This window comes from Methylobacterium sp. WL119, from assembly GCF_008039875.1.
GTDB lineage: Bacteria > Pseudomonadota > Alphaproteobacteria > Rhizobiales > Beijerinckiaceae > Methylobacterium.
The window spans coordinates 55,810-111,022 of record NZ_VRUU01000006.1 but is presented as its reverse complement, the minus strand read 5'-3'; the positions used below and the strand labels follow the sequence as shown (position 1 = coordinate 111,022).

Annotated in this window: 52 protein-coding genes and 1 pseudogene (2 of these 53 running past the window's edge); 22 read left to right on the top strand and 31 right to left on the bottom strand. The window is 72.8% G+C overall.

Translation table 11 applies throughout. The features are described from left to right. From FV227_RS05065 to croR, 9 genes are all read right to left on the bottom strand, one after another. On the bottom strand, positions 1-798 hold the 5' portion of the coding sequence (locus tag FV227_RS05065) for a glycosyltransferase family A protein (RefSeq protein WP_147726305.1). It extends 348 nt beyond the left edge of the window; only the first 798 of its 1,146 coding nucleotides appear in the window; the start codon lies at positions 796-798; the stop codon falls past the left edge of the window. Next, positions 798-1,568 carry a lysophospholipid acyltransferase family protein gene (locus tag FV227_RS05060; RefSeq protein ID WP_147858456.1) on the bottom strand — a complete coding sequence of 257 codons (771 nt, stop codon included), beginning with the start codon at positions 1,566-1,568 and terminating at the stop codon, positions 798-800. Before FV227_RS05060 ends, FV227_RS05065 begins: the two co-directional genes overlap by 1 nt. A gap of 126 nt (positions 1,569-1,694) precedes the next feature. After that, the gene (gene crtI, locus FV227_RS05055; protein ID WP_147729536.1) at positions 1,695-3,221 is read right to left on the bottom strand and encodes a phytoene desaturase family protein; all 1,527 of its coding nucleotides are present in this window, start codon (positions 3,219-3,221) and stop codon (positions 1,695-1,697) included. A 109-nt stretch (positions 3,222-3,330) separates the two neighbouring features. Next, complete coding sequence (locus FV227_RS05050) at positions 3,331-4,530, bottom strand: ABC transporter permease (protein WP_147858439.1); 1,200 nt, start codon at positions 4,528-4,530, stop codon at positions 3,331-3,333. Continuing rightward, entirely contained in the window at positions 4,527-5,492 is a 966-nt protein-coding gene (locus FV227_RS05045; protein ID WP_147858438.1) for an ABC transporter ATP-binding protein, read from the bottom strand. The genes FV227_RS05050 and FV227_RS05045 overlap by 4 nt, the downstream gene beginning before the upstream one ends. Before the next feature lie 8 nt (positions 5,493-5,500). After that, positions 5,501-5,896: a DUF2141 domain-containing protein gene (locus FV227_RS05040; protein WP_243949250.1), complete on the bottom strand. Its 396-nt coding sequence runs from the start codon at positions 5,894-5,896 to the stop codon at positions 5,501-5,503. 83 nt (positions 5,897-5,979) lie between these two features. Further along, positions 5,980-7,557 (bottom strand): phytoene desaturase family protein, encoded by a 1,578-nt coding sequence (crtI, locus tag FV227_RS05035; protein WP_147729199.1) that lies wholly within the window; start codon positions 7,555-7,557, stop codon positions 5,980-5,982. An 85-nt stretch (positions 7,558-7,642) separates the two neighbouring features. Next, entirely contained in the window at positions 7,643-8,500 is an 858-nt protein-coding gene (locus FV227_RS05030; RefSeq protein ID WP_147858437.1) for an RNA methyltransferase, read from the bottom strand. 30 nt (positions 8,501-8,530) lie between these two features. Next, on the bottom strand, positions 8,531-9,007 hold the full coding sequence (croR, locus tag FV227_RS05025; protein WP_147727936.1) for a 3-hydroxybutyryl-CoA dehydratase: 477 nt from the start codon (positions 9,005-9,007) through the stop codon (positions 8,531-8,533). A gap of 163 nt (positions 9,008-9,170) precedes the next feature. Between croR and FV227_RS05020 the strand changes: the two genes are divergently transcribed. From FV227_RS05020 to FV227_RS05010, 3 genes are all read left to right on the top strand, one after another. Continuing rightward, on the top strand, positions 9,171-9,779 hold the full coding sequence (locus tag FV227_RS05020) for a cation transporter (RefSeq protein WP_147727937.1): 609 nt from the start codon (positions 9,171-9,173) through the stop codon (positions 9,777-9,779). Then, a complete protein-coding gene (locus tag FV227_RS05015; protein ID WP_147727938.1) occupies positions 9,776-10,621 on the top strand; it encodes a metallophosphoesterase in 846 nt (281 codons plus the stop codon). Before FV227_RS05020 ends, FV227_RS05015 begins: the two co-directional genes overlap by 4 nt. Positions 10,622-10,730: 109 nt before the next feature. Beyond that, positions 10,731-10,952 carry a hypothetical protein gene (locus FV227_RS05010; protein WP_147858436.1) on the top strand — a complete coding sequence of 74 codons (222 nt, stop codon included), beginning with the start codon at positions 10,731-10,733 and terminating at the stop codon, positions 10,950-10,952. A gap of 12 nt (positions 10,953-10,964) precedes the next feature. Here FV227_RS05010 and FV227_RS05005 read toward each other — a convergent pair whose 3' ends face one another. Both FV227_RS05005 and FV227_RS05000 read right to left on the bottom strand, forming a co-directional pair. Next, positions 10,965-11,216: an RAG2 PHD domain containing protein gene (locus FV227_RS05005; protein WP_147727940.1), complete on the bottom strand. Its 252-nt coding sequence runs from the start codon at positions 11,214-11,216 to the stop codon at positions 10,965-10,967. 119 nt (positions 11,217-11,335) lie between these two features. Continuing rightward, on the bottom strand, positions 11,336-11,713 hold the full coding sequence (locus FV227_RS05000; RefSeq protein ID WP_147727941.1) for a 4a-hydroxytetrahydrobiopterin dehydratase: 378 nt from the start codon (positions 11,711-11,713) through the stop codon (positions 11,336-11,338). Positions 11,714-11,909: 196 nt separating this feature from the next. On the opposite strand from FV227_RS05000, the gene FV227_RS04995 reads away from it, so the two are divergent. From FV227_RS04995 to FV227_RS04985, 3 genes are read left to right on the top strand one after another with little or no spacing between them, the layout of a single operon-like run. Continuing rightward, positions 11,910-12,890 carry an ABC transporter substrate-binding protein gene (locus FV227_RS04995; protein WP_147727942.1) on the top strand — a complete coding sequence of 327 codons (981 nt, stop codon included), beginning with the start codon at positions 11,910-11,912 and terminating at the stop codon, positions 12,888-12,890. Between the two features lie 50 nt (positions 12,891-12,940). Beyond that, the gene (locus tag FV227_RS04990) at positions 12,941-13,651 is read left to right on the top strand and encodes an ABC transporter permease subunit (protein ID WP_147727945.1); all 711 of its coding nucleotides are present in this window, start codon (positions 12,941-12,943) and stop codon (positions 13,649-13,651) included. 1 nt (position 13,652) lies between these two features. Continuing rightward, positions 13,653-14,417 (top strand): ATP-binding cassette domain-containing protein, encoded by a 765-nt coding sequence (locus tag FV227_RS04985; protein ID WP_147727943.1) that lies wholly within the window; start codon positions 13,653-13,655, stop codon positions 14,415-14,417. A gap of 26 nt (positions 14,418-14,443) precedes the next feature. Here FV227_RS04985 and FV227_RS04980 read toward each other — a convergent pair whose 3' ends face one another. Together FV227_RS04980 and FV227_RS04975 are read right to left on the bottom strand one after the other, a co-directional pair. Beyond that, positions 14,444-16,333, bottom strand: coding sequence for a hypothetical protein (locus FV227_RS04980; RefSeq protein WP_147858435.1), 1,890 nt, complete (start codon positions 16,331-16,333; stop codon positions 14,444-14,446). 201 nt (positions 16,334-16,534) lie between these two features. Continuing rightward, entirely contained in the window at positions 16,535-16,861 is a 327-nt protein-coding gene (locus FV227_RS04975) for an iron-sulfur cluster assembly accessory protein (RefSeq protein ID WP_147728759.1), read from the bottom strand. Positions 16,862-17,024: 163 nt separating this feature from the next. On the opposite strand from FV227_RS04975, the gene FV227_RS04970 reads away from it, so the two are divergent. Further along, positions 17,025-18,272: a deoxyguanosinetriphosphate triphosphohydrolase gene (locus FV227_RS04970; protein WP_243937517.1), complete on the top strand. Its 1,248-nt coding sequence runs from the start codon at positions 17,025-17,027 to the stop codon at positions 18,270-18,272. Positions 18,273-18,348: 76 nt separating this feature from the next. On the opposite strand, the gene FV227_RS04965 is transcribed toward FV227_RS04970, so the two are convergent. Then, a complete protein-coding gene (locus FV227_RS04965; RefSeq protein WP_147728761.1) occupies positions 18,349-18,813 on the bottom strand; it encodes a hypothetical protein in 465 nt (154 codons plus the stop codon). Positions 18,814-19,106: 293 nt separating this feature from the next. Here FV227_RS04965 and FV227_RS04960 point away from each other — a divergent pair, with 293 nt between their 5' ends. Next, positions 19,107-20,282, top strand: coding sequence for an MFS transporter (locus tag FV227_RS04960; RefSeq protein ID WP_147858434.1), 1,176 nt, complete (start codon positions 19,107-19,109; stop codon positions 20,280-20,282). 388 nt (positions 20,283-20,670) lie between these two features. On the opposite strand, the gene FV227_RS04955 is transcribed toward FV227_RS04960, so the two are convergent. Beyond that, positions 20,671-25,521, bottom strand: coding sequence for an NAD-glutamate dehydrogenase (locus FV227_RS04955; RefSeq protein ID WP_147858433.1), 4,851 nt, complete (start codon positions 25,519-25,521; stop codon positions 20,671-20,673). A 338-nt stretch (positions 25,522-25,859) separates the two neighbouring features. Here FV227_RS04955 and FV227_RS04950 point away from each other — a divergent pair, with 338 nt between their 5' ends. After that, positions 25,860-26,066, top strand: a complete 207-nt coding sequence (locus FV227_RS04950; RefSeq protein WP_147729034.1) for a hypothetical protein — start codon at positions 25,860-25,862, stop codon at positions 26,064-26,066. Positions 26,067-26,154: 88 nt separating this feature from the next. Next, a complete protein-coding gene (locus FV227_RS04945; protein ID WP_147858432.1) occupies positions 26,155-26,685 on the top strand; it encodes a GNAT family N-acetyltransferase in 531 nt (176 codons plus the stop codon). Between the two features lie 25 nt (positions 26,686-26,710). Here the strand turns inward: FV227_RS04945 and FV227_RS04940 are convergent, their stop codons facing one another. Further along, positions 26,711-27,631 carry a bestrophin family protein gene (locus FV227_RS04940; RefSeq protein WP_147858431.1) on the bottom strand — a complete coding sequence of 307 codons (921 nt, stop codon included), beginning with the start codon at positions 27,629-27,631 and terminating at the stop codon, positions 26,711-26,713. Positions 27,632-27,800: 169 nt separating this feature from the next. Here FV227_RS04940 and FV227_RS04935 point away from each other — a divergent pair, with 169 nt between their 5' ends. After that, complete coding sequence (locus FV227_RS04935) at positions 27,801-28,460, top strand: DUF2147 domain-containing protein (protein ID WP_147858430.1); 660 nt, start codon at positions 27,801-27,803, stop codon at positions 28,458-28,460. 153 nt (positions 28,461-28,613) lie between these two features. Here the strand turns inward: FV227_RS04935 and FV227_RS04930 are convergent, their stop codons facing one another. Next, complete coding sequence (locus tag FV227_RS04930; protein ID WP_147728398.1) at positions 28,614-29,837, bottom strand: serine hydrolase domain-containing protein; 1,224 nt, start codon at positions 29,835-29,837, stop codon at positions 28,614-28,616. A gap of 64 nt (positions 29,838-29,901) precedes the next feature. Continuing rightward, positions 29,902-30,411: a DUF427 domain-containing protein gene (locus FV227_RS04925; RefSeq protein WP_147858429.1), complete on the bottom strand. Its 510-nt coding sequence runs from the start codon at positions 30,409-30,411 to the stop codon at positions 29,902-29,904. 107 nt (positions 30,412-30,518) lie between these two features. On the opposite strand from FV227_RS04925, the gene otsB reads away from it, so the two are divergent. Both otsB and FV227_RS04915 read left to right on the top strand, forming a co-directional pair. Continuing rightward, on the top strand, positions 30,519-31,268 hold the full coding sequence (otsB, locus tag FV227_RS04920) for a trehalose-phosphatase (protein WP_243932118.1): 750 nt from the start codon (positions 30,519-30,521) through the stop codon (positions 31,266-31,268). A gap of 77 nt (positions 31,269-31,345) precedes the next feature. After that, complete coding sequence (locus tag FV227_RS04915) at positions 31,346-32,356, top strand: glucokinase (protein WP_147858428.1); 1,011 nt, start codon at positions 31,346-31,348, stop codon at positions 32,354-32,356. 43 nt (positions 32,357-32,399) lie between these two features. Here FV227_RS04915 and FV227_RS04910 read toward each other — a convergent pair whose 3' ends face one another. Further along, the gene (locus tag FV227_RS04910) at positions 32,400-33,878 is read right to left on the bottom strand and encodes an MFS transporter (protein WP_147843944.1); all 1,479 of its coding nucleotides are present in this window, start codon (positions 33,876-33,878) and stop codon (positions 32,400-32,402) included. A gap of 115 nt (positions 33,879-33,993) precedes the next feature. Between FV227_RS04910 and FV227_RS04905 the strand changes: the two genes are divergently transcribed. Beyond that, on the top strand, positions 33,994-34,341 hold the full coding sequence (locus tag FV227_RS04905; RefSeq protein ID WP_147858427.1) for a hypothetical protein: 348 nt from the start codon (positions 33,994-33,996) through the stop codon (positions 34,339-34,341). Between the two features lie 18 nt (positions 34,342-34,359). On the opposite strand, the gene FV227_RS04900 is transcribed toward FV227_RS04905, so the two are convergent. The 5 genes from FV227_RS04900 to FV227_RS04880 all read right to left on the bottom strand — a co-directional run bounded on the left by FV227_RS04900 (position 34,360) and on the right by FV227_RS04880 (position 38,734). After that, a complete protein-coding gene (locus FV227_RS04900) occupies positions 34,360-35,463 on the bottom strand; it encodes an ABC transporter permease (RefSeq protein WP_243946867.1) in 1,104 nt (367 codons plus the stop codon). After that, positions 35,460-36,383 carry an ABC transporter permease subunit gene (locus FV227_RS04895; RefSeq protein WP_147858426.1) on the bottom strand — a complete coding sequence of 308 codons (924 nt, stop codon included), beginning with the start codon at positions 36,381-36,383 and terminating at the stop codon, positions 35,460-35,462. Before FV227_RS04895 ends, FV227_RS04900 begins: the two co-directional genes overlap by 4 nt. 43 nt (positions 36,384-36,426) lie before the next feature. Next, positions 36,427-36,621 carry a hypothetical protein gene (locus FV227_RS04890; RefSeq protein WP_147729510.1) on the bottom strand — a complete coding sequence of 65 codons (195 nt, stop codon included), beginning with the start codon at positions 36,619-36,621 and terminating at the stop codon, positions 36,427-36,429. A 75-nt stretch (positions 36,622-36,696) separates the two neighbouring features. Further along, the gene (locus FV227_RS04885; RefSeq protein WP_147858425.1) at positions 36,697-38,292 is read right to left on the bottom strand and encodes a peptide ABC transporter substrate-binding protein; all 1,596 of its coding nucleotides are present in this window, start codon (positions 38,290-38,292) and stop codon (positions 36,697-36,699) included. A gap of 4 nt (positions 38,293-38,296) precedes the next feature. Continuing rightward, positions 38,297-38,734: a heme-binding protein gene (locus FV227_RS04880; RefSeq protein ID WP_147729912.1), complete on the bottom strand. Its 438-nt coding sequence runs from the start codon at positions 38,732-38,734 to the stop codon at positions 38,297-38,299. Positions 38,735-38,847: 113 nt separating this feature from the next. On the opposite strand from FV227_RS04880, the gene FV227_RS04875 reads away from it, so the two are divergent. Together FV227_RS04875 and FV227_RS04870 are read left to right on the top strand one after the other, a co-directional pair. After that, positions 38,848-39,945, top strand: coding sequence for a hypothetical protein (locus FV227_RS04875; protein WP_147862859.1), 1,098 nt, complete (start codon positions 38,848-38,850; stop codon positions 39,943-39,945). Between the two features lie 67 nt (positions 39,946-40,012). Continuing rightward, complete coding sequence (locus FV227_RS04870; RefSeq protein ID WP_147727452.1) at positions 40,013-40,723, top strand: RibD family protein; 711 nt, start codon at positions 40,013-40,015, stop codon at positions 40,721-40,723. A gap of 4 nt (positions 40,724-40,727) precedes the next feature. Here the strand turns inward: FV227_RS04870 and FV227_RS04865 are convergent. Beyond that, positions 40,728-41,609, bottom strand: a pseudogene (locus FV227_RS04865) (alpha/beta hydrolase); the annotation flags it as partial. Between the two features lie 243 nt (positions 41,610-41,852). On the opposite strand from FV227_RS04865, the gene FV227_RS04860 reads away from it, so the two are divergent. After that, positions 41,853-43,172: an MFS transporter gene (locus FV227_RS04860; RefSeq protein ID WP_147858423.1), complete on the top strand. Its 1,320-nt coding sequence runs from the start codon at positions 41,853-41,855 to the stop codon at positions 43,170-43,172. A gap of 35 nt (positions 43,173-43,207) precedes the next feature. Here FV227_RS04860 and FV227_RS04855 read toward each other — a convergent pair whose 3' ends face one another. The 3 genes from FV227_RS04855 to FV227_RS04845 all read right to left on the bottom strand — a co-directional run bounded on the left by FV227_RS04855 (position 43,208) and on the right by FV227_RS04845 (position 47,420). Then, positions 43,208-44,395: a glycosyltransferase family 2 protein gene (locus FV227_RS04855; protein WP_147727458.1), complete on the bottom strand. Its 1,188-nt coding sequence runs from the start codon at positions 44,393-44,395 to the stop codon at positions 43,208-43,210. 103 nt (positions 44,396-44,498) lie between these two features. Continuing rightward, complete coding sequence (locus FV227_RS04850) at positions 44,499-46,367, bottom strand: ABC-F family ATP-binding cassette domain-containing protein (RefSeq protein WP_147727454.1); 1,869 nt, start codon at positions 46,365-46,367, stop codon at positions 44,499-44,501. Between the two features lie 69 nt (positions 46,368-46,436). Then, positions 46,437-47,420: a UDP-3-O-acyl-N-acetylglucosamine deacetylase gene (locus FV227_RS04845; RefSeq protein WP_147727455.1), complete on the bottom strand. Its 984-nt coding sequence runs from the start codon at positions 47,418-47,420 to the stop codon at positions 46,437-46,439. Between the two features lie 263 nt (positions 47,421-47,683). On the opposite strand from FV227_RS04845, the gene FV227_RS04840 reads away from it, so the two are divergent. From FV227_RS04840 to FV227_RS04825, 4 genes are all read left to right on the top strand, one after another. After that, on the top strand, positions 47,684-48,370 hold the full coding sequence (locus FV227_RS04840) for a Crp/Fnr family transcriptional regulator (protein ID WP_147727456.1): 687 nt from the start codon (positions 47,684-47,686) through the stop codon (positions 48,368-48,370). A gap of 4 nt (positions 48,371-48,374) precedes the next feature. Further along, positions 48,375-49,433 carry an ABC transporter ATP-binding protein gene (locus FV227_RS04835; RefSeq protein ID WP_147858422.1) on the top strand — a complete coding sequence of 353 codons (1,059 nt, stop codon included), beginning with the start codon at positions 48,375-48,377 and terminating at the stop codon, positions 49,431-49,433. A gap of 265 nt (positions 49,434-49,698) precedes the next feature. Continuing rightward, the gene (locus FV227_RS04830; protein ID WP_147729344.1) at positions 49,699-50,619 is read left to right on the top strand and encodes an ABC transporter permease subunit; all 921 of its coding nucleotides are present in this window, start codon (positions 49,699-49,701) and stop codon (positions 50,617-50,619) included. After that, positions 50,616-51,413 carry an ABC transporter permease subunit gene (locus FV227_RS04825; protein WP_147729343.1) on the top strand — a complete coding sequence of 266 codons (798 nt, stop codon included), beginning with the start codon at positions 50,616-50,618 and terminating at the stop codon, positions 51,411-51,413. Before FV227_RS04830 ends, FV227_RS04825 begins: the two co-directional genes overlap by 4 nt. A gap of 3 nt (positions 51,414-51,416) precedes the next feature. Here the strand turns inward: FV227_RS04825 and FV227_RS04820 are convergent, their stop codons facing one another. Together FV227_RS04820 and FV227_RS04815 are read right to left on the bottom strand one after the other, a co-directional pair. Next, a complete protein-coding gene (locus FV227_RS04820; protein ID WP_147729342.1) occupies positions 51,417-52,076 on the bottom strand; it encodes a 3-oxoacid CoA-transferase subunit B in 660 nt (219 codons plus the stop codon). A gap of 174 nt (positions 52,077-52,250) precedes the next feature. Then, a complete protein-coding gene (locus FV227_RS04815; protein WP_147858454.1) occupies positions 52,251-52,988 on the bottom strand; it encodes a CoA transferase subunit A in 738 nt (245 codons plus the stop codon). A 217-nt stretch (positions 52,989-53,205) separates the two neighbouring features. On the opposite strand from FV227_RS04815, the gene FV227_RS04810 reads away from it, so the two are divergent. After that, entirely contained in the window at positions 53,206-55,158 is a 1,953-nt protein-coding gene (locus FV227_RS04810; protein ID WP_246686354.1) for an AsmA family protein, read from the top strand. Positions 55,159-55,200: 42 nt separating this feature from the next. Here the strand turns inward: FV227_RS04810 and FV227_RS04805 are convergent, their stop codons facing one another. After that, on the bottom strand, positions 55,201-55,213 hold the end of the coding sequence (locus FV227_RS04805) for a MarR family transcriptional regulator (RefSeq protein ID WP_147729407.1). The gene runs 488 nt beyond the window's last position; 13 of the gene's 501 nt are visible here — the last part of the coding sequence; its start codon lies off the right edge, out of view; it ends in the stop codon at positions 55,201-55,203.

Sequence of the window (55,213 nt, the reverse complement as noted above, 5' to 3'; positions counted from 1 at the left end):
CCAGCACTGCGAGAATCCCGTATACATCCGGCAATCGGCGAGCGCGTGCCCGGCGACGAGGTCGGTGCGGTGTCCGGCCGCGCGCAGCAGCCGGGGCAGCTTCACCCCGTCGTGCAGGAAGCGGCGGATGGCGCCGTGGCCGCCGATCGCCGCGTAGGCGTCGCGCCCGATCAGGAGGAGCTGCCCGCAGGCCGTGCCCAAAGCCGGGCGCATCGAGGCGCGCATCATCGCCACCGGCAGGTAGCCGACGAGCAGGAAGTTGATCATCGGCACGGTGAGCTTCTCGCCAAGCGTACCCATCACCTGCCGCGGCACCGCGCTGACGAGGCCCGATCCGGTGCGGCGGGCATGGGCGACGAGGCCGGCCGCCGCGAACGGCTTGAGCCGCACGTCGGCGTCGACGAAGAGCAGATGCGCGCCACGTGCCTCGCCGGCGAGGTGGGCGCAGGCGTGGTTCTTGCCGGTCCAGTCCTCCGGCAGCGGCGGCACAGGCACGAGGCGCAGGCGCGGCTCGCCGGCGGCGATGCTCGCGACGATCTCGGCGGTGGCGTCGGTCGAGTGGTCGTCGCCGACCAGCACCTCGACGGCGACGCCGACGCCGGCGAGCGCCGCCCGAACGGTCGCCGCGATATGGGCGGCCTCGTTGCGCGCCGGGATGAGGATCGAGACGAGGCCCGCCTCCGGCCCGTCCGGCTCGGGCGTGCGCAGCAGCGTCAGGTTCATCGCGGCGAGGACGGCCGGCAGGAGCGCGGCCGCGAGCGCCAGGATCGCGAGGGCGGGCAGCACGAGGTCGACCATCAGCGCTGCGCTTCCTCGGCCCGGGTCTCCCGCCCGGCCGCGGCCCGGTGGCCGGCCTCGAAGCGCCGCCCGCGCAGGGCCGCCGCCATCCGCCGCCAGCCGTCGTACAGGCCGCCGACGCCCTGGCGCCCCGCGGCGAGGTCGTGGAACCGCGCCGGATCGCGGGCGATCACGTCGGCGCTCAGGCGATCGAGGACGGCGGTGAGGTCGGCCTCCAGCCGCGCGAGGCGCTCGCCGCGGGGCAAATCGCCCAGGGTCCGCCCGGACACGGGTTGGCCGAAGGCCGCGCAGGCCTCGGCGCCGCTCTCGTCCCAGAACGCGTATTCGAGCGCCAGCGGCACGAACTGCGCGTCCGGCGCGATCTCGGCGAGCCGGGCGACGCCGGCGCGCAGGGCAAGCGGCCGGCTGCGCACGTCGGCGAAGCGCCCCTGGGCGGTGATCCAGAGCACGCTCGCGGGCCGGGCCAGGATCTCGCGCGAGGCCGCCATGAACTGCGCCGCGCCGCGCGGCGTGTCGAGGTCGACGCCGAACGCGCCCATCCGGCGGAAGACACCGTAGCGTTCCAGCATCCGCGCGTCGAACGGCGCGTAGCTCGACCGCTCGGGAAACAGGCGCCCGGCGAGCAGGATGATCACCGCCGCATCCCACCAGGCCGGATGGTTGCAGTAGACCACCACCGGCCCCGGGCCGAGCTCCGGCGCCGCCCCCCAGCGCGCGAGGCGCAGGGCGTTCATCCGCCGCCGGAGGAAGCGATCGAAGTAGGCGACCATGAACCGCCACACCACCGGCGAGGCCGGCGGCGGCGCCCGGAACCGGCGGCTGCGATCGGGCGCATCGGCCATGGGTTCAATCCCGGACCGGACCGGGCGGCAGGATGCCGGGTGCCGCTTCGCCGGTCACGCGGATTCGCGCAGCTGCCCGCGGGCGTCGGCGTCGTGCGCGTCGGCGGCGATCCAGCCCGACATCATCACCATCGGCATGCCCGGCCCGGGATGGGCGGCGCCGCCGGCGAGGTAGAGGTTGCGCACCTGCCGCGAGCGGTTGCCCGGCTTGAACGCGCCCATGACCTTGCCGTGGGAGGCCAGCCCGTAGATCGCGCCGTTGAGCACGTGGTAGCGCTCGTGGATGTCCTGCGGCGTGAGGTGGCGCTCGACGACGATGCGCTCCTCGAGGTCGGGCATGCCGGCCGTGCGCTTGAGCTTGTCGAGGATCACCTGCCGGTAGGCCGGGAACATCGTCTTCCAGTCGTGGTGCGGGCGCAGGTACGGCGTGTGGACCAAGACGTAGAGCGCCTCGCCGCCCTCGGGCGCCACCGACGGATCGGTGGAGGAGGGCGCCGCGAGGTAGGCGGTCGGGTCCGGGGCCGGCTCGCCCTTGCGGTAGATCCAGTCGAACTCCTCCTCGGGGTCCTTGGAGAAGACGAAGTCGTGGTGGTTCAGGTGCTCGTAGCGCTTGTTCAGGCCGAGGTAGAGCACCACGCCGGAGCAGGCCGGCTCGGGGTTCTTCTTCGCGTAGGCCTTGCCGGCGTCGCCGCCGACCAGTTCCTTATAGGTCCGCACCGAATCCATGTTCGAGATCACCGCGTCGTAGGCGGTGGTGCCGGACTTGGTCCGCACGCCCTTCACCGCGCCGGCCGAGACGTCGAGGCCCAACACCTCCTCGCCCGGCTTCAGCGTCGCGCCGAGCTCGGTCGCGAGCTTGGCCAGCGCCTCGGCGACGGCCCGTGTGCCGCCCATCGGGTACCAGACCCCCTCCGCCGTCTGCATGTGCGCGATGGCGCAGAGCACCGCCGGCGCGCCGTAGGGCGAGGAGCCGACATACTGCACGAAGTGGTCGAGCATCTGCGCCAGGCGAGCATCCTTCACCTTGCCGCGGATCGTGCTCGCCACCGAGGCGTGCATCCGCAGCGCGAGCACGTCGCGCAGGGTCCCGGGGTTGAGGTTCGCGCGGACGTTGATCGTGTCGAACAGGTCCTCCACCGGCTTCCAGAAGAAGAATTTTTCCGAGATCTGGTGCAGGTTCTCGGAAACCTCCAAGAACTTCCTGTAGCCCTCGCCGCTCCCGGCGCCCGGCGCGAAGCGATCCATGTCGGCGGCCATGCGGGCGACGTCCTGCATCAGGTCGATGCGGGTGCCGTCGTCGAAGAAGCAGCGCCACTGCGGATCGAGCCGGCGCAGGTCGAGATAGTCGTGCAGGTTGCGGCCCGCCTCGGCGAAGATGCGCTCCAGCACGCGCGGCACGGTGAGGATCGTCGGCCCCATGTCGAACCGGAAGCCGCCCTCGTGCAGCACCGCGGCCTTTCCGCCGAGCCAGTCGTTCTTGTCGTAGACCGTGACCCGGTGTCCGCGCGCCGCGCTCACGCAGGCGGCGGCCAAGCCGCCGAGCCCGCTGCCGACGACGGCGACCGTGGAATCCTGGCTCATGGCGTTCGATACTCCCGGCACGCCCGCGACGACGGCGTCCCCTCGATTGAAGCTAGGCAGAACCGATCGGCGGTCAACGCGCCACCGGGTCGCGCCGGGTCGACCATCGTCATGCCGTCCGCCGCGAAACGAGCATCAAGGCGGCCCCGAGCCCGGCCAGCCCGATCGCCGACAGCACGCCCCAGGCAGCCAAAGCCGCGGCGGCGCCGTCGCCGAGGGCGCCCTGGTAGGCCTCGATCGCCCAGGCGTTCGGCGTGAACCAGCCCGCCTGCTGCAGCCAGGGCGGCATCAGGAAGCGCGGCACCATGCTGCCGCCGACCGCCGAGAGCAGCAGCACGCCGAAGGTCGAGGCGAGGTGCGCCTGCTGGCGGGTCGCGGCGGCGGCGCAGGCGGCGAGCGCGAGCCCGGCCGCCATCGCCGAGACCAGCGCGCAGGTGACGAGGAAGGCCGGCCAGTGCGGGCCGATCTCGACGCCGTAGAGCAGGGCCGCGGCCGCGAAGATCAGCCCGGCCTGGGCGACGCCCTGCACGGTGAGGAAGGCGAACTTGCCCAGCACGATGACGCCCAGGCCGCCGGGCCCCGCCATCAGCCGGTCGGCGAGGCCGGTGGCGCGCTCCTCGGTGAGCGACATCGCCCCCTGCATCGCGGCGAACAGCAGGAACACCGCGGTGATCGCACCGGCATAGTAGCGCACGCGCTCGTTGGCGGCGCCTTCCGCGGTGCTGCGCCGCTCGACCAGCGAGGCGAAGCTGAACGGCTCCTTCTTCGCGCGCTGCTCGGCGAAGGCCTCGTCGAGGAAGGCGCGCTCGTCGGCGCCGATCTTGCCGCTGCGCTCGACATCGGCGACGACCCGCGACAGCACCACGTCGGGCAGCGCCTCGTTCAGCACCCGCTGGAGCTGGCCGAGGGCGATCGGGGTGGCGAGCGCCTTGGCCGGGCTCTCGACCAGCACCACCGGCTGCTCGGACGCCGCACCGGCCACCGGTGCTGCGAGGTCGCTGCGGATCACCAGCGCCACGTCGACGTCGCCGCGGCGCACCGTGGCGACGATTCCGGCCAAGTCGCGCTCGGGCAGGCGGGTGACGCGGAGCGACGGGTCGGCCTCCAGGGCCTTCATCAGGCGCTCGGTGGTGGCGGTGCCGGCGAGGTCGGCGAGCCCGAGATGGATGCGGATGCGGTCGCCGATCGCGCCCGAGAAGATCGCGGCGAAGATCACGAAGATGACGGTCGGCAGCACGAAGGCCATCGTCAGGGCGGCGCGGTCGCGGATCAGGCTGATCCACATCACGCGGAAGGCGGCGCCGATCATCGCGCGGCCTCGGCCAGGCGCAGGCCCGCGGGGCCGCCGTCGAGGGCGTCGAGGTAGAGCGCCTCGAGGCCGGGCGCGCGCACGCGGACCTCGTAGGCCGGCACCGCCTGCGCCCGCAGCGCGTCGAGCAGGTCCGCGCCGTCGAGCGGGCGGGCGAGGCCGGGGGCGGCGCGCCAGACCAGGGGGGTGTGCGAGGGCGCGAACCCGGCGCGGCGCAGGGCCTCGTCGGCGGCGGGGCCGGCCGGCAGGCTGAGGGCGACCTCGCGCTCGGGAATGCCGGCACGAAGCTCGGCCAGCATGTCCGCGAGCGTACCTTCGCGGACGATGCGGCCACCGGCCATGAAGGCGGCACGGTCGGCGAGGCGCTCGGCTTCGGCGAAGTCGTGGGTGGCGATCAGGATGGCGGTGCCCTCTTCGCGCAGGCGCCCGAGCACGGCGTGGATCGCGGCGCGGGCGACGAGATCCACCCCTTGCGTCGGCTCGTCGAGCAGCACCAGGGCCGGCCGGCACATCAGGCTCGCCGCGATGTTGACCCGCCGCTGGTAGCCGCCCGAGAGCAGCCCGACCGGGCGCCCGGCCGCCTCGGCGATGTCGGTGAGCGCCATGGCCTCCGCCACGGCCATGGCGCGCTCACGCCGCCCGATGCCGGCGAGCTGCGCGAACACGCCGAGATTCTCGGCGACGGTGAGGCGCGGGTAGAGCGCGATCTCCTGCGGCACCCAGCCGATCGCCCGCCGCGCTGCGCGCACCCGGAACGGATCCTGGCCGCCGACCCGCACCGTTCCGGCCTGCGGCGCGAGGCGCCCCGCGATCAGGCGCATCAGCGAGGTCTTGCCGGCGCCGTTCGGCCCGAGCAGCGCCAGGATCTCGCCCGCGCCGAGGACGAGATCGACCGCGTCTAGCACGCGTCGATCGCGATAGGCGAGGGCGGCGCCCGCGACGCGGACGAGAGGCTCCGTCACGCGGCGCCTCAGCGTCGGGGCAGGGCGCGGGCGAGGCCGACCCGCAGCGCGGTCCCGGGTTCGCGCAGGTCGAAGGCGGCCTGCGCGAAGGTCGGGCGGGCCTTGAGACCGACGCCCCCGGAGAAGCCGTAGGGCTCGATCGGCAGGCCGAGGCCGGTCCGGTCGAGCTTGCGGTTGCCGTTGACGTCCTCGAACGCCGCGACGGCGTAGCGGCCGGCCGGAACGTCGCGGAACACGACGTTCACCGTCCCGCCGCGCGCGGTCAGCTCCTGCCCGAGGCTGCAGGCCTCCTCGGACAGGCCGCCCTGGCACAGGGCGACGGACACGGAGGTGCCGGGGTCGGCCCCATCCACCACCACCTCGACGGTGGCCGCCGCCGCCGGCAGGGCGACGACGACGGCCACCGCGGCGAGCGCGAGGCGCCTCGGGGCGCGGCCGGAATGCGGAATGGGAGTCGGCGTACGGAGCGTGCGGGGCCCAGCGACGCTCACGAGGTCTCGCCGCCGGTGGCGAGCGCCGCGGTCTCGGGCACGCCGGAGGTCTCGGCGACGCGGGCGCCGGCCAGCTCCTCGATGAGCAGGCGGGCGGAGATGCGCGCGCCCTCGTAGATCACCGGCAGGCCCGAACCCGGATGCGTGCCGCCGCCGACGAGGTAGAGCCCCGGCCCGAAGCGGTTGTGCGGGCGGAAGTACAGCATCTGCATCAGGTCGTGGGCGAGGTTGAAGGTGGCGCCCTCGTAGACCGCGAACTCGTCCCGCCACTCGACCGGGTCGACGATCCGCTCGAAGCGGATGCGGCTCTCGATGTCGTCGAGACCGAGGAGCTTCAGGCGTTCCAGCACCAGGGCCCGATAGGTCGCACGGGTGGCGGGCCAGTCGATCCCCGCCTTCAGGTTCGGCACCGGCACGAGGACGTAGAGGGCGGTATGGCCGGGGGGCGCCATGCCGCCGTCGGTGTAGCCGGCATGCTGCACGTAGACCGAGGGCTGCATCGGCAGGATGCCGTCGGTGATCTCGCGGATGTTGCGCGCGTAGTCCTCGGCCAGGAGGATGGTGTGGTGCCCAAGGGTCTCGGGCATCTTACCCTCGATGCCGAGGTACATCATGAAGGTCGAGCACGAGAGGCGCGCCTTCTCGATCTTCCGGTCGCGCCAGCGCGGGCGGTGCACTTCGGGGACGAGATCCTGGATCACCTGCGCGAAGTCGCCGTTGATCACCACCGCGTCCGCGGCGATCCGCTCTCCGTCCACGATCACGCCGTCGGCGCGCTTGCCGTCGAAGGTGACGCGCTCGACCGAGGTCCCGAGCCGGATGTCGACGCCCATGCGTCGGCAGAGGCCGGCCATCGCCTCCGAGATCGCGCCGCACCCGCCGACCGGGTGGTAGACCCCGTGCTCGTATTCGAGGAACGACAGGATCGTGAACAGGCTCGGGCAGCGGAACGGCGACATGCCGAGGTACTTGGTCTGGAACGCGAAGGCGAGGCGGACCCGCGGATCCTTGAAGTAGCGCTGCAGGTCGCGGTCGACGCTGCGGCCGGGATGCAGGTGGGGCAGCGCCCGCAGCATCCCCGGGCTCGCCATGCTGCGGAGGGTGTGGAACGCCTGCTCCAGCACCGGCTTGAAGAACTTCAGCTTGACCCGGTTGTCGGCGAAGAACTGCTTGACGTTCTTGGCGTCGTCGGGCGCGATGCGGGCGATCTCGGCTTCGAGGCGGTCCATGTCGCCGGTGGCGCGGATCTCGCCGCCGGCCTCGAACACGAGGTGGTACTGCGGATCGAGCCGCTCGAGCTTGACGTGATCCTCCAGCCGCTCGCCGCAACTGTCGAAGATGTCGGCCAGGATCTGTGGATAGAGGAAGAAGGTCGGGCCGATGTCGAACTTGTAGCCGCCGGGGGCCTCGACCGTCTTGGTGCGGCCGCCGACCTGCTGGTCCTTCTCGATCAGCGTGACCTGAAGGCCGGCGCGCGCCAGCAGCAGGGCCGTGGCGAGGCCGCCCGGCCCGGCACCGACGACGACGACCCGGCGCCCGGACAATGTCCGCAGGCCCTCCCGTGACTGAAGCAACGCGCCCGACTCCCAGACCAGAACCACCCGGCGGACGACCGGCTCCCGCCCGGTCCACCTGCTGTCAAGCTAGCTCGCCGCGGGGTCAAGGCAATGGGTGCGCATTGTCGCGCGCATCGCGCCCCCCGCCGGAGAGGCGATGCAGGGCGATCGCGCCGGCGGTGGCGACGTTGAGCGAGTCGAAGCCCGCCGCCATCGCGATGCGCAGGCCGCGCATCCGCGCCAGCACGTCGGCCGGCAACCCGGGGCCTTCCGTGCCGAGCAGCAGCAGCGTGCGGGCCGGCGCCGTCAGGTCGGCGACGTCCTCTCGCCCGGACGGGCTGAGCGCCAGCGGCTCGAGGGCGAGGGCGCGGGCGGTCGCGAGCCAGTCGGCGCCGGGATCCAAGCGCGCGAAGGGCACGGTCAGGGCGGCGCCGGCCGAGACGCGGATCGCCTTGCGGTAGAGCGGATCGCAGGTGCCGGCGTCGAGCAGCACCGCATCGGCACCGAAGGCCGCGGCGTTGCGGAACAGGCCGCCGACGTTGTCGTGGTTGGTCAAGCCGGCCAGGCCGACGACCAGCGCCGGGGCGGGCGCCGGCGGGACGACCGCGTCCGCACGCACGCCGTCGCCGCGAATGCCGACGGCGAGCACGCCGCGATGGATCGGGAACCCGGCCACCGCGCTCATCACCGCGCGGTCGGCGACGAAGACTGGCGGCGTGCCGGGGCCGGCCTCGATCGCGGCCGCGAGGCCGGCGACGCGCTCGGGCAGCAACAGGATCGATTCGGTGCGGAAGCGGGCCTGCGGCGACAGCATCAGCCGCAGCGTGACCTCGCCTTCGACGATGAAGCGACCGGCCCGCCCGACGAGGTCGCGCTCGCGCATCGCCGCATAGGGGGCGAGGCGCGGATCGGCCGGATCGGTGATCGGGATCGGCTGCACGGACCGCGCGTCGGCGGACATGCGGTCGGCGGCCCTAGGGTCCGGCTCCGCTCACGCCGGCGGACGGCCGCCCATGCGGATCGCCAGCGGGTCGGCCTCGGCCTTGGTCGGCACCTTCACCAGGGCCTCGCCGTCGAGCACGACCTCGCCGGCCACCGAGCAGGTGCACTTGAGGCGCGCGCGGCGCCGCTCGGGCACGAGCTCGGCTACCTCGACGGTCACGTCGACGGTGTCGCCGATGCGCACGGGCGCGCGGAAGTTCAGGGTCTGGCTGATGTAGACCGCGCCGGGGCCGGGGAGGCGGGTGCCGAGCACCGCTGAGATCAGCCCGGCGGTGTAGAGGCCGTGGGCGATGCGGGTGCCGAAGGGCGTGCGCGCCGCGAAGTGCTCGGACAGGTGGATCGGGTTGCGGTCGCCGGTGATCTCGGCGAAGCCGATCACGTCGGAGGAGGCGATCGTCTTCGACAGGGTCTCCGAGAGCCCGACTTCGAGGTCCTCGAAGTAGAGAACGCGCAATTCGGGCAACATCTGAGACTCCTCGTTCCGGCCGCACGGATTCGGTCCGGCCGCGGCCCCGCCTCGCACAGGTCGGGCGCCGAATCCAGCCGGGCGAAACGCCGAGGCCGGGTCGACAGCCCGCGCGCGGTGGGCGAAGAGGCGGCCCGGCCCGTCAACGGACACCGTCGCCCGCGTGGACTCCACCGCCTCCCCCCCGCTCCGCCCCGTCGTCGCGCGCGTCGCGGGGCTGAACCTCGGCTACTTCGGCATCGAGATCGCGGTCGCCCTGGCGATCGGCTCGGTGGCGTTGATCGCCGACAGCCTCGACTTCCTCGAGGACGCGGCGATCAACCTGCTGATCTTCGCCGGCCTCGGCTGGAGCGCGGTCAACCGCGCCCGCCTCGGCACGCTGATGGCCGGCATCCTGATGGTGCCGGCCCTCGCGACCGCCTACGCGGCCTACGAGAAGGTCTCGGACCTGAGCGCGCCGGCGCCGCTTCCTCTGACGCTCACCGGCCTCGGCGCGCTCGCCGTCAACCTGACCTGCGCCCTGATGCTGTCGCGCCATCGCGACGGCGCCGGCAGCCTGACGCGGGCGGCCTGGCTGTCGGCCCGCAACGACGCCTACGCCAACCTGGCGATCATCGCGGCCGGGCTCGCCACCGCGCTGCAGCCCTCGCCCTGGCCCGACCTGATCGCCGCGGCCGGGATCGCCATCCTCAACGCGGACTCGGCCAGCGACATCCTTCGCGCGGCCTCCGCCGAGCGCCGCGCCGCCCAGGAAGCAGGACCGCCCCCGTGAGGATCTTCCCGATCTCCGACCTCCATCTCGAGCGCCGCCGCCTCGATCTCATCGCCGCACCGAGCGGGGCGTTCGACGTGATGGTCTGCGCCGGCGATCTGTACGAGGGCCACCCCGAGCGCGGGCTCGCCGCCGTGCTGGCGCTGGCCGGCGGCCGACCGGTGGTGCTCGTGCCGGGCAACCACGAGCACTATGCGCCGACCGGCGACGCGCGAACCGCCCCCAAGCTCCTCGCCGCACTGACAGGGGAGGTCGAGCGCCTGAATGGCGCCGGTGCCCGGATCCACCTGCTGCAGCACGGCGCCACGTGCGTCCTCGATGGGGTCCGCTTCGTCGGCGCGACCCTGTGGAGCGACTGGTCCCTGGCCGGGCGCTGGCTCGCGGCGGACGCGCCCGACCGGCCGGCCGACCCGGTGAGCTACGCGGCCGAGCGGATGACCGACCCGATCACCGGTTCGCGAGAGTACCGCGGCTCGATCCGCAAGGCCGACGGCACCGCCTGGCTTCCCGCCGACGCGATGGCGGCCCACGCCTCCGAGCGCCGCCGGCTGCTGGCGGCCCTGGCGCAGCCGTTCGACGGGCCGACGGTGGCGGTGACGCACCATCCCCCGAGCCCGCGTGCGGCCGACGCCTTCCGCGATGCGCCGGGGGTGCCGTGGTGGGTGCCGGCCTTCTACGCGACCACGGTGCTCGACGACCTCGAAGACGCCGCGCGGCCCGTCCTGTGGGTGTCCGGCCATTTTCATGCCGGGCACGACATGGCGATCGGGCGCTGCCGATGGGTGGCGAACCCGGTCGAGGGCGCGACCTACGCGGCCGACCGCGTCGTCGCCGTGGCGTGAAGCTCGGCCCGGTCGACGCAAGGCGACGCCGCCGCGCCGCCCGGCGCGAAACCTCCTGCACGGCTCGTGCGTAGGGCTGCCACGTCCTTCCCGCGGGAGAGCCCTTGCCGTGAACACCTTCCTCGCCGTCGTCCTCGTCTGCGCCAACGCGATCGCGCAGGAAGCCTGCACCGACAACAAGGCCCTGGAGGTGCGCAAGGTCCGCGTCGCGAACGAGCTCGGCTGCACCAACGGCTGGCAGGAGATCATCGCCCGCACGGACCTGCGCGACGAGATCGGCAAGACCTCCTACCTCAAGACCGAGTGCCGCCGGGTGAAGAGCCCGCAGTGACCGCGGGGCGCCTCAGCATCCGGCCTTGAAGGCGATGGGGCCGGTGGCGAAGCGGATCTCGCCGCGCCCGTTCCGGATCTCGCCCCCGGCGTAATGGAGCGCGTCGTCGCGGTTGCGGAACAGGCCGCCGGCGATCCCGTGGCTCTCCAGCGCGACCCAGCAGCCGCCGGCATCCTGCCCGATGGTGAAGCTGAGAGCGGGCGCGTCCGGGATGGCGGGCGGGCGGCCGGCGACGGCGGCGAGGGCGGATCGAAGGTTCGGCATGGTCTCACGCGGGGCTGGCGCGGCCCCTTGCCGGAACCGCACCGCCAAGATCGAGCCGCCCACGTAAGGAATCGAGCGTCTCCGCCGCGCGATGCCATGAGCGTGTCGTGAGGATCGGCCTACTTCTCGTACTTGACGTAGGCGAAGCGTGCGTCCGTCGGCGTCCCTTCCAGGCCCTGGCCCTCGAGGCCCGGCTGCCAGGAGACGACCTCCTCGATCTTGCGCGCCAGCGCGAAGTCCTTGTCGGTGATGCCCTTGGCGGCATGGTTCATCAGCCGCACCTCGACCCAGGCGTAGGAAGCGGTCAGGTCGGGGTGGTGCCACGCGGCCTCGGCGAGGTGGCCGATGGTGTTGATCACCATCAGCGTGCTCTTCCAGCTCGCGGTCTTGTAGGTGCGGCGAATCCACCCGTCCTCGTAGCGCCAGGCCGGGATCTCGGCGGCGATCCGAGCGGCGATGGTCTCGTCGTCCAGGGCGCCTTCGCGTGGCTCGGCCATGATCTCTCTTCCGATGTCGGTTGTCCCCTTCGAGCCTGCCCCGGCCACCGCTCCCGCGCAAGGCGGTTGTGGACGGGCCGCGTGCTGCGCCCTATGACCTTTCGGCAACGGCACCCTCGGCGTCGGAGCCTCACCGCTCCGGCCGGGGCGGCCCCAAGGCCGAACCGGCCGGCAAGACCTCCAGGGAGAAGGCGCCATGCTGTCACGGCGCGGATTGCTCGCCGCCGCGCTCGCCGGCCTGCCGGTGCTGTCGCATCCGGCGCTGGCGGCCCCGAGCGTGCGCCTCGGCAGCCTGCCGTTCGGCACGGTCGCGTGGGAAGCCGCGGTGATCAAGGCGCGCGGGCTCGACGCCGCCAACGGCTTCACCCTCGACCTCGTCAAGCTCGCCGGCAACGACGCGGCACGGATCGCGTTCATGGGCGGCCAGGTCGACGTGATCGTCGGGGACCTGCTCTGGGCGGCCCGCCTCGGCAACGAGGGCCGGGCGATGCGCTACGTGCCGGCCTCGACCTCCGAGGGCGCCGTGATGGTGCCCGCCGCGAGCCCGGTGAAGACCCTCAAGGATCTCGAAGGCAAGCGCCTCGGCGTCGGCGGCGGGCCGCTCGACAAGAACTGGCTGCTGCTCAAGGCCCAGGCGCAGGACGCGGCCGGCTTCGACATCGAGGCCAAGACCGAGATCGCCTACGGCGCACCGCCCCTGATCGCTTTGAAGCTCGAGCAGGGGTCGCTCGATGCCGCGCTCACCTACTGGACCTACTGCGCACGCCTCGAGGCCAAGGGCTTCCGCCGGCTGATCGGCGCCGACGACATGATGCGCGCGCTCGGCGCGAAGGGCGCGTTCGCGCTGATCGGATACCTGTTCGAGGCGCAGACCGTCGCCGAGAAGCCCGAGGCGATGGCCGGGTTCGTGCGCGCGGTGCGCGCGGCCAAGGACATGCTCGCGGCCGACCCCTCCGCCTGGGAGATTGTGCGCCCGCTGATGGCCGCCGACGACGACGCCATCTTCGAGGCCCTGAAGCGGGAATACCTCGCCGGCATCCCGCGCCGCCCGCTGGCCGAGGAGCGCAGCGACGGCGAGCGGCTGTTCTCGGTGATGTCGAGGCTCGGGGGCGAACGCCTCGTCGGCACCGGCACCGGCCTGCCGCCGGGCCTGTACTACGACGGGAAGACCGGTTGATCCGCGCAAGCGCCTCGAACCGCCGCGCCATCCTCACCCGTCTCGGCTCGATGCTGGTGCTGCTCGCCGCGTGGCAGGCTGCGGCACAAGCCGCGGGCTCGCGGATGCTGCCGACGCCGCTCACCGTGGCGGCCTTCATCGGCCGGGAATCGGCGCGCGGCGACCTGTGGACCAATGTCGGGATCACGCTGGCGCGGGTCGGCGTCTCGTTCGTGCTCGCGATGGTGCTCGGCGTGCTGCTCGGCGTCGCGCTCGGCCGCTCGAAGCGCCTGAACACCCTGCTCGACACGCCGCTGCTGGCGATGCTGAACACGCCCGCCCTGGTGATCACGGTGCTGGCCTACGTCTGGGTCGGCTTGAACGAGTCGGCCGCGATCCTGGCCGTGGTGCTGAACAAGCTGCCCAACGTCGCGGTCATCCTGCGGGAGGGCGCGCGCGACCTCGACCCGGGCCTTGAGGAGATGGCGCGGACCTACCGGTTCGACCGGCGCTCCTGGGTCGCCCACGTGCTGGTGCCCCAGCTGCAGCCCTACGTGGTGGCCGCGGCGCGCTCCGGCCTGTCGCTGGCCTGGAAGATCGTGCTGGTGATCGAGCTGCTCGGCCGCCCCAACGGCGTCGGCTTCGCGATCAACTACTACTTCGTCCAGAGCACCGACGTCGCCGCGATCCTCGGCTACAGCATCGTGTTCATGAGCGTGATGATCGCCATCGACATCCTCCTCCTGCAGCGGCTCGAAGCGCATGTCCGCCGCTGGCGATAAGATGTCCGCCGCCGTCGACGAGATGTCGGGTTCCGACGCGGTCCTCACGGTCGAGATCGCGCGAAAGGTCTACCATCCGGCCTCGGCCGAGCCGGTGGAGGCGGTGCGCGACCTCGCCTTCGCGATCCGGCCGGGCGAGATCGCCTGCCTGATCGGGCCCTCGGGGGCCGGCAAGACCACGACGCTGCGGATCCTGCTCGGGCTCGACGCCGATTACGACGGCTCCATCGTGCCGGATCCGCGCGCCTCGGAGACCGGGCCGGGCATGGTCTTCCAGGAGCCGCGCCTGCTGCCGTGGCGGACGGTGGAGCAGAACGTGCGCCTCGCGATGCCGCGGCCGCAGCGCGGGCGCGACCTCGACGGGCTGTTCGCCCATCTCGGGCTCGCCCCCTGGCGCGGCCGCTATCCGGGCGCGCTGTCGTTGGGGATGCAGCGCCGCGTGGCGCTGGCCCGCGCGCTCGCCAACGACCCGCGGCTCCTGGTGCTCGACGAGCCGTTCGTGTCGCTCGACGACGCGGCCGCCGCCTCGCTCCGCGGCCTCGTGGTCGACACCGTCGACCGGCTCGGCATGAGCGTGCTGATGGTGACCCACAACGTCGCCGAGGCGATCGCCGTCGCCGACCGGCTGCTGCTGCTCTCCCCGCGCCCGGCGAGCCTCGTCGCCACCATCCCGCTCGACCGGCCGCGGCCGCAGCGGGACCGCGCCTGGGCAGATGCGACGCGACAGGACCTGGCGCAGCGCTTCCCCGGCGTCATCGCGGAATAGCGTTCCTTCGAGCGGAAGGGCCGGCCTCACTCCACCTTGGCGTCGACGTCGAGCTTGTCGAGCACCGCACCCGGCGTGCGGGCCAGGCCGAAATCGGCGAAGCCGAGGCCGGCGGCGTTCTTCGCCTTCGCGGTCATCGTCAGGCGGCCGGGCTTCGTCACGAACTGGCCCAGCGCCGCGCCGATCGCCCGGGCGGCGGGCGAGTTCCCGAGCATCGCCGGCACGCCGAACTGGGTTGCCGCCACGTATTCCTGGCGCAGCTCCTCCGGCTTCAGGCTGAGGGCCTTCGCCTGGGCCGCGAGGAAGCGCTCGAACAGGCCGGTATTCTGGATCGTCAGGTCGAGGGCCTTGGCGGTCGCCGTCAGCATCAGCAGGCTCGCCGCCGGGATGTGCGAGGCGAACAGCTCCGGCCCGAGGCCGCCGATCGTCCCGGCGAGCCGCAGCGAGCCGATGTCGCGGCCTGACAGCGTCATCTCGCGCACCGCGACCTCGCGCTTGGCCTCGTCCCAGGCGGAATCGACCACGAGGTTGAGGTCGAGATCGGCATAGCCGTAATCCGGCAGGGCGCCGAGCACCGGCATGCCGGCGACCATCGCCGCGGGGAACGTCAGGCCCGAAAGATCGAGGCGGCTCGCGGTCGGCACCCCGTCGCGCAGCGGCCCGAAGGTCAGGGCGCCGCTGCGCAGGGCGAGGTGGACCGGTGCCGCACCGGGGGCGGCGGGCGTGGCGAGGGGATCGCCGGACTTAGCGGTGGCCGGAGGCCTGGATGCGGTCCGGCCGGGCTCCTTGCCGACCGGGGCCGGGGCGCCCGGCATGTCGAGGCTCAGGTCCTGCAGCGCCAGGCCGCCGACCGCGGGGGTGAGGCGGCGCAGCTCCTCGTCGGTGACGGCGGTGTCCGGGTTGGCGAGGCGGCGCAGGGTCGCGATGGTCGGGGCGAGGGAGACGCCGGTGAGCGCCACACGCGCGAGCCGGGCCTTGAGGCCGCCCTGCGCGAACGCGATCGCCTCCAGGGTCGTGCCGCTCTCGGCGCCGGTGCCGCCGTGAGCCAGGCGCCCGACCTCGACCAGCATCGGCTCGCCGGCGCCGGTCCGGCTGATGGCGAGGCCGCGCAGCTCGAGGCTGCCGAACGCGACGGCGTCGGCCAGGTCGGTGGCGGTTCCCGCGAGCTTGCCGCGCTCGGCCGCCGTCATCTCCGGGTCGACGGCCTCGAGCCCGCGGGCGAGCCCGGCCATCGCGCCGTTCCAGCCGCCGGGGACCTGGCGTCCGCCGAAATCGCGGCCCTCGAGCCCGGCGATCCGAATCGTGACGCCCGAGGCTTCCGTGTAGGTCACGTCCGAGGCCTGGATCGCGGCGTAGATCCGCTGGACCGGCCCCTTGCCGTCGCCGGATTCCGACGAGAGCCGGACGAGCGCGGCGAGGTCGAGATCGCTGGCGACGATGCGGCCGTAGGTGCCCGACCCCGGGTGCGCGCCGGTGACGGAGACCCCGGCGCCGGCCATGGTCAGCTCGGCGATGCGGCCGGCGCGCACGTCGCGCGCCGCGACCTCGCGATAGGTCACGGTCTGCAGCGATCCGCCCGGGCCGGGATGTTCGGAGACGAGGACCGGGATCGAGATGCTCGCCGCCTCCAGGCGTGCGAGGCGGGGCGCCCAGGGCTCGGGCGAATCCGCCTTGAGGATCGCCGTCAGGTCGTCGCGCGAGAGACGCGTGCCGCTGACCGTGATCCGCGCCGCCTTGAACACCGTGTCGCCGAGCGGCAACGCGACGTCGACCAGCACGACGTCCTGGACCGCCGAGGCCGCCTCCTGCGCCGCCGCAGGCCGGCCCGTCGTCCCGACGCCGAGGACGAGACCGGCACAGAGGCAGAGGCGGGCCGCCCGGATCAGGCTGGCGCGGACCGTTCGGTGACTGATCATCGTGTGCGGACCGCTGACGAATGTTCTATCCGAGGAGACGGCGCTGTCGTCCCGCATTTCGCCGCGCGAGGCAATCGGTGCGCCACGTCGCGACTCACGCTTGTCGGCGCCTGTCGTTCCGGCACCACGATGCCGGCGACTGCAACCAGCCCCGACACCACCCTCGGGGCCGCACGGGACAGCGCCGCGCCCCTCGAAAGATCAGAGCGAGAACGAGGTGCCGCAGCCGCAGGACGAGGTCGCCTGCGGGTTCTCGATCTTGAAGGACTGCCCGATCAGGTCGTTCACGAAATCGATCGTGGATCCGGCCATGTACTCGAGCGACACCGGGTCGACGACCACGGTGGCGCCGTCGCGCTCGATCGTGACGTCCTGCGCCTCCTGGTCGCGGGTGATGTCGAAGGCGTAGGAGAAGCCGGAGCAGCCGCCGCCGTTCACGCTGACGCGAAGCAGCGCGCCCGGGGGCTCGGCACCCATGATCTCGTTGATGCGCTTGGCGGCGCGGGGGGTCAGGGTGATCTCGGCCATCGGGAGAGCCATCGGCGCTGTTGTCGGGTCCGGGCGCGGCGGGCGATTGCCCGGCGCGTGATCGATCCAAGATATGGGGTACGACGGCGCGCCGCAACGCGTGCCGCGTCGAACTGCGAGGGAACCATGCCGGCAGCACATCACGAACCGGGCGGGAGGCCGCGTGCGCGCCAACGGTGAGCGCTGGCGCGCGGCCTACGCCACCGACCCGGGCGCGACCCGCGGACGGCTGATCCCCGAGCCGGCCTCGCCGACGCGGAGCGATTTCCAGCGCGACCGCGACCGGGTGGTGCACTCGACCGCCTTCCGACGGCTGAAGCACAAGACCCAGGTCTTCGTGCATCACGAGGGCGACCATTACCGCACCCGGCTGACCCATACCCTCGAGGTCAGCCAGATCGCCCGGGCGCTCGCCCGCGCACTGGGCCTCGACGAGGACCTGGCCGAGGCGCTCGCGCTCAGTCACGACCTCGGCCACACCTGCTTCGGCCATACCGGCGAGGACGCGCTCGATGCCTGCATGGCCGAGCATGGCGGCTTCGACCACAACGCGCAGGCGCTGCGCATCGTGACCCGGCTGGAGCGGCGCTACGCCGGCTTCGACGGGCTGAACCTCGCCTGGGAGACGCTGGAGGGCCTGGTCAAGCACAACGGCCCGCTGCTCGAGCCGGACGGTCGCCCGACCCCGCGCTACGCGCGCACGGGCATCGCGGCGGCGATCCTCGAATACGACGCGCTGCACCCCCTGGAACTGGCGCACCATGCCGGGCCGGAGGCGCAGGCGGCGGCGCTCGCCGACGACATCGCCTACGACAGCCACGACCTCGACGACGGCCTGCGCGCCGGATTGTTCGATCTCGCCGACCTTGAAGCGGTGCCGTTCCTGCGCGGATTGCTCGACGAGATCGCCGCCCTGCATCCCGGGCTGGAGGTGTCGCGCACCATCCACGAGCTCGCCCGGCGGGTGATCACGCGCTTCGTCGAGGACGTGATCGCGGAAAGCCGGCGCCGCCTGGACGTGCTCGCACCGCGCGACGTCGCCGCGATCCGTAGGGCGCAGGCTCCGGTGATCGCGTTCTCGGAGGAGATCGCGGCCGCCGACGCCGACATCAAGCGCTTCCTCTACGCGCGGATGTACCGCCATCCGGAGGTGATGGCGGTGCGGGCGAAGGCGAACGCCATCGTCGCGGACCTGTTCTCGGCGTTCTCGGCCGATCCGACGCGGATGCCGGTGGAATGGAGCGAGGGCTTGTCCGGCGCACCGGCCGGCCGCATCGCCCGGCGCATCGCCGACTACATCGCCGGCATGACCGACACCTACGCGGTGCTCGCCCACCGGCGGCTCTACGCGTCGACGCCCGACCTCCACTGGAGCCCGCCGAGCCGCGGATTGCCCCTGACCGAGCCGTAGGGCAGGGCGCCGCACCGGGGCGGACGCGACGGAGGAGCCGCCAAGCGCCCGCCGTCGCGTTCGTCACCCGGCCCGATCAGTAGCCCGCGCAGGTGCAGCCGCTGCCGTAGCCGTAGGATGCGGGCGCATAACCGCCATAGCCGCCATACCCGCCGCCGTAGGCGGGCGCGTAGCCGCCGTAGCCGTAACCACCGCCGTAGCCATATCCGCCGCCGTAGCCGTAGCTGCTGCCGTAATCGTACCCGCCGTAGCCGCCGGCCAGCGCGCCGGCGGCGAGCCCGACACCCAATCCGATCCCAGCGCCGGCGAGGCCGTAGCCGATCCCCCGGCCATAGCCGCCGCGGTAGCCGCCGTAACCGCCCCGGTATCCGGCAAGACCGCCGCGGTATCCGCCGTAGCCGCCGCGCGCTCCGACGAAGCCGGCGCTGCGGAAACCGCCATGCGCGCCGTAGCCGCCGCCGTACGGGCGCGCTTCCGCGCCGGCGGGAAGCAGGATCAGGGCGGCACCGAGGGCCGTTCCCGCCAGGATGAGGGCCTTCATCACGTCGTCTCCACCGAAACCGAGGGGCGCTTCGGCAGGATCGCCAGGCGCAACGGCCTCGATGGTAGGCGCTCCGGCACCGCCCGGCGGGCGTCAGTGTACGCACCCCGCCGGTTATCCCAGGTCGATCGCGCGATGACGCACCCGACGGTTGAGACCCGTTCGTGGAACAAGGCTGCATCCCATTGCCCGCCGGTCCGCAACCGAGGGCGATCCGCCATGTTGGGGCATACCGCACCGCACAAAAGGTATCGGCGCCCGCGCCTTCGCCCCCGTGCCAACGGAGCCCATGCATGGTCTCGCTGCCGATTCTCGCCCTCGCCGTCGCCTCCTTCGGGATCGGCACCACGGAATTCGTGATCATGGGCCTGCTGCCGGAGGTGGCGCAGAGCTTCGGCGTCACCATCCCGCAGGCCGGCTACCTGGTCTCGGGCTACGCGATGGGCGTGGTGATCGGCGCGCCGCTGGTCGCCATCGCCACCGCCGGCCTGCCGCGCAAGACCGCGCTGCTCGCGCTGATGGCGGTGTTCCTGGCCGGCAACGTCGCCTGCGCCGTCGCGCCCACCTACGCGACGCTGATGCTCGCCCGCATCGCCACCGCCTTCGCCCACGGCGCCTTCTTCGGCATCGGCGCGATCGTGGCGCGCGATCTCGTCCCGCGGGAGAAGCGGACCCAGGCGGTGTCGCTGATGTTCGCCGGGCTGACGCTGGCCAACGTGCTCGGCGTGCCGCTCGGCACCGCGCTGGGGCAGGCGGCGGGCTGGCGCGCCACCTTCTGGGCGGTGGTGGCGATCGGCGTCGCGGCGGGCCTGGCGATCCATCTGTTCGTGCCGGCCGGGCTCCCCGGCTCGCGCGGCGGGCTGGCCCGGGAGTTCCGGGCGCTCGGGCGCTGGCCGGTGCTGCGGCCGATGCTGGTCTCGACCCTGTCCTCGGTGAGCTTCTTCACGGTGTTCACCTACATCACGCCGCTCCTGATGGGGGTGACCGGGCTCAGCGCCCGCGGCGTCACCGGCGCGCTGTTCGTCGCCGGCATCGGCCTCACCGCCGGCAACCTGATCGGCGGCCGCCTCGCCGACGGGAATCTCACCGCCACGGTGATCGGCAGCTTCCTCGGCCTCATCGCCGTCCTCGCCCTGCTGGCGGGCGTCGCCCACTTCGAGATCGCGATGCTGACGGCGCTGGTGGTCTGGAGCGGGCTCGCCTTCGCCCTGGTCTCGCCGTTGCAGATCTGGGTGGTGGAGGCGGCCAGCGATGCCCCGAACCTCGCCTCCACCCTGAACCAGGGCGCGTTCAACCTCGGCAACGCCACCGGCGCCTGGCTCGGCGGCGTCGCGCTGACCGCGGGCGTCGGCTACGGCCAGCTGCCGCTGATCGCGGCCGCGGTGTCGGCCCTCGGGCTCGGCCTCGCGCTGTCGGCGATGTCGGGGCCGACGCGCTCGGTCCTGCCGGCGCCGGTCCACCCCGGCTGATCGCGCCGCGGGGACGCTATCGCTCTGGTTGCAGGATACTGCCGCTCACGCATGCGACAACGCCGAACCGTTAATATTTGGCTACACACATGCGCCCGATGCATGCGCGAAGTGCAACCTTGTCCATTGTTGCAGCGCACCATGATCGGCATCTTCGGAGCGAACGGACGGCCCTGCGGCCGTCGCCCCACGGAGAGCGATCCATGACCCAGCCTGCCCCGAAGCCCGGCCTGTTCTCGCAGATGCTCCGCCTCTGGCTCGAGCACAACCAGCGCATGCTCGACATGCGGATGGGCCCGTTCTGAGCCTGCGATACGAACCGCCCGGTCCCTGAAAAGCCGGTCCCGCGCATGCGCCGGGCCGGCTTTTTCATGTCCTCGATCCGGCGTCAGCTTCGTGCCAGGTCGCCGAGCAGGCTCGCGGCGACGGTGGCCTTCGAGACCGTCAGCCCCGAGGCCGCGATGGCGTCGACCGCGCTGCGGATGCGGGCCAGCGACGAGCCGCGGGCCTTGCCCCAGGCGGCGACCGCCTCCGGGCCGGCGCCGATGTCGCCGACGACCTCGGCGGTGAGCTGCCGGTGCGCGGACGAGATGCCGGCCACCGCCCGCTCGAGCGCGACGCGGTCGAAGGTGTCGGAGACCGGCGCCGCGCGAGCGGCTTCGGCGAGCGCGTCGAGGGAGAATTCCCGCTCCAGCGCGAAGTGCGTCGCCGCGATCTCCGCGACCGGCCGCCCGCTGGTGCCGGCGACGCGGACGATGTCGGGCGCCGAGGTCAGCGCCCGCAGCGAGGCGAGGCGGAGTGCCGGCTCCGCATCCATGCCCTGCCCGACGAGGTCGGCGCGCCGCCGCTCGATCGCCGCGTTCGCCTCCGTGCCGAGGACGCCGGGGAGGGACGCGAGCACCGCGGCGATCCCGTCGCGATAGCGCGCCACCAGGGGAGCGATGCCGCCGGCGAGGTCGAGGTTGCGGATGAACCAGACGATGCGGTTGACCAGCAGGTCCTGCACCTCGGCGTAGAGGCCGATCTGGGCCTGCCCGCCGATCCGCCCGGCCAGCTCGTCGATGGCCGCGTTCAGCTCCATCAGGCCGAAGGCGTCGCGGGTCACGGCGTAGGCCTTGGCGATGGTGGCAGCGTCCGCCCCGGTCTCGTCGGTCAGCCGCGTGACGAGCGAGATGCCGCCGCGGTTGACGATGATGTTCGACAACGCCGTCGCGATGATCTCGCGGCGCAGACGGTGCCCCCTCACCGCATCGGGGAAGCGCTCGCGCAGGGCCTTGGGGAAGTAGCGCTGCAGCTCGCGGTCGAAGTACGGGTCGTCCGGCACCGGGCTCGCCAGCACCGCGTCGTAGAGCGAGAGCTTGGCGTAGGCGAGCAGCACCGCGTATTCCGGCCGCGTCAGGCCCTCGCCGCGGCACATGCGCTCGGTCAGCGTCGCGTCGTCGGGCAGGTACTCGACCGCGCGGTCGAGGCGGCCTTCCGCCTCCAGCGCCTGCATCGTCCGCATCGCGAAGCCGGCCTCGCCGAGGCCGCGGTGCTGGGCGAGCGAGAGCGCCAGCGTCTGCAGCTCGTTGTTGCGCAGCACGAGGTGGGCGACCTCGTCGGTCATCGCGACGAGGAGCGCGTTGCGGGCATCCGCATCGAGGCGGCCGTCGCGCTCCGGGATCATCAGCGCGATCTTGATGTTCACCTCGACGTCCGAGGTGTTGACGCCGGCCGAGTTGTCGATCGCATCGGTGTTGAGCCGGACGCCGGCCCGCGCCGCCTCGATGCGCCCGCGCTGGGTCAGCCCGAGGTTGGCGCCTTCGCCCACCGCCTTGGCGCGGATCTCCGGGCCGGTGATGCGCACGGCGTCGTTGGCCCGGTCGCCGGCCTCCTCGTCGGTCTCGGTGGTGGCGCGGACGTAGGTGCCGATGCCGCCGAACCAGAGCAGGTCGACGGGCGCCTTGAGGATCGCCTGCATCAGCTCGGCGGGCGAGGCGGAAGCGCGCTCGAACCCGAGCACGTCCCGGATCTCGGCCGAGAGCGGGATCGCCTTGAGCGCGCGCGAGAAGACGCCGCCGCCGGCCGAGATCAGGCTTTTGTCGTAGTCGGCCCAGCTCGACCGGCCGAGGTCGAACAGGCGTTTGCGCTCGGCAAAGCTCGCCGCCATGTCGGGCGTCGGATCGAGGAAGATGTCGCGGTGGTCGAAGGCCGCCACCAGCTTCAGGGTGCGCGAGAGCAGCATGCCGTTGCCGAACACGTCGCCCGACATGTCGCCGACGCCGACCACCGTCACCGGATCAGCCTGCGTGTCGACATCGATCTCGCGGAAGTGGCGCTTCACCGCCTCCCAGGCGCCGCGGGCGGTGATGCCCATGCCCTTGTGGTCGTAGCCCTGGCTGCCGCCGGAGGCGAAAGCGTCGCCGAGCCAGTGCCCGCGCTCCAGCGAGAGCGCGTTGGCGATGTCGGAGAAGGTCGCGGTGCCCTTGTCGGCGGCGACCACGAGGTAGGCGTCGTCGGGGTCGTGCCGCACGGTGTCGGCCGGCGGCGCGATGCCCTCGGCGACGAAGTTGTCGGTGAGCTCCAAGAGGGTGCGGATGAAGATGCGGTAGCTCTCGGTGCCCTCCGCCAGCCATGCGGCGCGATCCGAGGCCGGCGGCAGGCGCTTGGGAAAGAACCCGCCCTTGGCGCCCACCGGCACGATCACCGCGTTCTTGACCTGCTGCGCCTTCACCAACCCCAGAATTTCGGTGCGGAAATCCTCCGGCCGGTCGGACCACCGCAGGCCGCCGCGCGCGACGTAGCCGTAGCGCAGGTGCAGCCCTTCCACGCGGGGCGAATAGACGAAGATCTCGAAGAACGGCCGCGGCAGCGGCATGCCCGACACCTTGGTGCAGGCGAACTTGAAGGCGATCGTCTCGCGCGGGGTGCCGTCGGCGGCCTTCTGGAAGAAGTTGGTGCGGACCGCGGCCTCCACGAGGTTGACGAAGCGGCGCAGGATCCGGTCCTCGTCGAGGCTGGTCACGTCGGCGAGCGCCGCCTCGATGCCCTCGCGAACCGCCGCCTCGGCGGCCCCGCGGTCGCCCCCGGCGGCCGGATCGAACCGGGCGTGGAACAGCGCGACGAGCTGGCGGGCGATGCCGGGATGCTGGCTCAGGGTCGCGGCGAGGTAGTCCTGGCCGTAGCGCACGCGGAGCTGGCGCAGGTAGCGGCCGAGGCCGCGCAGCAGCGCCACGTCGCGCCAGGCGAGGCCGGCCTCCAGCACGAGGCGGTTGTAGCCGTCGGATTCGGCCTGGTCCGCGGCGATGGCAAGCATCGCCGCCTCCAGCGGCGCCTCGAGCGGGCCGATCTCGATGGCCGCACCGGTGGCGCGCTCCAGCAGCATGTCGTGCAGCCAGACCTTGGTGTCGCTCCCCGCCGGCAGCACGCTGTAGGTCCGCTCGTTGATCACCCGGAAGCCGAGGTTCTCCAGGCCGGGCACCCGGTCGGACAGCGGCAGCGACGCCCCGCGCGAGAACACCTTCAGGCGCACCTGCGCCGCCGGGTCGGTGTCGCGGCGGTCGATCGCGACGGCGCGCGGGCGGTCCTCGGACAGGGATTCGAGGATGGCGATGTCGGCGATGGCGACCTCGGCGGAGAAGTTCTCGCGGTAGGCCGCGGAAAAGCCCTCGCCGTAGCGGGCGGCCAGCGCCCGCGCCTCGGATCCGCCCATGGCCTCCGTGAGCGCGGCGCGCAGCGCGTCGCCCCAGGTCCGCACCAGGGCGGCGATGCCGGCCTCCAGCACCGAGGGGTCGCGCTCCGGCGCGCCGGCTTCGGAAAACCCGACGATGTAGTGGATCCGGGCCAGCGGCCCGTCGGGCAGGTCGGGATAGGTCGCCGAGAGCCGGCCGCCGTATTCCTGGGCGAGATAGGCGCCGATGCGGGCGCGCACGATCGAGTCGTAGCGGTCCTTCGGCACGTAGACGAGGAGCGAGACGAAGCGCCCGAACCGGTCGGTCCGCGACAGCACGCGGATGCGCGGCCGGTCGGCGAGGTTGGCGATGGCGAGGGTGAAGCGGAACAGCCGGTCCACGTCGATCTGGAACAGGTCGTCGCGCGGGTAGGTCTCCAGCACGGCGAGGAGCGCCCGCCCGGCATGGCTCGTCGGGTCGAGGCCGGCCTTCTCGACCACGGCCGCGACCTTGCCGCGGAGATAGGGCACCTCGCGGGCGAGCGCGGTGTAGGCCGCGGCGGTGAACAGGCCGACGATGCGGACCTCGCCGGTGAGCTTACCCGTCGCGGAGAACAGCTTGACCGCGACGTAGTCGAGATGCGCCGCGCGGTGGACGCGGGCCTTGAGGCTCGCCTTGGTGATGATCAGCGCGTGCGGCTCCTCGAGGAACGCGACGATCTCCGGCGTCATGTCCACGAGCGCCCGCCCGCGGCGCAGCACGGCGAGGCCCGGATCGCGCAGGATGCCGAGGCTTTCGGCCTCGGCCGCCCGCTCGCCGGGCAGCGCGTGCTCGCGCATGCCGAGCAGCGTGAAGTGGCCGTCGCGCAGCCATTCGAGGAAGGCGCGCGCCTCGGCGACTTCGCCCTCGGGCAGCGGCGGGGGATTGCGGCCGTAGCCCTCGGCGAGCGCGCCGAGCCGGGCCAGCATCGCGTCGTGGTCGTCGGTGACCAGGGCCACATCGCGAAAGACCTGCGCGAGGCCGGCTTCGAGGCGTTCGCGCGCCTCGCCGGCATCGAGCCGGTCGAGGTGGATGTGGATGAAGCTCTCGCGCAGCAGGGCGCCGTGGGCGTCCGCCGTGGTCTCCCCGACGACGCGGACGAGCGCCCCGTCGGCGTCCCGCTCGACGCCGAGGATCGGGTGGGCGACGAGGTGGGGCGTCAGGCCCTGCTCGGTCAGCTCCGCCAGGGTCGAGTCGAGCAGGTAGGGGCGGTTGTCGTTGACGACCTCGACGACGGTCAGCTCGCGGGTGCGCCCGGGGCCGGACACGGCGACGTCGACGAGCCGCAGGTTCGCCGCCGAACCCGTGGCGCGCGGCACCGCAAGATGCGCACGCGCGGCGATCGCGAGGTCGGCCAGCGCCTCGGCCGGGTAGGGCGCCAGGTCCTCCGGCGGCACCCGGCCGAACAGGTCGCGGACGAAGCCGCCCGGTCCGCCGCGGCCGCCCACGATCGATGCCGCCGCCTCGATCAGGTCGGTGCGGGCGGATTTCGCCTCGCTCGTCGCCAGGGCGGTGGCCGATTCCAGCGCCGATTCGGTTTCCAGCACCATGGGCGGGGACCCTCCGGACCGGCACCGACGCCGGTCCCGCCCCGGACGTTAGGGGAGGGCCCATGGCGAGTCGATGACGCTCGCCGCTCGCAGGCCCGCGCCGGGTGACAGGCGGGCCGCGACGACCGGCGTTCCGGAAGGGGCGCCGCTGCCGTCCGGCGTTGCTCCTGCACGCACCGTACCGGTTTCCACCGGTCGCGCTCTCGAAAACGGGAACCCCGCCGGGACTCGCCGGTTGACGCCATATTGGAGCTGTTCTAATTAAGAACTGCAGACGGACGACGGGGCCGGTGACGGTTCCGACAGCCCGCGACAGACGCCCGAACCGGAGAAACCCGATGACCTCGACCAACGCCTCCTGCAACAGCTGCCGCTTCTTCGACGACCACAAGACCAACGGCGCCTCCGCCGTCGGCGATCAGGGCCTGTGCCGCTTCAACCCGCCGGTGAGCCAGCCGGCTCCCGAGTCCAAGGGCCTGTGGCCGGTGGTGGCCTCGCAGGATTGGTGCGGCCACTTCACCGCCGAGATGACCGCGGCCGAGTGATCCCCGCGCGATCCCGAAGGGATCGCCGAACGATCGACCGCAGGGGCCGGCGCCGTCGCGCCGGCCCCTTTTTTGCGTGAGCGGATCGATGACGCCTGACCTGCGCCCGGCCGTCGACGCCGACATCGCCGCGATCGCCCGGATCTACGCCGACGCGGTGACGAACGGCACCGCGAGCTTCGAGACCGAGCCGCCGACTTTGGCCGAGATGGCGCGGCGGCGGATGGCGCTCGTCGCGGACGGCTATCCCTACCTCGTCGCCGAGCGCGACGGCGCGGTCTGCGGATACGCCTATGCCGGCCCCTATCGCGCGCGCGCGGCCTATCGCTCGACGGTGGAGGATTCGGTCTACGTCGCCGAGGCCGCGCGCGGTGTCGGGATCGGCCGCGCCCTGCTGGCGGCGCTCATCGCAGCCTGCGAGGCGATCGACGCGCGGGTGATGGTGGCGGTGATCACCGATCCGGGCTCGGAGGCGTCGGTGGCGCTGCATGCGGGCCTGGGCTTCGCGCATGCCGGCGTGCTCGAGAACGTCGGCCACAAGCACGGGCGCCGGCTCGGCACGGTGCTGATGCAGCGCCGGCTCGGGCCCGGGCCGGACGCGGCCCCGTCGCGGACGTGAGCGAGACGGTCGCCGGCCCGCACGCTCAATCCAATCGGTAGCGCACCGGCTCCATCGCGGGCGGAAGCGGCTCGCCGAGGGCGTCGAGCACCGTGCGCTCGGCCGTGCGCAGCATCGCATCGAGGGGCAGGTCGTTCGCCTCCAGGCCGAAGGGCTCTTCCAGCTCGTCGCCCAGCGCATCGAGGCCGAAGAAGGTGTAGGCCACCAGCATGGTCGCGACCGGCGTCGCCCAGCCGAGCGAGGCCGACAGCCCGAACGGCAGCAACAGGCAGTAAAGCCACGCCGTGCGGTACAGCAGCAGGGTGTAGGCGAAGGGCAGGGGCGTGCCGTGGATCCGCTCGCAGGCGGTATGGATCGCCGACAGGTCCGAGACCTTGCGCTCGAGGACGCCGAACAGCACGTCGGTGAGATGCCCGTCGCGATACGCGCCCGCGAGGTCGCGGGTCAGGCCGGCGAGCACCGCATCGGTCGGGCTCGGGCAGGCGCGCAGGCGCGCGACCTCGCCCGGCGGCAGCCAGGGCGCGACGGCGGCCGCCTCGTCGAGGCCGCGCAGCCGCGCGTGCAGGCCGTGGCCGAAGCCCGCGAGCCGGCGCAGGCCGGTGCGGCGGACCGCATCGTGCTCGGGGCCGGGCAGGAGGGCGACCAGGGTCCGGCTCAAGCCGCGCATCTCGACGATCAGCGCGCCCCACGCCTTCCGAGCCTCCCACCAGCGCTCGTAGCAGGCGTTGTTGCGGAAGCTGAGAAAGATCGAGAGCGCCAGCCCGATCAGGGTGAACGGGCCGATCCCGGCCGTCACCGGAAACCGTTCCGGAACGCGCTGCTCGACCGCGACCACCAGCGCGGCGAAGGCCGTCAGCCCGAGGACCTTCAGCGCCACCCGCGGCAGGATCGAGCCGCGCAGGGTGAACAGGATGGCGAAGAGGTTGGGACGGGGGCGAACGATCATGGATGGCAGGCTTAGCCGAAGCGGGTCGCTCCCGTCATCGGCCGTGCGGCACGGCGCGCCGAGGCACGGCCATGATCCCGTCATGTTCCGAGCGGATGGCGGGGCCCAGAGATTGGGCACGCGGGCGGGGCGAAGGCCACGGCGCGGGCGCGCGGAAGGAGTAGTGGGTATGACGGTTCGACGGATCGGCGCGGGAATCGGCGCCTGGGCCGGGCGTGCGATGGCGCTGGCCATGCTCTCGGGCATCGCGCACGCGGCGACGCCCGCGGACCCGAGCGGCACGTGGCTCACCGAGGACGGGCGTGCCCGCATCCGGGTGGAGAAGTGCGGCCCGAGCAACAAGAGCCTATGCGGCTACGTCGTGTGGCTGAAGGTGCCGCTCAACGACAAGGGCCAGCCGCGGGTCGACTTCAAGAACCCCGACGCGAGCAAGCAGACGCGCGCATCGCTGGGCCACCAGCTCATCATGGGGCTGAAGCCAAACGCCGACGCCCATTACGAGGGCAAGATCTACAATTCCGAGGACGGCAAGTCCTACGACGTGACGATCTGGTCCGACACCCCGGAGGAGCTGACCGTCCGCGGCTGCCTGATCGCCTTCCTGTGCAAGTCGCAGACCTGGAACCGCGTGACCGACGTGGTCGCCGGCCAGATGACCGGGCCGACGAACGGTCCGGGAGGCCCGCGCACCGATCCGGAATACATGGCCGCCAAGCCGGCCGCGACCGGCTCGACCGCCGCCAAGCCCGCAGCGGCGAAGCCCGGCGCGAAGCCGGCCCCGGCTCCGGCCGCCGGCACGCCGCCCGCGGCCGCGCCCGCCGACGAATAGGCGCCGCAGAACGAAGGCGCTGTCGACCACGAGAGCGTCTCCCGTGATCCCTGGATCACGGGAGACGCTCTGTTTCGTCGTGTGGTCGCATTTTCTTCACGTGCGTGGGGATTTGCTTCGCCCGAGAATGCTCCCCCGCGCCCCGGTCCCGCGTCAATCGGTCAGCGCGGCGTAGGTCAGCACCCGCAGCTCCTTTCGGATCGGCAGGGCCGAGGACGGGACGAGCTGCGTCAGCAGCACCACCGCGAGCTCCTCGGCCGGGTCGACCCAGAACGCGGTCGAGGCCATGCCGCCCCAGGCGACCTCGCCCGGCGTGCCGACGATCTGGGCCTTGGCCGGATCGAGCATCACCGAGAAGCCGAGCCCGAAGCCGATGCCGTGATAGGACGATTCCGCGAAGCGCGGCGTGCCGATCGCGGCGAGGTCGCCGGGCAGGTGGTTCATCGTCATCAGCTCGACCGTCTTGCGCCCGAGCAGGCGCGCGCCGTCGAGCTCGCCCTTGTTCAGGATGAACCGGCAGAAGCGCAGGTAGTCGGAGGCCGTCGAGACGAGGCCGCCCCCGCCGCCGGCGATCGCCGGAGGCTTGGCGAAATGGGTCTCGACCGCGTCGTCGTAGAGCGTCAGCGTGCGGGTGCGGTCGTAGACGTAGTTCGCGGCGAACCGCCCCATGTTCTCGGGTCTCACGAAGAAATCGGTATCGATCATGCCGAGCGGCGCGAGCACGGCGTCGCGCAGGTAATCCGCGAAGTCGCGCCCCGAGACGACGGCCACGAGGTGGCCGAGCACGTCCGTCGAGACGCTGTAGTTCCACGCCTCGCCGGGCTGCGACAGGAGCGGGAGCCGGGCCACGGTCGCCACCACCTCGGCGAGGCTCGCATCCGGGCGCAGGAAGTCGGCGCCCTGCTGGCGGTAGAGCGCATCGACCAGGGTCGATTCCATGAAGCCGTAGGTCAGGCCGCCGGTATGGGTGAGCAGGTCCCGGATGGTGATCGGGCGGCGGGCCGGCTCGGTCTCGAGCTTGGCGCGGTTGCCGCCGGTCGCGACCCGCATCTCGGAAAACTCCGGCAGGAAGCGCGCGACCGGGTCGTCGAGCTGGAACTGGCCCTCCTCGTAGAGCTGCATCACCGCGACCGAGGTCAGCGGCTTGGTCATCGAGTAGATCCGCGTCACCGTGTCGGTGGTGAACGGCGTCCTGCGGGCGAGGTCGGCGAGGCCGTGGGCGCGCTGGAACACCGTGTGCCCGCGCCGCGCCACGCTCACCGACAACCCGGCGAGCTTGCCCTCCGCGACGAGGCTGCGCATCCAGCCGTCGATCCGTTCCAGGCGTCCCGGGTCGATGCCGACGTCCTGCGGCCTTCCGTCGATCGCATCGCTCATGCCGTGCTCCTTGTTCCCGGCGCCCGATGTAGCGGTCCTGGGGCGGCGGGACAGCTCCCGAGGCTCACCAGCCCATCGTTCCGGGCCCGCCCTTGAACGGGCCGACGATGCCGGGGGTGATCCAGCCGCCGTAGAAGCCGCCCGGCTGCGGCTCCGCGCGGACGCCGCCGACGGTGCAGGCCTCCATCGGGCCGGCATAGAAGGCGACGTAGCCGGCGATGGCTCGGAAATCCGGCGTCGGATCGGGATAGGCCCAAGCGGCACCGGGAACAGCCGCGCCGGGAATCGCTGCGCCGCCCGCCGTCACGTCGAACAGCACCGCGCGGCCCTTCCATTCGCAGATCCCGGCCCGGTGCGCCGGCCCGAGCACGCCCTCGGCGACGTCGGCGGGCGGGAAGTAGTAGGTCGGCGAATGGCTGGTCTCGAGCACGCGGAACCCGGCCCGCGTCTCGGCGATGGTGCGGCCGCCGAGGACGACCTTCAGCGTCGCGGCGACCGGCTCCAGCCGGGGCGGGCGCGGATAGGCCCACACGCTCTCCTCGCCGGGCTTCGTCGGGGATGGGGTCGGATGCATCGCGTCGTCCTCGGTTCGTCTCGTCCGAAACATAGGGCGCCGCGAAGATGCGTTTGCCGAAAACGCGCGGCGTGCTAGCCCCGACCCGACAGCCCGGAGCGCCGCCGTTGGACACGCCCATCGCCCTCTTCCTGGATTTCGACGGCACCCTGGTCGAGATCGCGCCGCGGCCGGACCTCGTCCGGGTCGAGCCCGGGCTGGTGCCGATGCTCCAGGCGCTGCACGCCCGGCTCGACGGGGCGCTGGCGATCGTGACCGGGCGCCCGGTCTCGGTGATCGACGACTTCCTCGCACCCGCCGCCTTCGACGTCGCCGGGCTGCACGGGGTCGAGCGCCGGGTCGACGGCGTCCTCACCGGCGGCAGCCCGGACGACCATCCGGAGCTGCGTGCGCGGATGCCTCGGCTCCGGGCCCTGGTCGCCGACCTCGACGCGGTGCTGATCGAGGACAAGGGCGCCTCGGTCGCCGTGCACTGGCGCCTGGCGAACCCGGCCGATGCCGAGCGGGCGGAGGCCGCGGTCACGGCGATCGCCACCGAGCTGTCGGGCCGGTACCGGCTTCAGCTTGGGAAGGCGGTCGGCGAGATCGTGCCGGCCTCGGCCACCAAGGCGCACGCGATCCGCGCCTTCCTCGAGCACGCCCCCTATGCCGGCCGCCGCGCGGTGTTCCTCGGCGACGACCGCACCGACGAGATCGCGTTCGCCAGCGTCGCGGCGTATGGCGGCCTCGGCATCCGCATCGGGCCCGGCGAGACCGCGGCCGCGCGGCGCCTGGCCGACCCGAACGCGGTGCACGCCTTGCTTGGCAGCTGGGCGGCGGGCGGGATCATCGACCCGGACACCCTGCCGGCGGCCTGAGCCGCGCCGGCGGCTCCATCGGACAGACAGCGACGCGTCGGCCGGGACGGCCCGCGTCGATCGGGAAAGGGTACCGCATGTTCGCGTTTCCGGTCCTCGTCGGCGATATCGGCGGCACCAACGCCCGGTTCGCGGTGGTCGATTCCAAGGGCGCCGCGCCGCGCCCGCTCTCGCACGAGGAGACGGCGCGCCACCCCGACCCGTCGAGCGCCATCCGCGCGGCGCTGGCCAAGCAGGGCGATGGAGGCGGAAAGCCGCCGCGCTCGGCGATCCTGGCCATCGCCGGCCGGGTCGACGGCCCGAAGGTGCAGCTCACCAATGCCCACTGGGTGATCGAGGGCGCGAAGATCGGCGCCGATTTCGACCTCGACTCGTCGGTCGTCGTGAACGATTACGTCCCGGTCGCCGCCGGCGCCGCCGGCATCGCGCCGCACGACCTGACCCCGATCGGGCCGACCGGGCACGCGCCCGGGGGCGCCCGCGTCGTGCTCGGGCCCGGCACCGGCTTCGGCGCCGCGGCCCTGGTGCCGTATTCGGATCGCCTCGCGATCGTCTCAACCGAGGCGGGCCACACCGATATCGGCCCCGCCGACGCGTTCGAGGAGAAGGTCTGGCACGCGCTCGAGCGCGTCGAGGACCGGATCACCGTCGAGACCGTGCTCTCCGGCCCCGGCCTCGCCCGCCTGCACGCCGCGGTGCGCCACGTCAGGACCGGCGAGCCGCCGGAGAAGATCGAGCCTGCGGCGGTGACCCAGGCCGGGCTCGACGCCTCCGACCTGCATGCCGCCGAGGCGCTGGAGCTGTTCGGTCGCGTGCTCGGCCGCGTCTGCGGCGACCTCGCCCTGACGTTCCTGGCCACCGGCGGCGTCTATATCGGCGGCGGCATCGCCCCGCGGATCGTCAAGCTGCTGCAGCAGGGCGGCTTCCGCGATTCCTTCGAGCGGAAGGCGCCGTTCGCCGCGATGATGCGGGCGATCCCGACCAGCGTCATCACGGTCCACGACCCCGCCTTCACCGGGCTCGCGGCCCTGGCGAGCGAGGGCGAGACCTTCGTCTATCACGGGCAGGTTTGGCGCCGGGGGGCGTGATCTCAACGCCGCCCGGCCAGATCATGGCGCGCGGGACGAGCCGTCACGCCGCCGCGAGCGGCTTCGAAACGTCCTCCAGGGACCGCCCCTCGGCCGCCGTGCCGAAGAGGCCGCCGACGATCGAGGCAACCGCCATCAGCGCGGCGCCGACGAGGTAGCCGCCGAAGACCGCGTCGCGGGAGCCGGTCTCGACGAGCGAGCCGAACAGCAGCGGCCCAGACACGCCGCCGATGCCGGTGCCGATCGCGTAGAAGCCGGCAATGGCCAGCGCCCGGATCTCCAGCGGGAAGGTCTCGGCCACCGTGAGGTAGGCGGCGCTCGCGGCGGCGGAGGCGAAGAAGAACACCACCATCCAGACGCCGGTCTGCGCCCAGGCGCCGAACACCTCGATCTTGAACAGGTACCCCGCGCCTGCGAGCAGCAGCGCGGAGATGCCGTAGGTGAAGGCGATCATCGGGCGGCGGCCGACCGTGTCGAACAGGCGCCCTAACAGCACCGGCCCGAGGAAGGAGCCGAGGGCGAACGGCAGCAGGTACCAGCCGACGCTGCCGCCGGGCACGCCGTAGAAGCGCTCCAGCACCAGGGCGTAGGTGAAGAACAGCGCGTTGTAGAAGAACGCCTGCGCGATCATCAGCGACAGCCCGACGAACGTCTGCCGGCGCGAGGTGCCGAACATCGTCCCGAACACCTCCGAGAGCGGCGTGTGGCTGCGGGTGCGCAGCTTCATGCGCTTGCCCGCGTCGACCGGCGGCAGGGTGTGGCCCTCGTCGGTGAAGCGCTTCTCGATGCCGGTGACGACCCGGTCGGCTTCCGCCGTGTAGCCGTGCGTCGCGAGCCAGCGCGGGCTCTCGGGGATCCAGGTGCGCAGCAGCAGGATCACGAGGCCGATGGCGCCGCCAGTGAAGAACGCGACGCGCCAGCCCCAGGCCGGGTCGATCACCTCGGGCTTCAGCAGGACGATCGACAGGAAGGAGCCGAGCGCCGCGCCGATCCAGAACGAGCCGTTGATGACGAGATCGGTCCAACCGCGCACGCGGGCGGGGACGAGCTCCTGGATCGTCGAGTTGATCGCGGTGTACTCGCCGCCGATGCCGGCGCCGGTGAGGAAGCGGAAGATGCAGAAGGAATAGACGTTCCACGACAGGCCCGTCGCCGCGGTCGCCGCGAGGTAGAGGGCAAGCGTGATGAAGAACAGCTTCTTGCGGCCGATGCGGTCGGTGAGCCAGCCGAAGCCGAGCGCCCCCGTGACCGCGCCGACGAGGTAGGACGAGGCGGCCAGGCCGACGTCGAACTCGGTGAAGCTCATCGGCGCCTTGCGCAGCGCCCCGACCAGCGCCCCGGCGAGCGTCACCTCGAGCCCGTCGAGCACCCAGGTGATGCCGAGCGCCACGATGACGAGGACGTGGAACCGGCCCCAGGGCAGCCGGTCCAGTCGCGCCGAGATGTCGGTGTCGACGACCGTGCCCATGGGGGCGCGCTCGGGCGTCTTCTCGCCCGAGGCCGTCTCGACTTTGGTCGCCATGACTGTGTTTACCTTGACTCGAGACTGCTGTTCAGAACGGCGGAGACCAACAAAAGGTTCGGCCGAGCTTTCATCGTTGCGGGCTTTGATGGCGGCATCACCGTGGATGCTCCCCATGAAGCCTCGCCCCGACGTCCGCAAGACCGGTCGCCTCCCGCCCCGCCATTCCTTGGCCGCCCGTTCCGGAGCCCGCCGCCTCGGCCCCTGCCTGCGCGTGGCGATCCTGGGCACGGCCGCGCTCGCCGGCCTCGCCATCGTGCCGACGCACGGCGCCGACGCGACGCTCGCCCGGGACCGGCAGCCGGTCGCGATGTCCGGCGCCGACCGCTGGCGCCTGCGCCCGGCCCAGACCAACATCGTCCTGCCCGCGGCCGCGCAGGCGCGGGTGCGCCCGGCGATGCCGATCCCCGAGGAGCGCCACCGCGTCCGGCAGGTCTACCCGGCCTATACCGAGATGCGGTGACATCGCCGGGCGCGGGCGTCAGGCGTCGGCGCGCGGATCGAGCGCGTCGGCCAGCCCGTCGCCGAGCCGGTTGAGCGCGACCAGCGTCGCGACCAAGAACGCCGCCGGCCCGGCGAGCATGTGGGGGGCGGATTCGAGGCTGCGCGCGCCCTCCGCGATCAGCACGCCCCAGCTCGTCGCCGGCTCCTGCACCCCGAGGCCGAGGAACGACAGGAAGCTTTCGAGCAGGATCACCCGCGGCACCAGCAGCGTGGCGGCCACCGTCACCGGCCCGAGGGTGTTGGGCACGATGTGCCGGCGCATGATGGTCGCGGCCGAGAGCCCCAGCGCCTCGGCCGCGCGGACGAAGTCGCGGCGGCGCAGCGCCAGCGTCTGGGCGCGGACGATGCGGGCCATGTCGAGCCATTCCACGGCGCCGATCGCGATCAGGATCAGCACCAGGCTCGCGCGGAAGAACACCACCAGCACGATCACGAAGAACACGAACGGCAGGGCATAGAGGATGTCGACGACGCGCATCATCGCGGCGTCGACGGCCCCGCCGGCGAAGCCCGCCACGGCGCCGTAGACGATGCCGACGCCGAGGGCGACCAGCGTCGCGGTGAGCCCGATCAGCAGCGAGACGCGGCCGGCCACGAGGCTGCGGCTGAGCAGGTCGCGCCCGTGCACGTCGGTGCCGAGGAGGAAGTGCAGCTTGCGGACCGGCACCGCGACGGTGAGGCGCCGCCCCTCGTCGTCGCGGGCGACGATGCGCGGCTCGCCGAACAGGTCGGAGCGCGGCAGGTAGACGAGGCCGCGCGCGTCGATGGGCGCCTCCGAGGCCAGCACGAGGCGGAGCACGCCGTCCGCCATCTCGGCCTGCGCGACCGCGGCGCGGATGCGGAAGGCGAGGCGATCGAGCGCCGGCCTCAGATGATCCGCGTCGGGCTGCGCCGCGAAGCCGGGGGGAAGCTGGCGCAGGTCGGGGTAGGTCCGCTCCGGCGCATGGCCGGTGAGGAAAGGGCCGACGAGGCAGGCGAGCGTCAGCAGGACAAGCACGGCGAAGGCCGCCGTCGCGCCGCGATGGCGCGAGAGCCGCAGCAGCGCGCGGCGCGTCGGCGGCAGGCGCGGGGGTAGGCTCACGCGTGCAGCCGCAGGCGCGGGTCGAGCCACGCGGAGACGAGGTCGGCGACGAGGTTGAGGGCGACGACGAGGACCGCGACCAGCACCACCGTCCCCATCACCAGCGTGTAGTCGCGGTTCAGCGCGCCCTCGACGAAGTAGCGGCCGATCCCGGGCAGGCCGAAGATGGTCTCGATCACCACCGAGCCGGTGAGCAGGGCGGCCGAGAGCGGCCCGAGGATCGCGACGACCGGCAGCAGCGCGCCGCGCAGCGCGTGGCGGGCGACGCGCCAGGGCGGGAGGCCGAGGCTGCGCATCGTCCGCACGTGCTGCGCGCGCAGCGCCTCCGCCATCGCCGCGCGGGTGAGCCGGGCGATGCCCGCGGCCTGCGGCAGCGCCAGGGTGATCACCGGCAGCACGAGATGCGTCGGCGCGCCGCCCTCCCAGCCGCTCACCGGCAGCCAGCGCAACGACAGGCCGAAGGCGATCTGCAGCAGCGGCGCGACGACGAAGCTCGGCACCGAGAGGCCGAGGGAGGCGCCCGCCCCGACGAGGCGGTCGAGCCATCCGCCGCGGCGGTAGGCCGCCAGCGCGCCGAGGCCGACCCCGAGGATCAGCGAGACGGCGAGCGCCAAGCCGCCCAGGATCATCGAGACCGGCAGGCCGCGGGCGAACAGGTCCGCGACGGTGAGGTCGCGAAACGAGAAGGACGGCCCAAGATCGCCCCGCGCCAGGGCGGCGAGGTAGCGCCCGAACTGCACCGCCAGCGGCTGGTCGAGCCCATAGACCCGCCGCAGGTTGTCCATGGCCGCCGGTGCCAGCGGCCGCTCCAGGTCGAACGGGCCGCCGGGCGCGAGCCGCATCAGGAAGAAGCTCGCCGCGATCACCACGAACAGGGTCGGGACCGCCTGCAGCAGCCGGCGCAGGACGTAGCCGGTCATGGGCGATCGGGGCGTCGGAGGCGACGATGCCGCGTCGGAGCGTTCACGCCCGTCGCGCTTCGCGATACCCGGCCCAGATCCCGATCCCGAGCGAGGCCGGCAGCGTGACGGCGAGGTTCGTGCCGTGGTTGAGGTAGAGATCGCCGAAGAACAGCATCGCGAACACGAAGACCCCGAGCAGGATCGGGTGACGCCTGGAGCGGGCCGGGTCGGGCGCCGGCGGTGCGACGTCGTCCATGGAATGCTCCGCTGCCGATGGTCCCGCCCTGTATCGGTCCCCCGCCCCGGCGAGACAAGCGCCGGGGACACGTGCTCAGCCCACCAGCCGCAGAAACCGCGTCGGCGCGGCGTTGCGCAGGTTCGGCACGTAGCCGTGCAGGCGCGGCGAGATCAGGGCCTTCGAGCGCGTGTGCATCACCGGGATCCAAGGCAGGTCACGCATCGCGAGGCTCTCGGCGCGGGACAGCAGGTCGGCGCGGGCGGCGAGGTCGCGCTCGGCGGCGGCCTCGGCCAGGAGGGCGTCGTACGCGGCGTTCGACCAGTGGCCGGGATTCATGCCGTCGTTGCCGGTGGTGAGCAGGAACAGGAAGTTCTGCGGGTCCGAGTAGTCGGCGATCCAGGACATGCGGGCGACGTCGAAGTCGCCGCCGTCGCGCAGGTAGGCGAAGTGGGTCTTGGCGTCGGTGTAGACGAACCGGGTCTCGATCCCGAGGCCGCGCCACATCTCGGCGACGGCGACGGCGGTGTTGCGGTTGTTGTCGCTGGTGTTGAAGCGGTACTCGACGCGCAGCGGCCGATCCGGCCCGAAGCCCGCTTCCGTGAGCAGGCGCCTCGCCGTGTCCTCGTTGTCGATGGGGAGGCGGGTGCGCCCCTCGGTCTCCGGCGGCGTCCGGTAGTTGTCGAGGCCGGGCGGGCACAGCGAGTAGGCCGGGCTCATGGTGCCGCCCCACAACGCCGCGGCGAGGTATTCGCGGTCGAGCGCCAGCGAGAGGGCGCGGCGGACGCGGACGTCGTCGAAGGGCGGCTTGCGCGTGTTCACCGCCAGGGCGTAGAGCCCGAGCGAGGGTCCCAGCACCACCTGATCGCCGAAGCGGCGACGGAGCGACGCCATCTGGTCGCCAGGCAGGTCGGCCAGCGAATCGAGCTCGCCCGCATCGTAGCGGCGCACCGCGCTCGAGAGGTCCGGCGTCGGCACGAAGGCGACCTGCGCGATCGCGACCTCGGCCGCCGCGTGGAAATGCGGGTTGCGCCTGAGCACGATGCGGTCGTTCGGCACCGAATCCGCCAGGGCATAGGGGCCGTTCGAGACCAGGTTGCCCGGCCGGGTGAAGCCGTCGCCGAAGCGCTCGACCGAGGGGCGGTGCACCGGCAGCGCGGTCTGGTGCGTCAGCAATTCGAGGAGGTAGGGGGTCGGCGCCTCCAGCGCGATCGTTAGCGTGCGAGGGTCCGGCGCCGCGACGCCGAGCGCCGTCGCCGGCATCGCGCCGCGGTTGATAGCGGCCGCGTTGCGGATCGGAAACAGCACCTCGGCGTACTTCGCCGCCGTCTCCGGCGCGAGGATGCGGCGCAGGGAATAGACGAAGGCCTCGGCCTCGACCGGATCGCCGTTCGACCAGCGCCCGCCTTCGCGCAGGGTGAAGGTGTAGGTCAGCGCATCGTCCGAGATGCGCCAGGATTCCGCCGCGCCGGGGACGATGGCGCCGCGATTGTCGTAGGTGAGAAGGCCGTCGTAGAGGTCGCGCAGGATGTGCGCCTCGGCCACCGTCGAGGAGCGATGCGGATCGAGGGTCTCGGGATCGGCGTCGTTGCCGCGCCGATACGTGGCCTCCGGGGCCGCTCCGGCCCCGGCCGAGCCCCCGAGCAGCAGAGCGCCGGCGCCGGTCAGCCAGCCACGGCGCGGCAGGCGCATCGGCTCAGGCGCCGGTCTCGGGCACGAGCCCGGCGGCCTCGATGCCGGCGACCGCGCAGATCTCGTCGTTGTCCGAGGTGTCGCCGGAGATGCCGACGGCGCCGAGAAGGCGCCCGTCGGCCGCACGGACCAGCACGCCGCCCGGGACCGGCACCAGGGCCGCCGGCCCGACCACGTGGCTCACCGCGGCGACGAAGTAGGGCTGCGCCTCGGCGCGGGCGTGGATCGCCCGCGAGCCGAGGCCGAGCGCGAGCGCGCCGTTGGCCTTGCCCATCGCGATCTCGGCGCGGCGGAGCGAGGTGCCGTCCTCCGCCTGGACACATTTTAGAGAACCGCGATCGTCATATACAACCACCGCAAGCGGCTTCAGGCCGCGCGTTCGCGCCGTCTCCAGGGCGGTGGCGACGATGGTGCGGGCGGCCTCGAGCGTCAGGTCGATCATCGGAACCGAGGGGGATCTTGGGGGGGACGGACGGCCGCGCGGACGGTCCGCGACGGCCAGGGATCAGGACAGGGAGGCGATCGACGGTGCGTCGCGCGATCATCCATATCGGAATGCCCAGGACGGGGTCCACATCGCTGCAGCAGGTGCTGGCCAACCTGCGGCCGCGGCTGGCGGAAGCCGGCCTGCTCTACCCGGACCTCGCACCCGAAGGCGCCCAGCCCGGGTCCGACGTCAACCACCAGGGATTGGGCGAGGCGCTCGACGGTCGGCGGCCGAAGGGGGAGCGCCGCGCGATGCTCGCGCGCCTCGATCGCGTCCTGTCCGAGACGGACGCCGACACGGTGATCCTGTCCTACGAGGACTTCTCGGTGCAGCGGCCGAGCTTCGGCGTGCCCCGGACGCTGTCCGAGGCGTTCGCCCGCCGGGGCTTCGCGATGGAGGTCGTGATGGCGGTCAAGCCGCCGTTCGAGTTCCTGAACTCCGCCTACGCCCACCGCGCGCAGCTGGTGAAGGAGCCGCGCAGCTTCCGCGAATACGCTCGTGCGAACCGCCGCTCCGGGCGGCTCGATTATCGCGCGCTGATCGCGCCCTGGGCGCGGGCGACGGACGGCGCCGTGATCGCCGTGCCGCTGCGCGACGCGCGCTCCGACGCGACGCTGGTCGAGCGGTTCGTCGCCGCGCTCGGGCTGACCGGGCGGCTCGCTCCGATGATGGACGCCGACGCCCTGCGGACCGTGACCAACCGCAGTTCCGGGCCGCTCGCCGTCGAGGCCTCGCGCCGCCTGCGGCACCTCCGGGTCCACCGCCAGGTGGAGGGCCACCCGCGCCGGATCGGCCACGTCCTCGACCAGGCGGCGTGGTCGCGCGGTCTCGATCCGGAGCCGTTCCGCGGCGACGCTCCGGACCTCGCCGAGGAGATCGCCGACCGCTTCGCCGCCACCTGCGCGCGCTTCGCCGACCTCGCCTGGGGCCTGCCGTGGGATCGAGTCGTCGCCGCGGCGCCGGCACGGGCGCCGAACGAGTGGGCCGGGCGGCCGATCCCGCCGGAGACCGAGGCGCAGATCGCGCTCCTGATGCGCGAGACGATGCGCCGCTTCGATTTCCGCAGGCCTCCGGCGTGGCGCCGGATCCCGGCCGAGTGCGCCGAGAGCGCCGCGTTGGGCGCGGCGCGCCTGATCGGCTTCGAATCACGCTGGCGCGTCAGCTGAGCGGCCCCTGTGCGAAGGGCCGTCGCGGGCTAGTTCCAGCGGCGACCCGTCCGCAGGAGACCCGACGATGGCCGAGACCGCCAGACCGCACGTGATCTGCCACATGACCAGCTCCGTCGACGGGCGGATCAAGACCCGCCGCTGGGGGATCGACGCCGACGGCCATTACGAGACGGTGCACGCGCGCCTCGACGGCGATGCCTGGATGTGCGGCCGCGTCACCATGCAGGGCTACGCCGACAGCGCCACGCCGCTCGCCGCCCCGCCCGCCGATGACGGCCCGGTGCCGCGCGAGGACCACGTCGCCCGGCGCGACGCGTCCGGCTACGCGGTGGCCCTCGACGCGAAGGGTCGCCTCGACTGGGGCGCGCGGAACGAGATCACCGGCGATCACGTGGTGGTGGTCCTGACCGAGGCCGTCCCCGACGCGCATCTGAGACGCCTGCGGGCGGGCGGGCAATCCTACCTGTTCGCCGGCACCGAGACGATCGACTTCGCGCTGGCGGTGGAGAAGCTCGGCCGCCTGTTCGGCATCGCCCGCCTCCTGGTCGAGGGCGGCGGCGGCCTCAACGGCTCGATGCTGCGGGCCGGCGTGATCGACGAGCTCAGCCTGCTGCTCGCCCCGGCCGTCGACGGCCTTCGCGGCACGCCCGCGGTGTTCGACGTCGACGGCACCGAGGCCGACTCGCTCGGGGCCAAGCGCCGGCTCGAGCTGAGATCCTGCGAGACCCTGTCCGGCGGGGTGGTCTGGCTCCGCTATCGCGTCGCCGCGGCCTGAGTGGTCAGGCGAGGCCGGCGAAGAACCCGTCGAAGAGCCCCGTCACCGTCGCCGGGTCCTCGAAATGCGGGAAGGCCCCGGTCGGCAGGGCCCGGATCGTCCAGTTCGGCCGGGCGGCGAAGCGCGGCGCGTCGCGGAAGTCGACGAAGTCGCCGCGGCTGCCGTGGAGCATCAGCACCGGGAACGTCAGCGCCTCGTAGAGCGTGGTGGCGTCGGTCGGGAACAGGTGGCCGGCCACGAAACAGTAGGGCGCGTGCCGCGCCCCGGGCTGGTGGGCCGAGTGGTAGTCGTAGGCGAACAGCCCCTCGTCGATCCGCTTCGAGCCGAAGGTCTTCTGCAGGAAGAAGCGCATGCTCGGGCGGCTGACGAGGAGGGCGAACAGCGCCGGCCCGAGGAGGCGCGAATCGACGATCGCACGGACGCGCGGGCTGCCGCGGTCGCCGCCCGCCGGCCCGCGCCCGGAGAGGCGCCGGTCGAACCCGGTCGGGCTGATCAGGCCGATCGAACGATAGGCCTCCGGCCGCTCGACCACGGCGCGGGCGAGGTAGGAGGCCGAGAGCGAGAGCGCGATCGCGTCGATGCGGACGCCGCCGTGCCGGCGCGCGATCGCGTCGGCGACGGCGTGGATCGCGTCCGCCATCACCCGTGGAGTGTAGAGCCGGCGCGAACGTTCGGAGAAGCCGAAGCCCGGCAGGTCGAGGGCGTAGACCGGGCGTCGTCCCTGCGCATGCAGGTAGAGCGGGCGGACCTCGTAGGCGTTGGCGGCGGCGTTGATCGAGTGGATCAGCAGCAGCGGCACCCCTTCGGCCTCGGCCGAGCCGTAGACGCTCACCCGGCCAGCCGCCGTGTCGATTACCTCCCGCCGCCCGGGAAGGGCAGGGGGTAAGCCGTCGGGGCTCGTCGCCATCGCCTTGCGCCTCGTCTCGGGACGGATCGGTCGTCCCGACAACGGGATGAGCGGGCGGAACGTTGCCTGGCGCCGCCTGGTGCCTCGCCGTCGCATCGCGCCCGCGGCGCCGCACCCGGCAGCCGTTGACAGGGGGGCGGCGGTGTCGCGATCGTCCCCGGCCGAGGGGTGCCGGGTTCGTGGAACGCCGGATGCGCCGGCGACGCGAGGGAGTGACGGACCATGGCTCAGGCGGAGATCGGCGCGATCGAGCGCGCCACCCTGCGCACGGTGACGTGGCGCATCCTGCCGTTCCTGATGCTGGCCTACTTCGTCGCCTTCGTCGACCGGGTGAACGCGGGCTTCGCCGCCCTGCAGATGAACCAGGACATCGGCCTGTCGCCGGCGCAGTTCGGCCTCGGCGGCGGCCTGTTCTACGTGTCCTACGTGCTGTGCGAGGTGCCGAGCAACGTCGCGATGGAGCGCTTCGGCGCCCGCATCTGGCTCGCGCGGATCATGATCACCTGGGGGCTCGTCTCGGCCGGGATGGCCTTCGTCATGGGCCCGGTCTCGTTCTACGCGGTGCGCCTGCTGCTCGGGGCGGCCGAGGCCGGGTTCTTCCCCGGCGTGATCCTCTACCTGACCTACTGGTACCCGCGCGCCTATCGCGGGCGGATCGTGGCGATCTTCATGGTCGCGATCCCGATCTCGAGCTTCCTCGGGTCGCCGCTCTCGGCCTGGCTGCTCGGCACCGACGGGATGCTCGGCTTCCGCGGCTGGCAGTGGCTGTTCCTGATCGAGGCGGTGCCGGCGGTGCTGCTCGGCATCCTCGCCTTCGTCCTGCTGCCGGACGGCCCCGCCCGCGCGAGCTGGCTGACGCCGCAGCAGCGCGCCTGGCTCACCGAGCGCCTGGCGGACGACCGGGCCTCGGTGGTGGAGGGCGCGGGGAGGCCCGCCGGCCACCTCTCGCTCCGGCAGGTGATGACCAACCGCTACGTGCTCGCCGCCTCGCTGATCTACGCCGGCGCCTCCGGGGCGAGCCAGTGCCTGTCGCTGTGGCAACCGCAGATCATCAAGTCCTTCGGCCTGACCAACCTCGAGACCGGGCTGCTGAACGCGATCCCCTTCGGCATCGCCTCGGTGCTGATGATCGTCTGGGGGCGGTCCTCGGACAGGCGGCGCGAGCGCGTCTGGCACACCGCGCTGCCGCTCGGGCTGCTGGCCGCCAGCCTCGCCGCGTCCGTGCTGACGAGCCAGCTCTGGCCGACGATCCTGATCCTGTGCCTCGCCATCACCGCGACCTACACCGTGAAGGGCCCGTTCTGGGCGCTCTCGACCGAATGGCTCTCGGCGGGCGCGGCCGCGGCCGGCATCGCCCAGATCAACGCCATCGGCAACATCGGCGGGTTCCTCGGCACCTACCTCCTCGGCGTCATCAAGGACGCGACGGGAAGCTACCCGCTGGGGCTGATGCCGCTGGTGATCCTCTCCGCCATCGGCTGCGCCCTGGTGCTGGGGCTCGGAAATGCGAAGTCGCCGGCGCCCGCGCCGGCGCGGGCCTGAGGCCACCGGGAGAGGGGACCGGCGCCTTACCTGGTTCAGGGCATGGCCCGCGTGACCGCCCCTGCCGATGTCGACGCCGCGACAGCCACTGGCCCCTCCCATCGGTCCCGAACCGATGCGAACGCCCGCACGACCGGCAGCACCGCCTTCGCGAGCCGGATCTGGCCGGGCAGTCGCGGGACGCTCAGCGGCGCGTGCTTCAGCTTCGGGCTGGCGCGCTCGGCCTCCGCGACGACCTGGCCGACAAGGGGGAGGGCGGCGATCCGCGCCGCCTCGTCCGCCGGGATGCCGAGGCGGCGCGCCCAGGCCGTGCTCGCCCCGAGCCGGCCGGAGGCATGGAGCCGGCGCAGGCGGCGGCGCCAGAGGTAGCGATGGAGCGCGCGCGGCACCGGTTCGAGTCGCGCGTCGCAGAGCGCGCCGGGATCCTCGCAGCGGGAGCGGATGGTGTCGGCAACCCCGCCCGGCGCCCGGCCGGTGAGGCGGGCGGAGATGAACACCATCACCGCCGGGTCGTGGCGGACCCGGAACCCGTGCGCGAGGAGGCGGGCGACGAAGGCGCCGTCCTCGCCGAGGGCGATCTCCGGCATGCCGCCGACCCGGGCGTAGGCGTCGCGGCTGACGGCGAGCGTCGCGCCGATGGTGGTGCGGTGGCACGGCCACGGGTCGTTGGGATCGGGGTCGATCCGCGCCTCCGCCTCGGTCAGGAGCGCGCTGTAGGCGTCTTCCAGGCGTCCGCGGGCCGGGAGCGAGGGCGGCAGCAGGGCCGCCTCCTCGGGGATCAGCTCGACCCGGCCCGCGACCGCGTCGGCGCCGGCCGCGAGCGCGCGCAGGTTGGCGAAGACCCAGTCCGGCGGCACGCGGCTGTCGGCGTCGGTGGACAGGATGGTGCCGGCGCCGCCGAGCCAGCCGGCGGCCGCGTCCATCGCCTTGCGCCGGGCCCAGCCGGCATGGGCGCCGGCATATTCCATTTCGATCACCCGCACCGGCACGGAAAGCCGCGGCACCAGCTCGGCGACGATGCGGGCGGTGTCGTCCGTGCAGTTGTTGAGGAAGAGCACGATGCCGAGGCGGCCCGGGGCCAAGCCCTGCTGCGCATCGAGGGCGTCAAGGCAGAAGCCGATGCGCTCGGCCTCGTTGCGCACGGGGATGGCGACGACCGTGTCCGGCCCACCGGCCGCCGGCGTCGTCGGCGCGATGGCATCGAGCACGACCGTATCAGGCATCATCCATCCTCGATCGCCGACGCTCTCCCGCACGGCGACGGTTCATATCGTGGAACGTCGACATCCTGTCGCGGGCTGCGCCTGTACAGGGGCTGAAGGCCGATCAGGCCGCCGCCTCGATCTCCCCGCTCACCGAGAGCCATTCCTCCTCGGCGGCCCCGAGCGCCGCGACCGCGTCGGCGCGCATCTTCGCGATCTCGCCGGCCTTGGCCGCGTTCTGGAGGAAGGCGGTGCCGTCGCCGAGCGCCGCGTCGATCTTGGCGATGGCGGCGGTGAGCTTGTCCATGCGCGCCTCCAAGCCTTCGAGCCGCTTGCGCAAGGGGGCAAGCGCGGCGCGGCGCTCCACCGCCGAGCGCCGCGCCTCGGCCTGCTTGCCGCCCGAGGCGTCCTCGTCGCGGGCGGCGTCGCGCTCGGGACCGGCCAGCACGAGGCGCCGGTAATCGTCCATGTCGCCGTCGAAGGTTTTCACGGAGCCGTCGGCGACCAGCCAGAGCCGGTCGGCGCAGGCCTCGACCAGGAAGCGGTCGTGGCTGACCAGGATGACCGCGCCCTCGTAGTCGTTGATCGCCTCGACCAGCGCCTGCCGGCTCTCGATGTCGAGGTGGTTGGTCGGCTCGTCGAGGATCAGCAGGTGCGGCCCCTCGAAGGCGGCGAGCCCCATCAGCAGGCGGGCCTTCTCGCCGCCCGAGAGCTGCGAGACCGGCGTGTCCGCCTTGTTGGCGGGAAACCCGAGCCGGGCGGTGGCGGCGCGCACCCGCGCCTCGGGGGCGTCCGGCATCAGCGTGCGCAGGTGCGCCACCGCGTTCTCGGCCGGGCGCAGCTCGTCGAGCTGATGCTGGGCGAAGTAGGCGACCTTCATCTTCGAGGAGCGGCGCAGCTCGCCGGACAGCGCGTCGAGCCGGCCGCCGATGAGCTTGCAGAAGGTCGACTTGCCGTTGCCGTTGGCGCCGAGCAGCGCGACGCGGTCGTCGGGGGCGAGGCTGAGGTTGAGGCCCGAGAGCACGATGCGGTCGGGGTAGCCGGCCGCCACCCGCTCCATCGCCACGATCGGCGGCGAGAGCGGCTTCTCCGGGCTCGGCAGGTGGATCACCGGCACGTCGTCCTCGATCAGCCCGGCGATCGGCACCATCTTGGCGAGCTTCTTGACGCGCGACTGCGCTTGGCGCGCCTTCGTCGCCTTGGCCTTGAACCGGTCGATGAAGCTCTGGAGATGCGCCCGCTCGGCATCCTGCTTCACCTTGGCCTTGGCCTGGAGCATCCGCTTCTCGGAGAGCTGCTTGGCGAAGGAGGTGTAGCCGCCGCGGTAGATCGCCAGCTTGCCGCGGTCGAGGTGCAGGATGTGGTCGACCGACTCGTCGAGCAGGTCGCGGTCGTGGGAGATGATGATCGCGGTGCGGGGATAGCGCTCGAGGTAGTCGTAGAGCCAGATCGTGCCCTCGATGTCGAGGTAGTTGGTCGGCTCGTCCAGCAGCAGCAGGTCGGGCTCGGAGAACAGCACCGCGGCGAGCGCCACGCGCATCCGCCAGCCGCCCGAGAAGTCCGAGCACGGCCGGTTCTGCGCCGCCGCGTCGAAGCCGAGGCCGTGCAGGATCGCCGCCGCGCGGGCCGGCGCCGAATGCGCGCCGATGTCGACGAGCCGCGTCTCGATCTCGGCACGGCGCAGCCCGTCGGCGCCCTCCGCCTCGGCCATGAGCTTCGCGCGCTCGGTGTCGGCGGCGAGCACGACCGCATGGAGCGTCTCGGGCCCGGCCGGCGCCTCCTGCGCCACCGCGCCGATGCGCATGCCCTTGGGCATCGAGACCGCGCTCGCATCCACCGGCCACTCGCCGAGGATCGCCTTGAACAAGGTGGTCTTGCCGGCGCCGTTGCGGCCGACGAGGCCGACGCGGGCGCGGTCGGGGATCGAGAAGCTCGCGCCGTCGAGGATCAGGCGCTCGCCGATGCGGAGGGTGAGGTCGTTGACGCGGAGCATGGGGCGTTCTGGCGAGACCGGCGCCCGGTGGCAAGCGTGCGGTGCCATGCGCTTGAGCCGTGGGACGCCTCAGACCAGGTCCCAAGCCGTCGGGTCGGACATCAGCTTGGCGACCAGCGCGTGGTTGAGCTCGTGCCCGGTATGGGCCGCCGTCAGCCGCCCGAGGATCGGATGGCCGGCGAGCGCGAGGTCGCCGACGAGGTCGAGGACGCGGTGGCGCACCGGCTCGTCGGGCACCCGCATCCCGCCGACGATCCCCCCGCGCACGATCATCGCCGCCGAGCGCGCGCCGCAGCCCTGCAGGAACGGCTTGCGCGTCGCGAAGCCGTAGGCGCGCCCGAGCATCGCGCGCCAGTAGCGCCCGAAGCTGCGCGCCGGCGCGATCTCCGCGAGGAAGACGTCCGGCGTGACCGGGCCGGACCAGTCGAGCGGGCCGAAATGCGCCAGCGCGAGGTGGGCGGAGACGTGGAGCCCGTCATGCGGCGCGATGCGCAGCGTGCGCCGGCCGTCCACCACCTCGACGGTTCGCAGCACCCGGATCATGCGGCGCGGCTCGCCATTCTCGATCCGGCCCGCCGCGCGGATCGCGCGGCACCAGGGCACCGCGCTGCCGTCGAAGATCGGAAGCTCCTCGGCATCGATCTCGACGAGCGCCTCGTCGATGCGCTGGGCCGAGAGCGCGGCGAGCAGGTGCTCGACGGTGCGGACCAGCGGCCCCTCCGGCGAGCGCAACGCCGTGCACAAAGGCTGGCGCTCGCGCAGGGTCCACAGCGCCGGGACGTCGACCGTTCGCCCGCCGTGAAGCCGCCGGCGGAAGACGATGCCGTGCCCGGGCGGGGCCGGGCCGACGCGCACGGTCGCGCGGCGCCCGGTGTGAAGCCCGCGTCCCGCCAGCGTGAACGCGGCCCCGAGGGTCGCCCGACGACCGCCGAAACCGGGACCGGCCGGGGCGTGGCGCGCGTCGAGGGGGATCGAAATCGCCGCGCGTCCCGGCGCGAAAAGGTCGGGCGGTGAGGCCGGAGGCCTTCGATCGGGGGGCAACAGGCGCGGCATTCCGGATCCCGGGCGCCCTCGCAGGCCGAATGCGGTCCTTCACCTAAGCGACGTCGGCGCGAACGGGAAATCACAGTCTCGCGTAGTCCGGCGCGGCCCCATCCACCTCCATCGCCAACGGTCGGCTTGACCGGTGACGACCCGGTCGTCACGATCCCGCAACAAGCTCGACGACGCGATGCTCCGGGTCGGGCCGGTCGCGCGGACTTTCAGACGGTCCGCGGCGCGGCGGTCCCGGCGCATCGCGAAGGGACCGGTTTTCGATGGCACGGCTCTCCACCATTCCGTTCTTCAAGGAGCCGGGCATCGAGCTCGGCCCCTTCGAGACGCGCTGCCACTGGCGCCGCTTCGACGAGAACGAGGTGCTGGTCGACTTCGACGACGTCTCCACCGACGTCTACTTCCTCGCCACCGGCGAGGTGCGCATCCTCAACCGCACGCAGTCCGGCAAGGAGGTGATCCTGGGCGAGATGCGCGGCGGCGCGTTCTTCGGGGAGCTGTCGGCGCTGGACGGCGTCGGCCGCTCGGCCAACGTCACGGCGCTGACCCGCGGCGAGCTCTGCGTCGTCCCGGCCTCGGTGTTCCGGCAGATGGTGTTCGCCTCGGAAGCCATCGCCGACCGGCTGTTCCGCCTGCTGACCAAGCGCGTGCGCGAGCTCAACACCCGCCTGATGGAGCACGCGCTGCTCGACCTGCGCCACCGCCTCTATGCCGAGCTGCTGCGGCTCTCGGTGCCGCGGGCGGGCGGGGGCGACGAGCGGGTGGTGACGCCGCCGCCCTACCACCACGTGCTCGCCGCCCGCATCGGCTGCCGCCGCGAGCAGGTGACCCGCGAGTTCACGGTGATGGCGGCAGAGGGCCTCGTCGACCGCACCCGCGGCGCCCTGGTGATCCGCCGGCCGGACCTGCTGGAGGCCCGGGTCGCCGAGGCCCTGCGCGAGGACGGCTGAGCCCTTGTCCGCGCCGCTGCTGCGACTCGAGAACCTGACCAAGCGGTTCGGGGCCGGAACGGCCGTCGACGCCGTCTCCCTCGACCTGGCGGCGTCCGAGTTCTTCTGCCTGCTCGGGCCTTCGGGGTGCGGGAAGAGCACGCTGCTGCGCCTGATCGCCGGGTTCGAGGCGCCGAGCTCGGGCGCGATCCGCCTCGGCGACCAGGATCTCGCCGCGCTGCCGGCCCATCGCCGGCCGGTGAACATGATGTTCCAGTCCTACGCGCTGTTCCCGCACATGAGCGTCGGCCGGAACGTCGCCTACGGGCTCGATGGCCTCGTCGCCGGCCGCGCGGCGACGGCCGAGCGGGTCGCCGCGCTGCTGCGCCTCGTGCGCCTCGAGGGCTTCGCGGACCGCGCGCCGGCGACGCTCTCGGGCGGCCAGCGCCAGCGCGTGGCGTTGGCCCGGGCGCTCGCCCGCGAGCCGCGGGTGCTGCTCCTCGACGAGCCGATGGCGGCCCTCGACCGCACGCTGCGCGAGGAGACGCAGGCGGAGCTGCGCGCGCTGCAGCGCCGCCTCGCCACCACCTTCGTCGTCGTCACCCACGATCCCGCGGAGGCGATGACCCTGGCCGACCGCATCGGCGTGATGGATCGCGGCCGGCTCGTGCAGGTGGGCCGCCCGGCCGACCTCTACCGCCGGCCGGCCACGCGATTCGTCGCGGGCCTGCTCGGCGACGTGAACCTCATCCCCGGCCGCCTCGGGGCGGAGGAGCCCGGCCCGCATCGCGGCGTCGAGAGCGTGGTAGGACCGCTGCTTGCGCGCGCGCCGGACGCGCCGCTTTCAGCCGGCGCCGACATCGTCCTCGCCGTGCGTCCCGAAGACCTGAGCCTGAGCGGGGAGGGCGTGCCCGGGACGCTGGTCGAGGAGACCTTCCTCGGCGACCGCACCCGCCGCGTCGTCCGCCTCGCCGACGGCACCTGCCTGCGCGCGACAACCGCGCCGGGCGAGGGCGCGCCGGCCGTGGGCGAAGCGGTCGCGGTCCGCTTCGCCCCCGACGCCGCGACGATCCTGCCGGCATGAGGTCATCGGTCATGCGCGATGCACGGGACGATGAGGGGCCGGGCACCCGCTCCCGAACGGCTGCCGGGCTCAAAATCGTTACCGAATCTAAGACCCTGCCAGTCGCCCCGCCGCGGTCATCCCGGGGCTGCGCATCAGAGCCCGGGATCCAGAGCCGCCGACGGCGCCATCTCCAGCACGACCAGTGCATCTGGATCCCGGGCTCGCCTTCGGCGCCCCGGGATGACGGGGAGGGTGTGAAAGCGAAGTCCGGGAGACCGGGACGATGACGACGTCCCCAAGCGCGAGCCGCCTGCGCGTCCTTCTCCGCCTGCCGGTCTGGCTCTGGCTCGGCGCCTTCTTCCTGGTGCCGTTCGTCATCACCTTGAAGATCAGCCTGTCGGAGCCGGCGACCGCGATGCCGCCGTACCTGCCGGTGCTCGACTGGCGGGGCGGCGCGGGGGATTGGTCGGACTTCCTCAGGGCGCTCAATTTCGAGAACTACGTCACGCTCGCCACCGACGCGCTCTATCGCGACGCGGCCCTGACGTCGCTGGCCTACGCGCTCGCGGCGACCGCGATCCTGGCGGGCATCGCCACGCCGCTCGCCTACGCCATCGCCCGCAGCCCGGCGGCGCGCCAGCCGCTGCTCGTCGCGCTCGTCGTGGTGCCGTTCTGGACGAGCTTCCTGATCCGGGTCTACGCCTGGATCGCGATCCTGAAGCCCGAAGGCCTGCTCAATCTCGGGCTGCTGCGCCTCGGGCTGATCGCGCAGCCGCTGGAGATCCTGAACACCCCCGCCGCGGTGCTGATCGGCCTCGTCTACGCCTACCTGCCGTTCATGGTCCTGCCGCTCTACGCGGTGCTGAGCCGCCTCGATCCGGCGTTGCGCGAGGCGGCGGCCGACCTCGGCGCCTCGCCGACGCGGGTGTTCTGGACCGTGACGCTGCCGCTCGCCCTGCCCGGGCTGCTGGCGGGCGCGGCGCTGTGCTTCATCCCCATGGTCGGCGAGTTCGTGATCCCGGACCTGCTCGGCGGCTCCGAGACGCTGATGCTTGGGCGCGTGCTCTGGAGCGAGTTCTTCACCAACCGGGATTGGCCGCTCGCCTCGGCGGTGGCGATCCTGCTGCTGATTCTCGTCGTCGGCCCGGTGGTGCTGTTCCGCGACGCCGCCGCCGAGGCCGCGAGCGGCGAGGGCGCACCATGACCGCGCATCGTCCGACCGCGCTCACCCGCACGGCGCTGCTCCTCGGGCTCGGCTTCCTGTACGCGCCCATCCTGGTGCTGGTGGTCTACTCGTTCAACGCCTCGGCCCTGGTCACGGTGTGGGGCGGGTTCTCGACACGGTGGTACGGCGTCCTGCTCGCCGACGGGCCGTTGCTCGAGGCCGCCTGGGTGTCGCTCCGCGTCGCGACGCTGTCGGCCGTCATCGCGACGGCGCTGGGCACGCTGGCCGCCCTCGCGCTCGCGCGGCACGGACGCTTCCGCGGGCGCACGCCGTTCACCGGGCTCGTCACCGCGCCGATGGTGATGCCGGAGGTGATCACCGGCCTGTCGCTGCTGCTGCTGTTCGTCGGGGTCGGCATCGACCGCGGCCTCGGCGCGATCGTCGTCGCCCACGCCACCCTCGGCACCGGCTTCGTCGCGGTCGTGGTCGCCGCCCGCCTGCGCGGGCTCGACCGCGACCTGGAGGAGGCCGCCGCCGACCTCGGCGCCGGGCCGTTCCGGGTGTTCGCGACGGTGACGCTGCCGCTGCTCGCCCCCGGCATCGCCGCCGGGTTCCTGCTCGCCTTCACCCTGTCGCTCGACGACCTCGTCGTCGCGAGCTTCGTCTCGGGGCCCGGCGCGACCACCCTGCCGATGCGGCTCTACAGCCAGGTCCGGCTCGGCGTGAACCCCGAGATCAACGCCGCCTCGACGCTGCTCATCGCCGCGGTCGGCCTCGCGGTCGGCGCCGCGACGTGGCTCGGCGCCAGGCGGGGCAGCCGAGCCGCGGTGTAAGTTTCAGGCGAGCGCCACCGTGTAGGCCGCCTCGGTCTTGCCGCGGATCTCCTCCTCGGTGACGCCGTCGGCGAGCTCGATCAGCCGCATCCCGCCGTCGCCGTGCTTGTCGATCGTGAACACGCCGAGGTCGGTGATGACGAGGTCGACCACGTGCGTGCCGGTGAGCGGCAGGTCGCATTCCTTGAGCAGCTTCGGGCTCTCGGTGCCGTCCTTGTTCTTCGCCACGTGCTCCATCACGACGACGACGCGCTTGACGCCGGCCACGAGGTCCATGGCGCCGCCCATGCCCTTCACCATCTTGCCGGGGATCATCCAGTTGGCGAGATCGCCGTTTCCGGCCACCTGCATGGCGCCCAGGATCGACAGGTTGATGTGCCCGCCGCGGATCATCCCGAACGAATCGGCCGAGGAGAAGTAGCTCGTCGTCGGCAGCGCCGTGATCGTCTGCTTGCCGGCATTGATCAGGTCGGCGTCCTCCTCGCCCTCGAACGGGAACGGCCCCATGCCGAGCATACCGTTCTCCGACTGGAGCTGCACCGACATGCCCTCGGGAATGTAGTTCGACACCAGCGTCGGGATGCCGATCCCGAGGTTCACGTAGAAGCCGTCTTCCAGCTCACGCGCGGCACGCGCCGCCATCTGCTCGCGGGTCCAGGCCATTTTTCGATCTCCTGATGTGGGGCGCGTCCCGCGCCGTCCGCCGCACCCGCGGCGACGCGCTTCGCGCTTGCGGCCTGCCGGCCGGGTTCCTGTGGGGCGCGTCCCGCGCCGTCCGCCGCACCCGCGGCGACGCGCTTCGCGCTTGCGGCCTCACGGCCGGAGGTCGTCGCGGGCTCAGACGGCGGCGCCGCCGGCCGCGGCCGGAGCGGCCTCGGCGCGCTTGCGCACCGTGCGCTGCTCGATCCGCTTCTCGCGCCCCGGAACGTGGATGATCCGCTTCACGAAGATGCCGGGGGTGTGGATGTCGTCGGCGTCGATCTCGCCGGGCTGCACCAGGTGCTCGACCTGCGCCACTGTCATCGTCGCGGCGGTCGCCATCATCGGGTTGAAGTTCCGCGCGGTCTTCCGGTAGCGCAGGTTGCCCTCGGTGTCGCCGGTATGGGCGTGGACGATGGCGAGGTCCGCGAACAGCCCGCGCTCCATCACGAAGTGCTCGCCGTCGAATTCGCGCACCTCCTTGCCCTCGGCCACCTTCGTGCCGACGCCGGTTTTGGTGAAGAAGGCCGGGATGCCGGCCCCGCCCGCGCGGATGCGCTCGGCCAGCGTCCCCTGCGGATTGAACTCGATCTGGAGCTCGCCGCCGAGGTACTGCCGGGCGAACTCCTTGTTCTCGCCGACATAGGACGAGATCATCTTCGCGACCTGCCGGGTCTCGAGCAGCTTGCCGAGGCCGACGCCGTCGATGCCGGCGTTGTTCGAGACGATGGTCAGCCCCTTCACGCCCGATTCCCGCACCGCCTCGATCAGCTCGTCGGGGATGCCGCAGAGGCCGAAGCCGCCGCACATCACCATCATGTCGTTCTTGAGCAGCCCCGCGAGCGCCGACGTCGGATCCGCATAGACCTTCTTCATGGACACTGAACCCTTCCGGCCCGCGCGCGATCGCGCCGACATTCGTTCCGCGAAAGCTGTCCCCGATTCCGGCGCGCCGGTAAAGGCGCCCGGCGTCGGGAAGCGCGGCCCCGGCCGTCCGCACGAAGGCGGCGGGGACGGCCGGGCGCTGCGGGCAGACAAAGCCGATCGGACGCTTTAAGGGAATCACCCGAACGGTCCGATGCATGACGGCGGGGTGAGCCTGAAACATCCGGGGCCGCTCGTCGTCCCCCGTCGCGACTTCGCCGCCCCTCGGGCGGCCCGCGACGTGCCCGCCCGGAGTGCAATGTCGCCGCGCCGCCTCCTTCTTGCCGTCGGCTTCGCGTCGCTCGCCGTCCTCGGGACCGGCCTCGCGACCCTACCCTGGCCGGTCGGCACCCCGACGGCGGCGGCCTTCGTCAGCCGCGGCCTGCGCGATTTCGGCTTCGCGCTCACCGCCGAGGGCGCGACCACGATGACGTTGCTGCCCCTGCCGCGCCTGAGCTTCACCCGCACCCGGATCACCGCCGCGCAGGCCGGCAGCCCGGCGTTGATCGAGGGCGGCAGCCTCGATCTCGACCTCAACCCGCTCGCCCTGCTCTCGGGCCAAGCCGACCTCGGCTCGCTCGCGCTGGGGGGCGCCACGATCCACATGCCGGAGGGCGCCGACGATCCGCGCTGGGCCGAGCCAGTGCGCCGGACCGCCGCGCGGCTCGGCCAAGGCGGCACGAATCACCCGCGCCGGATCACGCTGGCCGGCGCGACCCTCGACGCGGCAAGCCCCGGCGGCGGCGCGCAGGCGGTCGACCTCACCCTCGCTTGGCCGCTCTGGAGCGCCGGCCTCGACGCGGCGGCGAGCTTCACCTGGCGCGGCGCGCGCACCAGCGTCGCGCTCATCGGCCTGCGCGCGAACGACCTGCTGAGCGGCGCCGCGTCGCCGTTCAGGCTCGATGCCGCCTGGCCCACCGGGAACCTGGCCGCAGAGGGCAGCGCCCGGACCGCGGGAGGCCTCGCCATCCAGGGGCAGGGGCGGATCGAGACGCGTTCGCTTTCCGAGACGATGGCCTGGATCGGCAGCGACGTGGCCTTGGCCCCCTTCATCCGCACGCTGGCCCTCGACGGACGCTTCGAGGCCGCCGGCCGCACGATGGCGTTCTCTAGCCTGCGCGCCACCTTCGGCGAGGACGTGCTCGAGGGCGCGGGGTCCGTGAGCCTCGGCGAGGCCCGCACCGCGGTCCAGGCCACGCTCGCCAGCGACAGCCTGAACCTGGCGCCCCTGCTCGGCGGCCTGATGCAGATCTTCGGCGGATCGACGGTCGACGGCGCCCCCCAGGGCGCTCAGGCGATCGCCCTGGGCCCGCTCACGGGCGGAGACCTCGACCTGCGCATCTCGGCGGCCGAGAGCCGGATCGGGCCGGTCCTCCTGAACGATCTCGCGGCGAGCGTGCTGGTGCGGCTCGGGGCGGTCGAGGTCGCCCTCAACCGCGCCGAGCTCCAGGGCGCGACCCTGAAGGGCCGGGTCGCCCTGTCGGCGACCGGCGCGGACGGGGCCGAGACCGAGGTTAAGGCGCAGGGCGCCTTCGACCGGCTCGACCTCGGTGCCCTCCTGCTCGACCTCGGCGAGTCGCGCTGGGTTCACGGCGGCACGCAAGGGCAGTTCGCCCTGGAGAGCACCGGGCGCGATGCAGCGGACCTCACCGCGCACGTCGCCGGACGGGCCGCCTTCGCCATCGACGGCGGCGTGCTCGCCGGGATCGACCTCGCCGACGTCCTGCATCGCAACGGGGCGGTCGCGCCCGGCGCGCTCGCCCGCCGCAACGGCCGCACCCCGTTCGAGCGGGCCGCGATCACGTTGAAGTTCGCCGATGGGATCGGCGAGATCGGCGAGGGCACCCTCAAGGCCGCCAACCTCACGGGCATCCTGCGCGGCCAGGTCTCGCTGCCGGCGCGCAGCGTCCGGGCCCGGGCGGAACTCGGCCCGAAGGCCGGGGGCGACAACGCCCGTGCAAGCCTCGCCTTCGACATCGACGGCCCGTGGGCCGGGATCCGCGTCCGCACCGGCCAGAAGGGCGCCGATCCGGACCAACGCGAGGACGCGCCGTCGTCCCTGCCCCTGCACGTGCCGACCTCGGTCGTGATTCCCGGCTCGGCGCGCGCCTACGCCCCCTGATCCGGAGTTCGGGCGAAGCTCGGATCCGCCATCCCGCGACGATCAATCGGCCTTG

Bases quoted from the DNA above. Each gene is read 5' to 3' on its own strand.
- FV227_RS05060 (WP_147858456.1), bottom strand. From the start codon at position 1,568: ATGGTCGCCTACTTCGATCGCTTCCTCCGGCGGCGGATGAACGCCCTG.
- crtI (WP_147729536.1), bottom strand. From the start codon at position 3,221: ATGAGCCAGGATTCCACGGTCGCCGTCGTCGGCAGCGGGCTCGGCGGC.
- FV227_RS05050 (WP_147858439.1), bottom strand. From the start codon at position 4,530: ATGATCGGCGCCGCCTTCCGCGTGATGTGGATCAGCCTGATCCGCGAC.
- FV227_RS05030 (WP_147858437.1), bottom strand. From the start codon at position 8,500: ATGTCCGCCGACGCGCGGTCCGTGCAGCCGATCCCGATCACCGATCCG.
- croR (WP_147727936.1), bottom strand. From the start codon at position 9,007: ATGTTGCCCGAATTGCGCGTTCTCTACTTCGAGGACCTCGAAGTCGGG.
- FV227_RS05005 (WP_147727940.1), bottom strand. From the start codon at position 11,216: ATGCCGAACCTTCGATCCGCCCTCGCCGCCGTCGCCGGCCGCCCGCCC.
- FV227_RS05000 (WP_147727941.1), bottom strand. From the start codon at position 11,713: ATGGCCGAGCCACGCGAAGGCGCCCTGGACGACGAGACCATCGCCGCT.
- FV227_RS04995 (WP_147727942.1), top strand. From the start codon at position 11,910: ATGCTGTCACGGCGCGGATTGCTCGCCGCCGCGCTCGCCGGCCTGCCG.
- FV227_RS04990 (WP_147727945.1), top strand. From the start codon at position 12,941: ATGCTGGTGCTGCTCGCCGCGTGGCAGGCTGCGGCACAAGCCGCGGGC.
- FV227_RS04985 (WP_147727943.1), top strand. From the start codon at position 13,653: ATGTCCGCCGCCGTCGACGAGATGTCGGGTTCCGACGCGGTCCTCACG.
- FV227_RS04980 (WP_147858435.1), bottom strand. From the start codon at position 16,333: ATGATCAGTCACCGAACGGTCCGCGCCAGCCTGATCCGGGCGGCCCGC.
- FV227_RS04975 (WP_147728759.1), bottom strand. From the start codon at position 16,861: ATGGCCGAGATCACCCTGACCCCCCGCGCCGCCAAGCGCATCAACGAG.
- FV227_RS04965 (WP_147728761.1), bottom strand. From the start codon at position 18,813: ATGAAGGCCCTCATCCTGGCGGGAACGGCCCTCGGTGCCGCCCTGATC.
- FV227_RS04960 (WP_147858434.1), top strand. From the start codon at position 19,107: ATGGTCTCGCTGCCGATTCTCGCCCTCGCCGTCGCCTCCTTCGGGATC.
- FV227_RS04955 (WP_147858433.1), bottom strand. From the start codon at position 25,521: ATGGTGCTGGAAACCGAATCGGCGCTGGAATCGGCCACCGCCCTGGCG.
- FV227_RS04950 (WP_147729034.1), top strand. From the start codon at position 25,860: ATGACCTCGACCAACGCCTCCTGCAACAGCTGCCGCTTCTTCGACGAC.
- FV227_RS04945 (WP_147858432.1), top strand. From the start codon at position 26,155: ATGACGCCTGACCTGCGCCCGGCCGTCGACGCCGACATCGCCGCGATC.
- FV227_RS04940 (WP_147858431.1), bottom strand. From the start codon at position 27,631: ATGATCGTTCGCCCCCGTCCCAACCTCTTCGCCATCCTGTTCACCCTG.
- FV227_RS04935 (WP_147858430.1), top strand. From the start codon at position 27,801: ATGACGGTTCGACGGATCGGCGCGGGAATCGGCGCCTGGGCCGGGCGT.
- FV227_RS04930 (WP_147728398.1), bottom strand. From the start codon at position 29,837: ATGAGCGATGCGATCGACGGAAGGCCGCAGGACGTCGGCATCGACCCG.
- FV227_RS04925 (WP_147858429.1), bottom strand. From the start codon at position 30,411: ATGCATCCGACCCCATCCCCGACGAAGCCCGGCGAGGAGAGCGTGTGG.
- FV227_RS04915 (WP_147858428.1), top strand. From the start codon at position 31,346: ATGTTCGCGTTTCCGGTCCTCGTCGGCGATATCGGCGGCACCAACGCC.
- FV227_RS04910 (WP_147843944.1), bottom strand. From the start codon at position 33,878: ATGGCGACCAAAGTCGAGACGGCCTCGGGCGAGAAGACGCCCGAGCGC.
- FV227_RS04905 (WP_147858427.1), top strand. From the start codon at position 33,994: ATGAAGCCTCGCCCCGACGTCCGCAAGACCGGTCGCCTCCCGCCCCGC.
- FV227_RS04895 (WP_147858426.1), bottom strand. From the start codon at position 36,383: ATGACCGGCTACGTCCTGCGCCGGCTGCTGCAGGCGGTCCCGACCCTG.
- FV227_RS04890 (WP_147729510.1), bottom strand. From the start codon at position 36,621: ATGGACGACGTCGCACCGCCGGCGCCCGACCCGGCCCGCTCCAGGCGT.
- FV227_RS04885 (WP_147858425.1), bottom strand. From the start codon at position 38,292: ATGCGCCTGCCGCGCCGTGGCTGGCTGACCGGCGCCGGCGCTCTGCTG.
- FV227_RS04880 (WP_147729912.1), bottom strand. From the start codon at position 38,734: ATGATCGACCTGACGCTCGAGGCCGCCCGCACCATCGTCGCCACCGCC.
- FV227_RS04875 (WP_147862859.1), top strand. From the start codon at position 38,848: ATGCCCAGGACGGGGTCCACATCGCTGCAGCAGGTGCTGGCCAACCTG.
- FV227_RS04870 (WP_147727452.1), top strand. From the start codon at position 40,013: ATGGCCGAGACCGCCAGACCGCACGTGATCTGCCACATGACCAGCTCC.
- FV227_RS04860 (WP_147858423.1), top strand. From the start codon at position 41,853: ATGGCTCAGGCGGAGATCGGCGCGATCGAGCGCGCCACCCTGCGCACG.
- FV227_RS04855 (WP_147727458.1), bottom strand. From the start codon at position 44,395: ATGCCTGATACGGTCGTGCTCGATGCCATCGCGCCGACGACGCCGGCG.
- FV227_RS04850 (WP_147727454.1), bottom strand. From the start codon at position 46,367: ATGCTCCGCGTCAACGACCTCACCCTCCGCATCGGCGAGCGCCTGATC.
- FV227_RS04845 (WP_147727455.1), bottom strand. From the start codon at position 47,420: ATGCCGCGCCTGTTGCCCCCCGATCGAAGGCCTCCGGCCTCACCGCCC.
- FV227_RS04840 (WP_147727456.1), top strand. From the start codon at position 47,684: ATGGCACGGCTCTCCACCATTCCGTTCTTCAAGGAGCCGGGCATCGAG.
- FV227_RS04830 (WP_147729344.1), top strand. From the start codon at position 49,699: ATGACGACGTCCCCAAGCGCGAGCCGCCTGCGCGTCCTTCTCCGCCTG.
- FV227_RS04825 (WP_147729343.1), top strand. From the start codon at position 50,616: ATGACCGCGCATCGTCCGACCGCGCTCACCCGCACGGCGCTGCTCCTC.
- FV227_RS04820 (WP_147729342.1), bottom strand. From the start codon at position 52,076: ATGGCCTGGACCCGCGAGCAGATGGCGGCGCGTGCCGCGCGTGAGCTG.
- FV227_RS04815 (WP_147858454.1), bottom strand. From the start codon at position 52,988: ATGAAGAAGGTCTATGCGGATCCGACGTCGGCGCTCGCGGGGCTGCTC.